This is a genomic window from Paenibacillus sp. J31R120, from assembly GCF_056269225.1.
In genome coordinates this window covers 1266752-1324422 of record NZ_JBWDNN010000002.1, presented here as the reverse complement: position 1 = coordinate 1324422, position 57671 = coordinate 1266752, and the positions used below count along the sequence as shown (strand labels likewise).

The following is a 57671-nucleotide window of genomic DNA, read 5'->3' as shown; positions in this document are numbered from 1 at the left end:
AGCTTAAGATGAGCGAATAAAATGAAAACCCGACATGAAGTGATGCACAGCATTAGCTCTTCGCCTATACACTAATGCTATATCGATTGAAGGAGAGTGCGATCGGAAGCATGTACGGATATTATCCGCTTCAATATTATTATTGTAGGCAAAGCCACTCACACACATGGACATCATCGATGGTTGAATTGGATCAAAAGGTTAGAACGTTGTGGGAGCAGCATATTTATTGGACCCGATTAACGATTAACAGCATCGTGGGCCGATTGCCGGACGAAGAGCTGACGACAGCGAGGCTCTTGCGCAATCCCAAAGATTTTGCCGCGCTCCTGGAGCCGCTTTACGGTGCAGCAACGGCTTCAAGATTTAACCAGTTGTTCACGGAACATCTCGCCATTGCAGCGGAGCTCGTTAAAGCGCTGCAAGCCGGCAATTCGGCTGCAGCAGAAGATGCGAATAGGCGCTGGTACGCCAATGCGGATACTCTGGCTCTATTTTTTAGCCAAATCAATCCTTACTGGTCCGAGCAAGAATGGAAGAGGATGCTCTATGAGCATCTGAAGCTGACTGCGGAAGAAGCGGCCACCCGGCTTGCCGGCGATTATGAGCAAAATATTGCGCTGAACGATCAGATCGAACCTCAAGCGCTGGGAATGGCCGACATGATGACACACGGAATTATCCGGCAGTTTCCTTCCGCCTTTCATTAAAGCAAAGATTCAAAAGCCGTGGGGCACTGTCCCTACGGCTTAAAAATATGTTCTAGTTTCATAAAATATCCATATTTATGAAGTATAGACGCCTGAAGTGGCATTCCCTCCCAGGAAAGGAGAGATGCCGAATGACATATACAACTGTGGAAGTCATCATGCTTGGTACTTTTCTTCTTGCATTGCTCAGCTACTTGAAACGAAAATAACTCGCCATTGGTTGACGGCCTGACGAGTCATTTTCTTCCACACCATTCGGAGGACATGCCGCCTCATAATGTCTTGAACAGAGAGCGATGACCTCGCTCTCTAATTTCTATTCTAAGCAGCGGTTTATCATTTTAGAAGTGAAAATTTTTTAACTTCCTGCTCTTTTTCCCGCTCCTGCGATACGCTCTCCACGACCATCAGCGATATATTCCCTCTCCAGGATGGAGTAATAATATTGATCGGTCCATTGTCCTCGCCAATACAGCTCTTCCTTGAACACCGCTTCCCTTGTCATGCCAATCCGCTCCATTAGCGCTGCGGAATGCGAATTTCTGGCGTTGCACATCCCCACTACTTTATGTGCATCAAGTTCTTCGAAACCAAATTTCAACAACAGCTTTGCTGCTTCGGTTCCAAAGCCCTGCCCAGTATACGGAGGAAGGATTGCAAAACCGATCTCCCAGCTCTTTCTGTATTCGTTATACCTCCATATTTGAGCCAGACCAATTGGCGTTCGGATATCGCCAGACACCAGGTACACGACAAAATCATGTTGGTCCTTGCAATCGCTATTGATCTTATCAAGATAAGCCTGACGCACAACCTCACGATCTGATTGCACCACTTCTTCATAATGCCAAAGCTCAGTGTTGCATTCGATATCACAAATAAAGTCCAAGTCATCTACAGTTAACCGGGATAACATCACCTTATCACCGCTTATATCCATATGCTCCACCTCATCCACATGTTAGCACATGGAGATGACTTGTTGTGGTCGTGAATAGCTATAATAAAGGTTTACATGTTTTCTTAGAAAAAAATCAAAAGAGCCCCTTATCTAAGAGGGCTCTAACGTTTCAGACTGTTTCAGTATTATTAATTTGAACATCAGGCTTAATCATTTCCTTGTTGACAAGTTTTTGAAGTAAGTTAATAATGGTAGCCAACGCTAGTAAAAACAGTCCTGTTATAAAACCAACCACTACAGATGAAATCGTAAAAACAAGTTTTGATTCATAGTATCAGATAAACAAATAGAAAAAAGCCCCTGCTTTCGCAAGGACTTTCGTTGTATGCGGTAGAGAGGACTCGAACCTCCACGGGTATACACCCACTACCCCCTCAAGATAGCGTGTCTGCCATTCCACCACTACCGCACATTTGAAATTGTACCTATCCCTTCATCGCCAGCTGTCTTCGAGGGAAGAAGAAAACTGGTGAGCCATGAAGGACTCGAACCTTCGACACCCTGATTAAAAGTCAGGTGCTCTACCAACTGAGCTAATGGCTCTCATGACGGAAACGAACTCATAAGAGCTGCTTCTTAGAGGATGGTTGGTGACCCGTAGGGGATTCGAACCCCTGTTACCTCCGTGAAAGGGAGGTGTCTTAACCCCTTGACCAACGGGCCATATGTTGCAAGTTTATTGCCTTCGCATTTTTGCGACAAGAACGATTATATCAACTTATCCTGCATAATGCAAGCACTTTTTTCAGATCATTCATGTCTCCGAACTTGAGACAAATAAAAAAGACCGATGCTCGGCCTCCTTACGCATGAGTCCTGAGAAAAAAATGTGGCGGAGAAGGAGGGATTCGAACCCTCGCACCACTTACGCAGTCTAACCCCTTAGCAGAGGGTCCCCTTGAGCCACTTGGGTACTTCTCCAGGAAATGGCTCCCCGAACAGGACTCGAACCTGTGACAACTCGATTAACAGTCGAGTGCTCTACCAACTGAGCTATCAGGGAATATTAAAGTGACTTCTAATAATTTATCATGGCCCGTCTTCCTTGTCAAGCAAAAACAGCTTTAATTTTCCCCTGCATTTACCACAAGCATAACGCGCAGGATCGACCTTCCGTTTCCGCAAATATTCCATTCCACAACGAACGCAGGTAAGCTTATATTTGAACGGCATTGCTTTTCTTGCCGATCGTTCCGGAAGCGAATTGCAATATCTGGAGCCCCCCACATGCGCAAGCAGCGTCTTGAAGTCGGCATCCCGATGGCGATAGCCCCGCTTCATTAGATGGAGATGATAATGGCACAGCTCATGCTTAATAATCTTCTCCGTCTCCTCCATGCCAAATGCTGCAAGCTGATGCGGACTAATCTCGATATGATGGGACCGGGTAAAGTACCGCCCCCCTGTTGCCTTCAGCCTTCCGTTAAATGTAGCCTGGTGCAGAAACGGCCTGCCGAATGATTCCAGCGATACCCGCTCCACCCACTGCTGCAAAGCTTGATTATCCATACTTAGCCTCCCCCAACTACTTGAATTTTAACGCGTGTATAAGCTACACTGTCAAGTAGGAATGATGATACGTTGCAAGAAATTGAGCAGCAAAACCGAGGGGAGAGCTACACCATCATGGCTACCATGCGTTATGTATTAATGAAAGAAAAGGATACCCTGTCCTTCGTCGAGATGCCGGCATCTCACGCGTACCAGCTAAGTGCGCTGAATCTGCGTCTCCATAAAGAAATCGATAAATTGACTGCAGACCGCGTGCCAAGCCTGCCGTATGCGGTTGCTGAGTGCGACAATATCGATCTGCATGACGCTTCTATCTCCATCATTGGAGGCCTTCAGTATATTAACGGTCTGGAGAAGGACTTTGCCGGCATTGAAGAAAAGTCGTATCCGCTTATCTCGCTTTTGACCGAAATTCGCGCACTTCAGGCTCAACTGGAGCAGTGGTACGAAGAATATGAGGAAGATCAGCTAGGCTAATTCGCTTGGACCTGCACGGACATTCGCCCTCCGCCATATGGTAATAGAACAACAGGTTAGGCCCGGAAGGAGGACGATGCGTATGCCGCAGTGGCTGTGCAACCAACTGATGCGCGCATTCCAGCAGAAGGACCGCCGGCAGATCAAGCTGCTGAACGATTGCTGGTATTTCTACCGCACCAAGCAAGCTCCGAAGGAACAGGACAGCGGTTCGGTCATGCAATGACAAACCCAATCCATACATCGGCTTCGCATCGTATCGCGTGCAGATGAGCCCCGCAGCTGCGGGCACACAAAACCCGGCCTCCTATCGGAGATGCCGGGTTTGTACGTTTTATAATGATTAGTTGTAACCACGTTTCTAGATTACATGCGGTTGAAAAACGCAACCTGCTCGATTGGCAGCCGTGTTGTCGGATGACCAGGCGCCGCTGCCTTGCCGATTGGCAGCATGAGCGTCGGCAGATAACGGCTGGATACGCCAAGCAGCTTGGCCGCCTCTTCGCGGTTGTAGCCGCCCATTGGCACGGTATCATAGCCCTTCGAACGAGCAGCCAGCATCAGCTGCATCGCAACCAGACCGGTGTCGAATACAGCAATCTCCTTCAAGCGTTCGGCAGGTATGGAGGAATACAGCTTGGTGGAGTTCTCGATCATTCGGTTTTTAATTTCCTCGGTCATGTATCCCGCATCGAATGCAGCCTCATAGATCGGACCAGCCAGCTTATACATCTCCAGGTCAGCCAAAATCAATACGATTGCCGAGGCTTCCCCCACTTGCTGCTGATTGTTCGCAATCGGAACCAGCTTTTGCTTAAGCTCCGGGTCCGTCACAACGAGAAAACGCCACGGCTGCATATTGGAGGACGACGGAGCCAACGTAGCTAACTTCAGCAGCTCAATAATTTCACTATCCGATATAACCGCGCTGCTGTCGTATTTGCGCACGGAACGGCGTCCCTGCAGCACCTCGAAGAACGAAGCATCCACCGCATTCTCCACTTTCACTTCTGTAGACATATTATTTCCTCCCCAAATCCTATTTTCTATATTTGTATAGTTAAACTGTAACTTTTTCTATCACAGTATAATTCGATATACATTCGTTTGTCAATTAACTTACTTGAAATTACTAATTGATTTATTCAATCAATTTGACGCATCAATAGACCATTGTAATAAACGCTTATAAGCAAGACATGCTTCTTCACTTATAGTATGGTGTAGGTAGTATGCACAAGGGAGGAAATGCCATGAACTGCTGGACAGGTAGAGCCGTCCGGTTACGTGCAATTATCGCGGAGGACTGGTCCCAATTCCACGACAATGATCAGGATACGGATAGCGCCCGGTCTTCCGACTCCATCTACTTCCCGAGATCCGAGGCAGGAACCCGGCAATGGACGGAGGAGACAGCGGCAAAGAGGGCATCCGGAGATTCCATTATGCTTGCGATAGAAAATCTGGATGGCGAGCTGGTCGGATGCATCAGCGCCCATAGCTGTGACAGCCGGAACGGGACATTCAAATACGGCGTCGCCATCTTCCGCGACCATTGGCGCAAGGGTTATGCTTCTGAGGCCGCTCTACTCCTGCTTCGCTACTTCTTCCATGAGCTTCGATATGAGAAAGCCGTTGCGAGCGTCTACGGCTTCAATGAAAGCTCTATAGGGATGCAAGAGCGGCTAGGCTTTACCCTGGAGGGCCGTCTGAGAAGCATGATCTTCACACAAGGCAAGCGGCATGACGAGCTCGTCTTCGGTCTGTTGAAGTCGGAATTCGATGCGACTCTCATCCCCTCGAATGAATAAAGCAAACCGTAGGCCCATAACAATAGGACAGCCAGAAGGCTGTCCTATTGTTATACTTTCATAGCCTATGATCTATACGAAGCGCTGATTCAGTCCGGCTTCTTCATCGTCAGGCTGACGCGTCCCTTTTTCAAGTCGACACTCAGTACCCATACTGTCACCGTATCGCCCACCGATACGACATCCATCGGGTGCTTAACGAACTTGTCGCTAAGCTGGGAAATATGGACAAGCCCGTCATTCTTAATGCCAATATCGACGAATGCGCCGAAATCAATAACGTTGCGCACAGTCCCATGAAGCTCCATGCCGGGAGACAAATCCTCGATTTGCAAAACATCCGTATGGAAGATCGGTGCTGGCAGCTCCTCGCGCGGATCTCGTCCTGGCTTCAGCAAGCTGTCTATAATGTCCCGCAGTGTCGGCACACCAACATTCAGCCTGGCGGCTATCTCTGCCGCATCGAGACCCAGCAGCCGCTCACGCGCTGCTTCTGATCCGATAGTGTCAGCCTTTAATTCCAGCTCGCGCAGCAGACGATCAACCACCTCGTAGGACTCAGGGTGAATCGGTGTGCGATCAAGCGCGTTCCCACCGTCGGGAATACGCAGGAAGCCGATACACTGCTCGTACGATTTGGCGCCGAGTCTCGGCACCTTCTGGAGCTGCTCCCGCTTCGCGAAACGTCCATTCTCCTCGCGGTACTTCACGATATTTTTCGCAAGCGTGGCATTGACTCCTGCTACATAGGAGAGCAGCGAAGCCGAAGCCGTATTCACATCAACGCCGACATGGTTAACCGCAGATTCCACAACGCCGCCAAGCGATTCATCCAGACGTTTCTGGCTGACGTCATGCTGGTACTGCCCGACACCGATCGCCTTCGGCTCGATCTTGACCAGCTCTGCCAGCGGGTCCTGCAGCCGTCTGGCGATAGACACGGCGCTGCGCTCCGCAACGTCCAGCTTCGGGAATTCTTCCTGGGCCAGCTTGGAAGCGGAATAGACGGATGCGCCCGCCTCATTGACGATAATATACTTCAGGCTGCCAGACTGCTTCCGGCTGCCAATCAAGGTTGCGATGAACTGCTCCGTCTCGCGGGATGCCGTTCCGTTGCCGATTACAATCAGCTCCACCTTATGCTTGTCAATCAAGCTGTTCACCAGCTTCTCTGCTTCGGCCACCTTGTTATTCGGCGGCGTTGGATAACATACCGCTACATCCAGCAGCTTGCCGATGTCATCGATAACCGCCAGCTTGCAGCCCGTCCGGAAAGCGGGATCGACACCCAGCACAACATGTCCGCGGACAGGCGGCTGCAACAGCAGGTTGCGCAGGTTCTCCGAGAAGATCGTAATGGCGTGCTCCTCGGCCTTCTCTGTCAATTCACCGCGCACCTCACGTTCAATCGATGGTGCAATCAGACGCTTATAGGCATCCTCGATTAAAGTCTCCAATACTTCGCCTACTGCAGGAGCAGTCCCGTTTCTGAGCAGCTTCCGCTTGATATGCTCATGTATGCGGTCGGCAGGCGTATCGAAAGCTACGCGCAACACCTCTTCCCTCTCGCCGCGGTTGATAGCCAGTATCCGATGAGGAGGAAGCTTGCGAACCGGCTCCTGGTACTTATAATACATCTCGTATACGGATTCCGTATCTGCGTTTTTTGCTTCCGTACGCAACAGCGACTGGTCGAACGTGAACTTTCGAACCCATGACCGAATAGCCGCATCGTCCGCGATATTCTCCGCCAAGATGTCGCTGGCGCCTTGCAGGGCATCTTGTGCCGTCGGCACACCCTTTTCTTCACTCACATACCGCGCTGCTTCGGCTAGCGGATCACCTTGGCGGGGCTGCGACCACAGCCACAGTGCAAGCGGCTCCAGCCCCCGCTCCTTCGCCACACTGGCTCTCGTCTTCCGCTTCTGCCGATATGGCCTGTACAGATCTTCCACCTCTTGCAGCTTGGCTGAGCTCTGAATGGAAGCGTGCAGCGCATCCGTCAGCTTGCCTTGCTCATCAATGAGACGGATAACCTCACGCTTGCGTTCCTCCAGATTACGCATATACTGCAGCTTTTCTTCGATCGATCTGAGATCGTTTTCATCCAGTTCGCCGGTCATCTCCTTGCGGTAACGGGCGATGAATGGAATTGTATTTCCTTCGTCCAGCAGCGATACAGCTGACTTCACTTTCGTCAATGGAATAGACAACTGAGCCGCAATACCCGAGATGATGCGGGCGCTCTCCGCTTCCTTCTCCTCCGACGTAAGCTTCGTTTTGCCGCCCTGCTCCTCTATGGATTCGCCTGCCGGCCATTTTGTCGCGTCTGCCATCCTTCAGCACCATCCTTTGCTTCGATTCGGCAAGCCTTAAGAAGCATTCCCGAGGGGCCTTCACCGCCTTCAGAAATGCTTCCGTCGTTAAGCCGTATAGGGATTGTTCGCTTTCTCAAATCCGATCGTCGTTCTGCCGCCATGGCCCGGATAGACAATCGTCTCAGGGTCAAGCACGTACAGCTTGTTCCGGATGGAATCGTATAGATCCCGCTCCTTGCCGCCTGGCAGATCCGTTCTGCCAACGGATTGCCTGAAGAGCACGTCACCCGAGAACAAGTGCCCCCCGCACAGCAAGCTGACGCTTCCCGGCGAATGGCCTGGCGTGTGCATCACGCGGAAGGTATGGCCGATGAGCTCCAGCTTCTGCCCCTCATCCAGCGCATATTCCGCCGCATCGGTCGATAGCGGAGGCGTCACATCCTGCCAGCGCATCGATCCGTTCTTGCGTGGATCAGTCAGCCAGTCCGCCTCCAGATCATGAATATAGACCGGACAACCCGCCGCCTTCCTCACTTCGTCTACGCCGCCCATATGATCGAAATGTGCATGCGTAAGCACGATCGCTTCGATCTTTATCCCCTGAATGCGCTCCAGCAGTCGTCTGGGATTCATGCCGGGATCAATAATAAACCCCCGTTCTCCTTCGCCGTCTTGAACGGTTAGGAGAAAAGCATTGGTCTGCAAGGGACCTAGCGTGAACGTCTCTACTTTGAATGTTGTCCCGCTCATCGCTTAGAACGACTCCAGCAATTCGCGCAGCTCTCTTACGACATCGGCCTGATAGCCCGGGCCTTCGCCATAACGACGCATAATTTCCTGACGGGTTACAGCCAGGTTGTCCTGGTAATCCGACGCTTCGCGATCCGGATTCGCCTTCTTGAATTCTACCATCGGCTCCTGCACATAAGACGGCCGAGGTCCCCATTGCCCAAGCACGGTACCGCCGTTGTCCGCGAAGATCACGATCGGCACGGAACGGCCGCCCATCGTCAGGAATTGGTCCATCGTATCCAGATTTTCTTCCATAATGAGTACTTCGGTAGGAATTCCGCTGACTTCCAGCGCGCCGAATACAACAGGAATGTTGCGGACGACGTCGCCGCACCAGTCTGCCATCAGAATAAGACATCTCAGATTATCGCGGTTATTCAGCGATTCGAAGAATTGACGGTCTTCATTAGAAGTCCAGTTGAACTGCTCCATCCAGCCGATGAAGGCTTCCTTGTTCTTGGTCATGCCATCCACGAATTGCTGCGGGCTAATGCCTGTTCCCAGCTTGTCTGCCACGCTTTTACTCATATGTATCCCTCTTTCTTTATCTTGTGTAGATGAAGGTTGTCATTTGTACTATTATACTTAAAACTTGCGTGCTCTGCGAATATACAAGATCAATACAATAATGGCTACCAGCGCAATTAACGCATAAGCAATATTGGAGTATACATCCATAAAATGAACGATCTCGGTCCAGTTGTCACCAACAGCCGCGCCTACGGTAACAAGGATCGTATTCCAGATCAACGTTCCGATCGTGGTGAAGAACAGGAATGGCATAATCTTCATGCCCGACATGCCGGCCGGCAAAGAGATGAGACTGCGGATAAGCGGAATCATTCGGCATATGAATACAGCCCAGTAACCGTACTTGTCGAACCAGGCGTCTGCCTTGCGGATATCTTCCTTCTTTACGCGCAAGAAGCGGCCCCAGCGGTCCACAATTTTCTCCAGGCGTTCAACACCTAACAAACGGCCGATATAGAACAAAATAATAGCTCCGATCAAGGAACCCAGTGTAGCTACCACGATAACCCCAAGCGCGGTCAAGCTCGTATACGTGGTCATGAATCCGCCGAATGTAAGAATGACCTCAGAAGGAATCGGCGGGAACAGATTTTCCAGGGCAATCATCAGCAAGATGCCCCAGTAGCCGAACTGTTCCATGAAATCGGTAATCCAACTATCCATGCGATACCTCCATCTCTGATTTGCGGTCCAAGCATGCTGAATCGCCCTTCCTATTCTATCATACGCAGGCGGCGGCCTTCCACTCTGGAACCTGTCCTATCCTATGCGTTTTTAATGCCAATATGACTTCACTTGATAGGCCCGTGACCAACCATACCGGCGGCGCATACATTGGGAATGGAGAGGAGTCGTTCATATGAAGCCTAATGCGCAGAAGCATGCCTCAGCCTATCCGTCGGCTCGCAAAATCCGAAGGTCCTGCAGCAACGAGCTGTACCGCGCCGCCAAGCGACTTAAGGTATGGATTCCGAAGGACAAGATGGAGCAGGCGGAAACGATTTATGTCAAAAAGGTAGCCGCCAACCTGATATGGATATTCGAGAACCGGAGCAACCGCAAGGTACAGGCTGATTGGTGGGAGGACAACGTCAGCGCCGAAATCGCCGAGCTTTGGGAAGTGGATAGACTCAGACTATGCGAAGCATTCCGCGAAGCATACGGCGGTTAATCCGGATAACATGGAAAAGCCCGAGCAGAACAGCGGCACGCAGGCCGCTCACTCGGGCTTCACCTATTGTTTCTATTCTTTTGCTTCTTGCAGCCGATCTACGGATACGGTCTGCGTGTTAAGGGGATTGTTGCCTACCGTAACGGTCGCCATTCCATTTTGTTCATCCACATTTTCGATCCAGACGGAATCGCCCTCCAGATGAACGGCATGCGTGCCTTTGGATTCGTAAATTTGTTTGGCTCTTGCAGTATCCATTAGAGATCCTCCGGATTTTCCGCCATGGTGTCAGTGGTTGTCTCGGCAATCAAGCCGTTATGAATCGTAACCTGGCCTCCGCCCAATCCCTCGTTCACCATACGGTCTATATCCATGTCATACGCGTCCCGGCCTTCGAGATACGGTTCAGCGCTTTTCTCCGTGTCATGCTGATCGCTCATTGTGTTCGCCTCCTGGTTATGCTGGAATTATGATCTTCCTACGAAAAAAATATACCCCATTATGTCCCGGCTCATTCATCGTCAGAGCAGCGGGGACAGAATATGCATGATGGCTTCCGCCGCTTTCTGCCTGGCAGGCCGCTGAACGAAGGTCTTGAGGTCAATCTCCTCGCTATGCGCCAGGTCGTTCATAAAGTCATGCTCCAGCCTTCGGATCGGCTTCTCGTCGAACAGCAGGGCCAGCATCTCATAATTGCTGTACAAGCTCCGCATATCCAAATTCGCGGTGCCGACCGATGCCAGCTCGTCGTCTACAATCAGCACCTTGGAGTGGATAAAGCCCTTCTGGTATCGAAAGATGCGGACTCCTGCTTCCAGCATATCATGCACATACGATAATGAAGCCAGCAGCACGAGCTTGGAATCCGCAATTCCGGGGATGATCAGCTTCACATCCAGCCCTCTTCCAGCTGCGATTCGCAAGCTCATGGCGATGGCAGGATCAGGGATAAAATAAGGCGTGGCCGCGAAGATACGGCTTTGGGCTGAGGCCATCGCAGCGAATAAAGCGCCGACGACCTCTTGCTCATTCGTGCCAGGTTCACCGGGTACGATGAGCACCCGCTCCCCATCCGTAATCGTTGTCTCCGGCATATAGCGCTCAAGTCGCTCCAAGCGTTCCCCTTTGGCGAGCTGCCAATCCTGCATGAACGTCTCCTGCAAATAATGGACCGCGTCGCCCTGCACCTGGATATGCGTATCCCGCCAGAAGCCGAGCTTGGGATCAAGTCCGATATATTCATCACCTATATTAATCCCGCCGATAAAACCGATCCTGCCGTCGATGATGGCGATTTTCCGATGATTGCGATAGTTCAGCTTCCGATCAAGCAAGGTCCATCTTGGCGGGGCGAAGCATGCGTATGCTGCTCCCGCTTTATGCAGGGACTGGACATATCTGTCATCCAGCTTCATGCTGCCTATCCCATCATAGACAACCCGGACCTCAATGCCCTTGCGGGCTTTATCCGTCAGAATATCAAGAAATCTTCTCCCGATCCCATCATTGCGTATCGTATAGTAGTCCAAATGAATGTGATCCTTTGCCGACTCCATAGCATGCAGGATCGCTTCAAATGTAGCTTCTCCGTTCGACAAGATTTTCGTACGATTATGTCCCGTTACGGGATAGTCGACGAGTGCGCTCAGCGACTTCACCAATTGGCTGATCGCTCTCCCCTCATGACCAGTTGTCAATCGCGCTTGCGACAGCTCAGACCGCCTGCTCGCCGAACGAATTCCTGTTGAACGGATAACGCGCTCAGGCTTTCTTCTTCCAATTAGAAGATAGGCAGCGAAGCCGACGAACGGACATGCCATACAAATCAGCATCCAGGCTGTCAAATGCGCCTGACGCCTATGCTCCATCGTGAGCACGACTGCCAGTTGCGCCGTATAGAGCACAAGCAGCACGATAAGTCCCCACAGCCATCCTGCCACGCATGTCACCTCTTCTCCGCTCGCTCGTTCAAACGCCGATGCTTAGTTTAAGCCCCCTGCTTCCCATGTATGCAATTCAGGCAACATTTTGTCCTTTTTCAGGGTGGACAAGCATAATTCGGCATGAGCTTGATGATTTTGCCTCATCTTCCTCGCAACCATTTTTATCAGTAACCGCCTATGGATATCTAGTTATGCCAGTAGGTAGGAATAAGTTTTCTGGTATGTTTTATAGCTTCCAAGAATAAATAGTCATAGAACGTTCTGCACGACTATACTGCCGGCCGGAAGGAGTAAACCAGTGAAACGAGCGCGGAGGCCAACATGGTCATTTGTTGTGATGCGCGGCGCCGACAAGACAGTGAAGCAATTCTCCGTATCGAAGCGATCAGTCGTGGTCGCTCCCGTAGCCGCAGCGATTGCGGTGACTGGCGCCATTGCCGGTCTTCAACTGAAGGCCGCTTACGAACTGAGGCATCTGGAGGATCAGCTCTTCTCCCAGTCTGCACAATTCACACAAACGATTACCGGGATGGATCAGGTCATCGCCGGGAAGGATGAAGCGATCGTCTCCCTGCAGCAAGAGCTACTGGAGTTGTCGCGCCAAGCACAAGAGATGAAGACTAAAATGAACGAGCTTGATGAGCTCGAGAGCAAGCTTAAGCTGTTTATCGAGAAATACGGAGGCTCCGTTATCGATACCACCAGCGCTGAGCCGTCGGCAGGGTCAGGCAAGCCTGTCAGCGGAATGGTCCAGACGCTAGCCAATCGTTCCTCGGAGCGGCAGACGCCTTCGTACATCGCTTCACCCGGCAGCACGATGCAGATCGCCATGCTTGCGCAGCATACATCGCTAGACTTCCAGGCTTTGAGCGAAATGGTCGATGCCATGGAAGCATCCATGGAGCAGACGCTGATCAAAGCCCAGCACAAGAGGGCGACGGTTGATGCATATCCCTCCCTCTGGCCAGCCCGGTCCAAGCGGCTGACGTCGGGGTTCGGATACCGGAATGACCCTTTCACAGGCAGAACGACCTTCCACGCAGGCATTGATATTGACGGCGAGATTGGCGACGTTGTATTCAGCGCTGCCGATGGAACGGTGAGCGATACGGGGTATGATGCCAGACTGGGCAATTATATCGTCATTGACCATCTGGGAGAGCTTCAAACCGCCTATATGCACTTGAAGCGGATTGATGCCAAGGTCGGGGATGAGGTTGTCCGCGGTGAGAAGATCGGACTGATCGGCAACACCGGAAGAAGCACAGGCCCCCATCTTCATTTTCAAATTATGCAACGAAACGAGCCCGTCAACCCATTGAAATTTCTCGCGAAGCATAGCTGAGGACGGCCTCATAGTTCCAGATACCATGCTGAAGGAGGACTTCAACCATGTTCAAGGAGAATAAGCGCGCCATCGCGACCGATACGCTGATCGGGCAAGGCACGATAGCCGAGGGCAAGATTGTGAGTGAAGCCAATCTGCGGATCGAAGGCGAATACCGGGGCGATATCGAATGCAAGGGAGATGTTATTATCGGGGAATGCGGGGTGGCCCGCTCCAATATTATGGCGCAAGACGTGACGCTAGCAGGCAAGCTGTTCGGCGATATTGAGACCAAAGGCCGTCTCATTATTGCTGCATCCGGCCAGCTTGTCGGCAACGTCAAAGCCCATTCGCTCATTATTCAGGAAGGCGGCATGTTGAACGGCAGCTGCCATATGGAGCTGACCTCCGACAAGCATAAGCCTCTCTCCGAGCTCGAATCCCAAGCCAAGCAGGATAGCAAGAATGACAGGTCGAAGTCACGACAAGCCGGCTAATTCACTGTCCTGAACAGCGCAAAGCCGCGGCGCTCTACCCGCTAAGGGAAGAACGGCGCGGCTTGCTTTGTGCTGCGACTACTGGTTATACGATTAAGCTGCAACATCACGTTTGTTGAAGATATACCAGGTCAGCGCCATGAACAGCACGTAGTATACGCCTAGCACAGCCAGTGAAAATCCGAGCGTCATGCCGTTATTGGATACGTTGCCGCCTACATACTTGGTTAGATCCAGGTGGACGAACAAGATATAGTCAACCCACTTGTATTTCACAAACGCCAGCAGCTGCATCAAGTTATTGACTACGATTTCGATGAAGAGAGCCGTCGCGATTGCTAGAATGCTGCTGCGGAACACTGTAGAGAGCATAAAGGAAATCGTAACCGTCATTATCGTATTCAGAAACAACAGTCCAAAATATTTGAACATATATTCCACATTGGATACGCCGGTAACCTCGCTTAACCGATCTACCGTCCCGCTGCCGAATAGTCCAAAGAAAAGCCAATTGACAAGCAGCAAGCTTCCCAGAAACACAATAGCGAAGAACAATGCGAACAGCAGGCTGGATATGTATTTGGACAACAAAATTTTGGATCGGTTCCAAGGCCGAATCAAGAGCAGCTTGATCGTGCCCGAGGAGAATTCCTCAGCGACCGTACTCGATGCGGCAACGACCGCAAAGATCGTAATAATCCAGTAGATGAACATCGTCTCCGTAATGACGACTTCCCACATGGCGGTCTGACCTTTGTCCACCGAGAACCAAACGGCGGATATCGCAATGACGAGGCCGATTATGATGCCAAGCATGACGAGCAGACGTGGTCGTCTGAACATCTTCATGTTTTCATTGCGAATGAGATTCATGAAATCAACCAATGCCCTCGCCCCCCGTCATCTCCAAAAATTGATCCTCAAGCGACTTGATCTCCGCACGAATGCCGTATACCTTAATGCTGCTCTTAACGAAGAGTTCATTCACATGTGCCGCAAGTTCCTTGTCGCCTTCAACTGCAACCATGCCTGCTCCCTCGTTCTTGCCGATCAGGCCTGAAGCAGCCAGCACCTCCAAGGCATTCTCCGGGCGGTCCACCTCAAATAGGATTCGTACGCTCGTTGTACTTCTATCCGCTCCCTGAATGGAACGTACATCGATCAGCTTGCCATTCTGAATGATGGCAACCCGGTCGCACATCAGCTCCATCTCAGACAACAAATGACTGGATACGAAGACCGCGACGCCTTCCTGCCGCGCCATATTACGCAAGTAGTCACGAAGTTCGCGAATGCCCGCAGGATCTAGTCCGTTCGTCGGCTCATCCAGAATGAGCAGCTTCGGATTATGGAGAATCGCTTGCGCTACGCCAAGGCGCTGCCTCATGCCAAGCGAATACGTCTTTACTTTATCGTGAATACGGCTTTCCAGTCCGACGAGGGCTACAACCTCCCTCACCCGATGCGAAGTTATGCCCGGGATCATACGTGCAAAATGGATCAGGTTCTGATACCCCGTCATATATTTGTACATTTCCGGATTTTCGACGATTGCCCCTACATGCCGAATCGCCTTCTCAAACTGATTGCTGATACTATGTCCGTCGATAAGTATATCTCCTGATGTAATCGACATCAAACCAACCATCATTCGGATGGTCGTTGTTTTGCCTGCGCCATTCGGACCTAGAAATCCGAACACCTCGCCTGATGGCACATCAAGCGTCAGCTTGTCTATCAGCGTTCGGTTTCCAATTCTTTTTGTTACATCCTGCAAACGTACAATAGGCTGCCCCATCTATGTAATTCCCTCCTCCAATAGCCCGGCTTTTCGAAAAAAGCGAGCCAACTACCTCATTATATACGATTGGGGAAATCATTGGTAACCATTGTTCATTTATCTCTCATCATTCATGGCATCGCGATTCGTTCAGACAACGTGCGCCATGAATTCAGGTTTACCCAAAGCCCGTCATACTGGATTACGGCTTTGTCCACCGAAACATCGCATGCAAGTCCATCCTCCAAACTCAGCTTCGGAAGCATGAAGTACTGCTTATACAGCTCCTCATAATCAATCGGCAGTGCTGCTTCCGTAAGTCTACCCAGCAAAAAATCGAGCTGAAAGGCATACACACCGCTGTTCCATAGCGCTCCCGCCCTGACAAGCTCTTCGGCCTCCTGCTCTCCCGGCTTCTCGCAGCAGCTCTTTACTCTCCAATCATAGCTGCTGGATTCATCGCCAAGCCCGGTATGATCGGCGAGAATATAGCCATAGCGCGTACCGGGGTATTCCGCTGCCGTCCCCACCATCATCATAGGCGCTTCATTTTCCCTTAGAAGCTTGGGCAAGCTGCGAATGCAATGAAAGAAATCTCCGGACACATACATATCGACCGGCAGCATGACCATGGTCTCATTCGGAGATACCCCCGCTACAGAATAATAATAGGATGCCGCCAGCAAAGCGGCGGAGTAGCTTCCCCGCTGTGTCGGCTCCTCCAGCAACGGCACATGACGACCAAGCTGTCCCTTAATCCATCCGGCTTGTTCGATGCTTGTCGCGACGCTTGCGCTTTCCAGCAAATCAGCAGCCAGCAGCTGCCTCCATAATCGCTGAACCATCGATTCCGGCTCCCCTCCCGGACCGTCCAGGACGGGGAGATACTGCTTGGGCATATTGGTATCGGATAGCGGCCATACTCTTCTGCCGGGTCCGCCCGACAACATGACGATTTTCAATGCAACATCCTCCTCAGCGCCAAATTACGTACTATTATACTTGAGGCATCAAAGGAAGCATGTCGTTTCTTGGCATCGCTTGCAGACGGTACGGCTCTACTTTTGTCGATAAGGGGGCATCCGATCCTTAAGGCGAAGCAAACTGAGCCCTGCCTGTTCAGCAATATCGCTCATCTTCGTCGCAGTAATGCCCCTCAGCGTACATGTATCTCTAGCGGCATCGAGAATTCGCTGAAGCCTATCCTCGAGCTGTATTCATAAAAAAATCTCGCAATAGAGTGATTACACTCCACTGCGAGATAGTAAGTTATAACTTATTTACCGCCTGCACGAGCCAGCTCGCGCTTGTTCGCTTCGAACGCGGCAAGCAATGCGTCTCCGCCTTGCAGACCCGTATCTTCCGCTTTGCGAATTTGCTCCAGCATCCGCTTGTAGTCCTTCGGAATCACCTTCACGAATTTCGCCAGCTCTGCATTCCAATTGTTCAGGATGCGTGTACCTACGGCGCTCTCCGTATACTGGACATGTCTTTCGATCATGCCGCGCAGCTCGTTGATATCGGCTTCCTCTTCCAGACGCTCCAGAAGGATCATCTCCAGGTTCGTATGGTTGTAGAAGTCGCCGTTCTCATCATAGACATAAGCTACGCCTCCGGACATGCCTGCACCGAAGTTGCGTCCTGTAGAGCCCAGAATAACTACACGTCCGCCAGTCATATATTCACAGCCATGATCGCCGACGCCCTCGACGACTACGTTCACGCCGCTATTCCGTACCGCGAAGCGCTCGCCCGCAATACCGCGAATATAAGCCTGGCCGCTAGTGGCGCCGTACAAGGCTGTGTTGCCGATAATGATATTGTCTTCTGCAGCGAAAGTCGCCTTCGGCGATGGCGCAACAATTACTTTGCCGCCAGATAGACCTTTGCCGAAGTAGTCGTTGGAGTCGCCTTCAACCGATAGCGTAATGCCCTTCGGTACGAATGCGCCAAAGCTTTGGCCTGCGGTGCCAACGAAGTGATACCAGATCGTATCTTCCGGCAGCCCTTTCGCGCCATAACGGCTCGTCACTTCGAAGCCCAGAATCGTGCCGACTACGCGGTTCGTATTCAGAATCGGGAACGTTCCGCGAACGCTCTCTCCTCTTTCCAGTGCAGGCTTTGCCAAAGGCACCAGCTGCTGCATGTCGATCGACAGCTCCAGGCCGTGGTTCTGCTCTTGTACTTTGTAGCGTTTTGCGCCTTCGGCAACATCCGCTTCGTACAGAATGCCAGAGAGGTCAAGACCTTTCGCTTTGTAATGCTCGGTCAGGTGCTTCGTCTCCAGACGGTCCACACGGCCAACCATCTCTTCGATCGTACGGAAGCCGAGCTCTGCCATAATCTCGCGCATTTCCTCCGCGATGAAGCGAAGGTAGTTCACGACATGGGACGGATCACCCATGAACTTCTTGCGAAGCTCCGGATTTTGCGTCGCCACACCGACCGGACAAGTATCCAGCTGGCAGACGCGCATCATGACACAGCCTAGTACGATAAGCGGAGCCGTCGAGAAGCCGTATTCTTCAGCTCCGAGCAATGCAGCGATTGCAACATCGCGTCCGTTCATCATTTTCCCGTCGGTCTCGATCGTTACGCGGTCACGCAGATTGTTCAGCATGAGCGTCTGATGAGTCTCGGCAAGACCAAGCTCCCAAGGAAGACCCGCGTGACGGATGGAACCCATTGGGGACGCGCCTGTGCCGCCGTCATAGCCGCTGACCATAATAACGTCTGCGCGGCCTTTCGCTACACCTGCTGCAATCGTGCCGACGCCAACCTCGGATACGAGCTTCACATTGATGCGAGCCCGCGGATTCGCGTTTTTCAGATCGTGGATCAGCTCAGCCAGATCCTCGATAGAGTAGATATCGTGATGCGGAGGAGGCGAGATCAGACCAACGCCCGGAGTGGAGCCCCGTACTTCCGCAACCCATGGGTATACTTTCAGGCCAGGCAGCTGTCCGCCTTCGCCAGGCTTCGCGCCCTGAGCCATTTTGATTTGAATCTCGTCGGCGTTCACCAAGTACTGGCTCGTTACGCCGAAGCGTCCCGATGCCACCTGCTTGATCGCACTGCGGCGGGAATCGCCATTGCTGTCAAGCGTAAAGCGTGCCGGATCTTCGCCGCCTTCGCCCGTATTGGACTTGCCGCCGAGGCGGTTCATCGCAATAGCCAGGCTTTCATGCGCTTCCTTGCTGATGGAGCCGAAGGACATCGCGCCGGTCTTGAACCGTTTGACGATGGACTCTACGGATTCCACTTCTTCAATCGGCACGGACTTGCCGTCCTTCTTGAAGTCGAGAAGCGAGCGAAGCGTCAAATGCTTCTTGTTCTCGCCTTGTACCAGACCAGAGAACTTCTTGTACAGCTTATAATCATTCGCACGCGATGCCATCTGCAGTGTATGGATCGTCTGCGGTGTGAACAGATGGTCCTCGCCGTCCTTGCGCCATTGGTAGTCGCCGCCGGAATCCAGTTCCTTCTCAGCGCCCTCCTGCTCCGCGAACGCGCGGTTATGGGCATGCAGCGCCTCCTCAGCAATGACATCCAGACCGATGCCGCCAATGCGGGATTGCGTCCACGTGAAGTACTCGTTGATTACGTCCTCGCGAAGGCCAAGCGCCTCGAAGATTTGCGCGCCGCGATACGATTGGATCGTGGAGATGCCCATCTTGGACAATACCTTTACGACGCCTTTCGTTGCGGCTTTGATATAGTTTTTGACCGCTTTCTCATGCGATACGCCTCTGAGCATGCCTTGCTTGATCATGTCATCCAGCGATTCGAACGCCAGGTATGGGTTGACAGCATTGACGCCATAACCGAGCAGCAGCGCGTAATGATGTACCTCGCGCGGCTCACCGGACTCCAGCATGATGCCGACCTTCGTACGCGTTCCTTGGCGGATTAGGTGGTGATGCAGAGCTGATACGGCCAGCAAGGCCGGAATCGCTGCATTCTCCTTGTCGACGCCGCGGTCGGACAGGATGATAATATTATGACCTTTCGCAATAACGCGGTCAGCTGCCTCGCACAATACAGTCAGCGCGGAGCGAAGCCCCTCTTCGCCTTCGCTTGCCGTGAAGAAGATCGGCAGCGTGATCGACTTGAAGCCCTCGCGGCGAATATGGCGCAGCTTCGCGAATTGTTCGTTGGACAAGATCGGTGTATCCAGCTTAATGTGGCGGCAGCTCTCCGGCTCCGGGTTAAGCAGGTTGCGCTCAGGTCCAATGGTTGTCGCTGTCGACGTAATAATCTCCTCGCGGATCGCATCGATCGGCGGATTCGTGACTTGTGCGAACAGCTGCTTGAAGTAGTTGTACAGGCGCTGAGGACGCTCGGACAATACGGCCAGCGGCGCATCATAGCCCATGGACGCGATCGGCTCTTGGCCGCTTCCCGCCATCGGCTCAAGCACCTTGCGGATATCCTCGAACGTATACCCGAACGCTTGCTGACGGCGCTGTACCGTGTCATGACTCGGATCCGGAAGCTCTGGCGCTTCAGGCAGATCATCCAAATTCACCAGATGCTCGTCAAGCCACTCCCGGTAAGGATGCTCGGCAGCGATAGCCGCTTTGACTTCTTCGTCGGATATAATACGGCCTTGCTCTGTATCGACAAGCAGCATGCGTCCAGGACGCAATCTGTCTTTGTACAAAATGTCTTCAGCCGGAATCTCCACGGTTCCCGCTTCCGAACCAAGAATGATATGGTCGTCCTTCGTCACGTAGTAACGCGCAGGGCGAAGACCGTTGCGGTCCAGCGTAGCGCCGATTTGCGTGCCGTCGGTAAAGCCCATCGCAGCCGGTCCGTCCCACGGCTCCATCAGGGTGCTGTGGTATTCATAGAACGCCTTGCGCTCGTCGCTCATGCTCTCGTGGTTCGACCATGGCTCAGGAACCATCATCATGGCCACATGCGGCAAGGAACGGCCTGCGAGATGCAGGAATTCAAGCGTGTTGTCAAACATTGCCGTGTCGGAACCGTCCGGATTGATGATCGGCTTGATCTTCTCCAGGTCCTCGCCGAACAGCTCGGAGGCGAACAGCGTCTGGCGTGCATGCATCCAGTTCACGTTGCCGCGAAGCGTATTGATCTCGCCGTTATGAATCAAATAATGGAATGGATGAGCTCTCTCCCAGCTAGGGAACGTGTTTGTACTAAAACGGGAATGCACTAAAGCAATAGCAGAGACAACCGATTCATCATTCAGCTCGGTATAGAAGGAACGTACTTGCTCTGTGGTAAGCATGCCTTTGTACACGATTTTTTTGGAGGACAGGCTGGAGAAGTAGAACATGTTGCCGCCTTCTTTGCCTGCATAGCGAATAGCCAGTTCCGCGCGTTTGCGGATGACGTAAAGCTTGCGTTCAAATGCGAGGGTGTCTTTCAATTCAGCGTTTTTGCCAATGAACACTTGACGAACATACGGCTTAACCGCCAGCGCCGATTGGCCCAGCTTCCCATCGTCCGTAGGCACAGTGCGCCATCCGATCATAGTCTGCTTCTCTTCCGCAACAATACTCTCAAGCTCGCGTTCAATCGCCGTGCGGGCAGCTTCGTCTTGCGGCATAAAGATCATGCCGACCGCGTAGTCCCCTTCAGCGGGCAGTTGAATGGCTTCCTTGCTCAGCTCTGCGGAGAAAAACGCATGCGGGATTTGAAGCAGGATACCCGCACCGTCACCGGTGTTCGGCTCACTTCCCTGTCCGCCGCGATGCTCCATGTTCTCTAGCAGAGTAAGAGCCTGGCGGATAACCTTATGCGATTTTTTTCCTTTGATACTGGCTACAAAGCCCATTCCGCAAGCATCTTTCTCGTTCTGCGGGTCATAAAGTCCTTGCTTAGGCGGCAATCCCAAAATATTTTCTTTCATTGTGTGCAACCTTTCTATCAGAAGATTTTTGGGCAAGCAATGTAGAATAACAGGCTTGATCACTTAATTGGCTTCATTTTTGGCTTGAACTATCATAGAATGGTAGGGGGCGAGGCACACCCGCCTGCTCCTTGCCATTCCTCTTGCCATCTACCGTTGCTAAGCGATTATTATATGATTTTAACATCAGGGCAAAACGGAATCAATTTAATATTTTTATAATTGTGATAAGAGTTGTTTGGCGGCGGCGGCTGACGGGTTCTGGGACTAGTGGTGTGTAATCTTTGTTTTCATCTATTTTATCAAAAGGATGTGTGGCAATTGTATAGCAAATTAAGGAATATGTGGAGCCGCGCTGCGATCGCGGCGGTAGTGGCAGGATGCCTGGCTTCCGCCATGACCGCATCGGCGGCTCAGGCACCGGCAGCAGGAACAGCAACAAGCGATACATACGACATTGTCGTGCTGGGCGACTCGCTGGCGGCCGGCTATGAGCTGGGCTTTACGGAATCCTCCGTGCCTTACGGCTATGCGGAGCATGTATACGAGCAAGCTCTGTTCCAAGGCCTCCGGGCGGAGTATACCAACTACGGCATTATTGGCTTGCGCTCCGAAGGGCTTAGCAAATGGCTCGATGCCGCGGCCAAGGGACAAGCAGTGAAGGAAGCCGATATTCAGGCTGGCCTGATTGATCCGCGCGCTGCCGCTATGTTCGGCAAAACGCCTCAGCTTGCGCAGGATCTCAAAGATGCCGAGCTTGTACTTATTACAATCGGCGGTAACGACTTCCTGTGGATGCTGAACGACCTTGGCGTCGAGACGGCATTCAACCAGCTCCCTGCCGACAAGCAGGATCTGTTGAAATCACAGCTAGATGCTCTGCTTGAGAGCTTCGAGAAGCAATTGAAAGCATCGCTGGACACAATTCAGAAGCTTCAGCCTAATGCCGAAATCATGATCGCCAACCAATATCTACCTATATATATCCAAATTCGGGATCAGAAGACATACTTCGTTCCCGACTCTACCGCCAAGTTTTTAACGGATGGCCAAACGCGCCTGCTTGAGCGCCTGCAAGCCGTTGTAGCTGAATATTCGAAGCAAGGCCTGAATGTGAAAATCGCCGATGCTTCCTCCGCCATCGAGAAGGATGCGCTTAAGTTCACCAGCATCCGCGCAACAGATGAAAACGGCAATCCGAAGCCGGATATTCACCCTACCGCTGCGGGATACACAGAGCTTGGCAAAACCTTCTCCGAACCGCTATGGGGAGCTTACAAGACCGTCAAGCCGCGCAAATCCAACGTGCCGATCTCGATCGTCGTAGGCGGCAAGGAGGTCATCACTGACTATGCGCCTGTCATCAAGAAAGGCCGTACGTTCCTCTCGCTGCGCGACGTCACCGATGCGCTTGGTGCGGAACTGCAATGGAACGCAGCTACCTCCACCGCTACGATTACGCTGGAAGACCGGACGGTCGCGATTACGGTAGGGGCCGATACCATTAGCATTAACGGCAAGAGCGAGCCGCTGAACGCAGAGCCCGCGTATCTCCAGCAATTCAGCGGAGAGAAGAAGACATACGTTCCGCTGGCCGCGCTCTCCGACGGACTCGGCTTCCAAGTCGTATACCGCGAAACGTTGAAAACCGCTTTTATCAACCGCTAGTTACTTGTAGTCCTTTTGCAATCCGAGCATCGTCTCAAGACTCTTGGCTGTCCAGCGGTTCAGACGGTCGAGCGACTCGATCTCGGCGGCAACTGCCGCGTGAAGCGACTCCCGGTAATCCGGCACCGCACCCGCGTAGCTTTGCAAATCTCTGAGAAGGACCGTTGTTTTCTCTGTGTAGCTTAAGGCGCGGCGTTCATGGAACATCGCAACATCCGGGTTGTAGGGCTGATGAAGATCACCCTGCTCCGGATGCTTGAGCACCGCCAGCACTTTGACCAGCGCACGCGGTCCGTTAAGCTCCACAACCTCTCCTACATATAAGCCCGAACGGACTTTAGCCTTGACTATATTTCCTACTTCGCAGCGGAATGGTTCTTCATAATTAGTCATCCTGTTACCCTCCTGAATTTAACGTTTTTTACTTCATCCTAAATGAATTCATAAACAAGCATGTGATTACAATGTAAAGGAACGTTAATTTATTGACAAGCAGAACATCCACGCTTGTATAAACCTAACCTGAGAAGTAATATGGAAAGAGAAAAGTAGGTGAGTATATGCGCAAGAAGAGAGTGCTGCTGCTCTCAGAGGGGTTCGGCTCCGGCCATACGCAAGCAGCAAACGCGCTGGCGGTAGGTTTAAAGCAGTTATGCCCCAGCATCTCGGCTCGAGTCATTGAGCTGGGGAAATTTTTAAATCCGGTTATCGGGCCATTAATCGTATCTGCCTACCGGAGAACGGTAAGCTCGCAGCCCAAGATGGTGGGCATGATGTATCGCGGCAATTATAAGAAACCGCTGAACCGTTTTGCACAGCTTGCGCTTCACCGGGTATTTTACACGCAAACTACACAAGTAATCGCTCAGCTTAAGCCGGATCTTATCGTTTGCACCCATCCCGTCCCTAATACCGTCGTCGCAAGATTGAAGCGGCTTGGACTGGATGTTCCTTTATATACGCTTATAACCGATTACGACGCGCACGGCTCCTGGGTCAGCCAGGAAGTGAATCATTATCTCGTTTCTTCCCCCGACGTGAAGCGCCGTCTTGTGGAGAAAGGCGTATTACCGGAGCGAGTGGAGGTAACAGGCATACCTGTTCATCCCAACTTCTGGATTACATACAGTAAGGAAGACATTCGCAAGGAATACGAGCTTAAGGATATGCCGACGGTGCTCATTATGGGCGGTGGCTGGGGTATCTTGTATGAAGACAATGCCTTATCGTACATGACCAAATGGCGTGAGACGACACAGTTAATCTTTTGCGTAGGCTCCAATGAAAAGATGAAAGAAAAGATGCTGGGCGATCCCATGTTCCAGCACAAGAATATCCGCATTCTCGGCTTTACGCGCGATGTTCACAAGCTGATGGAATCAGCCGATCTGCTCGTGACCAAGCCTGGTGGCATGACCTGCACCGAAGGCATGAGCAAGGCGCTCCCGATGCTGTTTTACGAGCCGATACCGGGCCAGGAGGAAGAGAATTGCGAATACTTCATCCAGAGCGGATTCGGCGAGATGCTTAATTCCAATGATACGGTAGACCGGTGGTTCCGACTTATCCATGACAAAGAGGCAGCAACCGCCTTCCGTGAAGGCTTGCTCCAGAAGCGCGCGCTTCAATATGATCCCAAAAAGTGTCCAGAGGCCGTACTGCAGCTCATGCAGTGACGGCTTTGTTTTTCACCGCATCTTTGGGGCATAATTGAAGATGGCTTGATTGATACCGATACTGCACACTTGAAGGGAGATCGTGACAGACATGCAATCACAAATGACAGATGGCAAAACGATTATTCTCAGGCTTGAAATCGACACAGATAAAGCCCAGTTCGGCAAGGCAGCTACCGCAATCGAGCAAGCAAAAGGCGATATCGTCGCCATTGACGTTATACATACTGACAAAAATAAAAGCGTACGGGACTTAACCGTCAAAATTACCGAGCAAGGCGCCTCCGAGCGGTTGACCGAAGCGCTGCGTGCCGTGCCCGGTATTAAGCTGCTTCACATCTCGGACCGTACGTTCCTGCTTCATCTGGGCGGCAAAATCACGATTCAGCCGAAGACACCGATCCAAAACCGTGACGATCTGTCTAGGGTGTATACTCCTGATGTAGCCAGAGTATGCCAAGCTATCCATGAAGAACCGTCCAAGGCGCATACGCTTACGATCAAGCGTAATACAGTAGCCGTGGTCTCTGACGGCAGCGCCGTGCTCGGGCTTGGCAATATCGGGCCATATGCCGCGATGCCTGTTATGGAGGGCAAGGCAATGCTGTTCAAGCAATTTGCCGATGTGGACGCGTTCCCGATCTGCCTCGATACCCAAGATACCGAGGAAGTCATCGCAGCCGTCAAGCATCTCGCTCCCGCCTTCGGCGGCATCAACCTGGAGGACATCTCTGCTCCGCGCTGCTTCGAGATCGAGCAGCGGCTGCGCGAGGAGCTGGATATTCCGGTATTCCATGACGATCAGCATGGAACGGCTGTCGTTCTCTACGCCGGCCTATTGAATGCGCTCAAGCTGACCGGACGCACATTAAGCGAAGCTCGCATCGTGGTATGCGGCATTGGCGCCGCAGGAACTGCCTGCACGAAGATGCTGCTCGCTGGCGGCGCACGCAATGTGATCGGCATCGACCGCCCGGGCATTCTGTCTGCGGATGAGACGTACGATCATCCGATGTGGCAATGGTATGCGCAGAACACCAATCCGGAGCGCCGCAAGGGCGGACTGAAGGAAGCGCTGGAGGGAGCGGACGTGTTCATCGGCGTATCGGCTGGCCGCTTGCTGACTAGAGAACATGTCGCAAGCATGGCGCCTGATCCGATCGTATTCGCTATGGCGAATCCGGAGCCGGAAATTCGTCCCGAGCTGATCGAGGATATCGTCGGCGTCATCGCAACCGGGCGCTCCGACTATCCGAATCAGATCAACAACGTGCTTTGCTTCCCTGGCATCTTCCGGGGGGCGCTCGACAGCCGCGCTTCCGAGATCAACGAACCGATGAAGCTGGCGGCAGCCGAAGCGATCGCCTCCGTCATCAGCGACGAGGAGCTGAACCGCATGTACATTATCCCAAGCGTGTTCAACGCCAAAATCGTAGAGGAAGTCCGGCGCAGAGTCGTAGCCGCCGCCCAGCAAAGCGGCGTATCCCGCCGTCAGCTGCGCGACTAGCTGAGTTGGGTGCCGGCTCCAGCTCGTTTGGGAGCGTTTAAGTCGGCGTGATCGACTTAATTAGGACGAGGCGGCTCGTTCCGAGCGTTTAAGTCGGTACTACCGACTTAATTGAGCCAAACTAACTTAGAAAGAGCATTAAGTCGGTGTGACCGACCTAATTAGGACGGGACAGGTCATTGCGAGCGTTTAAGTCGGTATGATCGACTTAATTGAGCGCTATCCCAATCCTCGGAACAAATTACTTGCATCATAATAGTAAAAAGAACCATATCTTCATGATAGGGAGTAAACTCTCTCCATGAAAAATATGGTTCTTTTTCGTTTCAGTATGCTGTTTCAATCAAGTAAGCATTAATCAAGTAAGCCATAGAACATATCCCAGTTGCTACGAGCGGGCCATAGACCGCTCCCGCCTTCGCTTCATCCAGACGATCATGCCTGTACCGGCCATAATAACCCCTGTCGCTACGAAGATCGAGTGGATGCCGAGGAATAGTCCCAGCAGACCGCCGAGCAGCGGCCCCAGCATGGAGCCGAACTGATTGGCGCTGGCTGTCAGGCCGAAAGAGCGGCCCCGGAACTGCTCGTCCGTATTTTGCACCATCAGCGTGTTGATGATTGGGACGATACCTGCCATGAACAACCCGAACACAAATTGCACGAACGCGAACAGCCATAGCGCTTCTACAAAATACTGCACACAAACTACCGTCCCTGCGGTCAAGAGACATAGGATCAAGATCCGGTAATGTCCCTTCCGCTCGCCCAGCCTCCCCCAGATCGGCGACGCGATAATGCCAGCGATCCCGATCAACGACAGGACAAGCCCTGCCGATAGAACCGCTCCCTTCTCGCCGCCTTTCAGGTCCGCGATATGGAGAGACAGCAGCGGCTGAATCATGTTCAGCGATAATTGAAACACAACGAGGATAAGCAGCATATGAATGAGCGTCCGATTGCGGAACGCCATCCGGTACGTTATCGGCTGCTTGTCCTTTGTGTTCGCCTGCGTCTCCCGGCTCCTGTCTTCCTTCACCCAGAAGATAACGGCAAGCGCCGCCGCAAAGATAATAACGGCTGCCACGATGAACGACCTGCGCATGCCGAAGGCTTCGGCAAGCAGTCCGCCGAACAACGGGCCGAGGATTCCCCCCGTCATCGTGCCCGCTTGCATCATGCCGAGACTCCAGCCCAGCTTCTCTTTCGGCGCGATCATGGCGACGATCGACATAGAGGCCGGAACGAACCCGCCGACGAAGCCATGCAGCATCCGAACACCAACAAGCTGCCAAGGCGTCTGTACGAAAGCGATCAAGGCATATATGATCGCCAGACTAAGTCCTGCCCGAATCACCATCTTGCGCTTGCCGAACTTGTCCGCAAGCATCCCCCACAGCGGTGCCATGACGGCACCAACCAGAAAAGCTGAGGAATGGACAATCCCCGCCCACAAATTAACGGAGCTTTTATCCACGCCGAGGTCATACAGAAACAGGGGCAGGAACGGCACCGACATCGTATAGCTGGAGCTGCAGAACAGGACGCCGAACCATAAAATCCACATCGTTCTTTTCCAGGATTGCACGTGATGTCACTCCCCTCATGCCAAAAAACCGCACTAAATCCATCCGAACGAATGCGCGTCATGTACCACTATACGCCTACTCCTGTACGAGTTCAAAACGCGAACAGGGGAGCAAAGCTGAGGAAACGGCGGGGAAGTTCCACTTATCGCATAAGAATGCGTCTAAAACCCAAAAAAAATATTGAAACCAGTGATCGCGCGCCACGTAAGTTAACTTATGGGCGTTGTTATGCCATCATGATCAGCCTGTGAAAACGCCATCATAGCGTCTGTGACCTGCGTCCTATATAAAAGGCGACGACTACTCAACTGTATGCTATACTTAGCAGGTATGTTGAACAAAAAGGAGCCTACCTCATGTTTCAAGCTTTTATTGATTTTCTGAAGGATTACGGCCCCTTGGGATTGTTCGTTCACTCCTTTCTCGACGCGGTCATTTTTCCGGTCCCCGCTTTTTTCTTGCAGGTATCGCTAAGCATTATGAATCCGTCAACGGCATTATGGCTTGCTACTGTCGGATATATCGCCTGCCTTATCGGGACACCGGTCGGTTACTATTTGGGCAAAATTATGGGCAAATCCGTTCTCTACCGGTTTATTAAGACAGAATGGATCGACGCCGCGACAAGCCGGTTCCAAAAAAACGGTGAAGCTGCCATATTGATAGGTTCCTTTACGCCAATTCCGTTTAAAGTATTTACGATTTTATCAGGCGCCTTGAACTTTCCGTTATGGCGGCTGATCGGCTACGCAGCGATAGGGCGTGCGGTCAAGTTTTACGCAGTAGGCGCATTGTTCTACTTCTATGGTCGGGCGGCAGAATCAATGGTGAAGGATGTATCGCTTTATACCTTTGTTATCGCCGTACCGTTGATTGCTATTTTTCTATTCGTTCGCAGCAGAATCCGCAAGAAGAAGCAGTTGAAGCAAGAGGCTGAGGTTCAACCGGCAGACGAGAGCCAGAAGGTAACCGAGCGTCAACCAGCTATTGAGCGCCAGACCGCGGCTACCGAGCTAAAAAACGACATATCCTCATAATAGCTAAAAAGCTATCCCTCCATCTCCACGTAGAGATGAGGGATAGCTTTTTTTATTGCCGACTGGCGTGCCTGCTCTTAAAGCGCACTACCTCCAAACAGGAAGCGATGCTCCCAATGCGTGCCTTTGATCGAATTTGTTTTTACCCCGCCGCTTTCTTTGGAGTACGTGTGCAGGATTTTGCCGTCTCCCAGATAGATGCCGACATGTGTAATGCGAGCAGTAGATTTATTAACGCCGCTGTATGAGGATGCGCTTGTCCCTTTGTAGGACATGAAGAACATCAGATCGCCGCGCTTCAGGTTGTTGATATTGGTTGTTGTGTTGCCTTTCTTCTTCACATAGTCGCCTTGCTGGCGAGAATCTGCCGGGAGCGTGATGCCAAGTCCATCGATGAACGCTCTTCTTATAAAGGCGGAGCAGTCGAAGGTTTTCGTAGAATTGCGGTTCGAACCGAACTCATACGGCGTGCCCAGGTACTTCATGCCAGCCGATATAACCTTCTCAACAGATGCATTAGAGGAAGGCGTGGAAGGCTTGGTCGCCGTGTCTCCGCTCGAGCTGCCGCCAGAGCCGTTCGACCCTGTATTCGTCGAACCGTTGCCAGTGCCTGCTGTATTGCCTAAGGAAAGGTATTGCGACTGTGTTGACACATAACCTTTTACACCGTTCGAATCGAGAACCTCATACCAGCTGTTGCTGGCTTTGCCCAATACCCGAACTTGCTCGCTGGTTTTCAGATAACGAATGCGCTTGGCGGAAGTTGTCGGACCTTCGCGGAACGAAACGGATTTTTTCACAACAGCGTTCATGGCCGGAACAGCTTCCGACGAGGAACCGGAGTTCGAAGAGGAAGAATCGGAAGAACCATTCACATTCGTATATTTGGACGAGGAAGAAATATAGCCTGTTTTGCCGCTAGTATCGCTCACCTTGTACCAGCCGCTGCCCGCTTCCTCGATGATGCTCACATTTTCGCCTTTCTTCAGCATGCGGATAACCGTGCTGGAAGCCGATGGGGCCGTACGCATGTTAACTCCCCAGATCACTTCAGCCGACTGCGCGGCATAGGCTGCCGGTGCCGGGATCACCACTGCGGTGCCAAGCAACAATGCGGCCGATATCGTCGCCGCAGCGACTTTGTGCTTCATGGTGTATTTCATTCAATACGCCTCCTTGTATGATGATTGCTGTGCCGGTGTTCGGCGTGTACAACAACCATTGTAAGTTTGGCGTCTCCATGCAAGCATCGACCGTTGTTCCTAAATGGGGGACTAGCGAATTGGGAGTATAGAATTACCCAAAAATGCTAAGAGAAAATTAATAAAAGGCGCCTCCATCCATGGAGACGCCTTCCTTTTTTACTTTTTCCAAACCCTGCTTGCTTAGAGCCTGTTGGGCTAAATACCAACTATGAGAATTCTCATAAAGATTAGGGTTCTCTCATACACCTAATAGGACTAAAGACTCAATTTTGAATCACAAAATAAAATTTGGTCCTATTTACCAAGCGGCCTTAGCGGCCTTCCGGTAGTGGATTTAAGCCATCATTGGCAGCATTATGGTCCTGCTCGAGCGGCTCAACATGAACATGAACACCCATAATATTGTGCTTCCGACCCATTCTTCGTTCAATTTCATCGCAGATCCGGTGACTCTCAATCAAGGATAATTCGGGATCTACCAGCACAATGACGTCCACCAGCACATTGCTCCCGTGAATTCTGGCCTTAATGTCCTTAATTGCGATAACGCCTTTGGTCTTGGCGATGGTCGCCCGCAGCGTCGTAAGCTCCTTCTCGTCGAAGCCGTCGGTAAGCGCATGGGTCGAACTGTAGAAAATGCTCCACGCTGTCTTGCATATAATAAGGCCGACGAGTAGCGCCGCAACCGGGTCCAGCCAGGGCATGCCGAATTGGGAGCCGATAATGCCGACCGCCGCCCCGATACTCACCAGAGCATCCGACAGGTTATCCTTGGCCGCAGCCATCAGCGCCTGGTTATTAATCTTGCGGGCCAGACGGCTATTGTACAAGTAAACCGCACCCATACATACGGCTGAAAATAGAGCTACCCAAGCTGTAATCATATTAGGTGTCGTGTGCTCGGCTGCAATAATCGATCTTACGGCGGTAATAAGGACCTGAATGCCCACCGTCGCCATAATAAAAGACGCAATAAGTGCCGCGATCGTCTCCGCCCGGAAGTGGCCGTACGGGTGGTCTTTGTCGGGCGGCTTCTGCGAAATGCGCAGCCCCACCAGCACCGCGACGGAAGCCACGATATCCGTTAAGTTATTGTAGCCGTCTGCTACAAGCGCTCCTGATATGAACCAATAACCAATTGCCAGCTTCAAGGCCGATAGGGCGACATAAGCAGCTATGCTTACCCAAGCACCCTTCTCGCCTTCCTTAATATCCTCATACTGTGTCAAAATGCCAAGCCTCCTGCCAATCTCTTCAAAACGTCTCTCGATATCATACCCGAGCAGTGCCGTGTGGGTCTAGAGAAACAGTGTTGACCTTATGCGAGCTTTTATGCCTCAGGGCAAAAGAGTGAGACAAGGGCCAGAATCGGGAGCTGCCCGTTGGGACCGATGCAGTCTCCGTTAGAATGGACGCAATGGATGCGAATCATTCCCATTCCGCGCAAAAAACCGTCCCGAATAATAGCTTCGGGACGGTTCATGTTTGAGCAAATTTTAGACCGAGTACATACGCTCGCGAATCGCTTTCACTTCCGCGCTCTCCAGGTACTCGTCGTACGTCATCATACGGTCGATTACACCATTCGGCGTAAATTCGATAATACGGTTGGCAATCGTCTGAACAAACTGATGGTCATGCGATGTGAACAAGATCGTGCAATCCGTATCGATCAAGCCGTTGTTGAGCGCTGTAATGGACTCCAGATCCAAGTGATTCGTCGGTTCATCCAAAATGAACACGTTCGCGCCTTCCAGCATCATCTTGGACAGCATGCAACGGACCTTCTCGCCGCCGGACAGAACGCTTGCTTTCTTCATCGCTTCATCGCCAGAGAACAGCATACGGCCTAAGAAACCACGAAGGAATGTCTCATCCGGATCTTTGGAATATTGGCGCAGCCACTCCACCAGATTAAGGTCAACACCCTCAAAATAAGCGGAGTTATCCTTAGGGAAATATGCGCGAGTCGTTGTCACGCCCCACGAATACGTGCCAGCCTCCGGCTCCAGCTCGCCGGCAATCAGTTGGAAGAACGTCGTCTTCGGCAAGCTGTTCGGGCCGACAAAAGCGATCTTGTCGCCTTTGTTGATCGTAATCGTCAGGTTATCGATGAGCTTCTCGCCTTCGACCGACTTGGACAGGCCATCTACAAGCAACAGCTGCTTGCCCGCTTCACGCTCGCCTTTGAACAAAATAAACGGGTATTTGCGGTTCGACGGACGAATATCGTCCAGTGTAATTTTATCAAGCAGCTTCTTACGCGAAGTTGCTTGCTTCGACTTCGATTTGTTGGCGCTGAAACGTTGAACAAACGCTTGCAGCTCCTTAATTTTGTCTTCCTTCTTCTTGTTCTCCGAACGCATGAGCGAGAGAGCAAGCTGGCTGGACTCGTACCAGAAGTCGTAGTTGCCTACGTACATTTGGATTTTGCCAAAGTCAATGTCCGCAATATGCGTACATACCGTATTCAAGAAGTGACGGTCATGGCTGACTACGACTACTGTGCCTTCATACTTCGCGAGGAAGTCTTCCAGCCAGCGGATCGATTCAATATCCAAGTGGTTGGTAGGTTCGTCAAGCAGAAGTATATGCGGCGTACCGAACAAGGCTTGCGCCAACAGGACGCGTACCTTCTCGTTGCCGCCCAGCTCGGACATCAGTTTGTCATGCAGATCCGTTGAGATACCAAGTCCGTTCAGCATCTCTGCCGCCTCGGATTCCGCTTCCCAGCCGTTCATATCTGCAAATTCAGCTTCAAGCTCGCCCGCGCGCATGCCGTCTTCATCCGTAAAGTCAGCTTTCGCGTAGAGCGCGTCTTTTTCCCGCATCACTTCATACAGCTTCTTATGGCCCATAACGACCGTCTCCAGCACTTTGAAGCTATCGTATTCGTAATGGTTCTGCTTCAGTACGGCAAGGCGTTCGCCTGGCGTAATATGAACTTCGCCCGAGGATTGCTCCACTTCGCCAGAAAGGATTTTGAGGAACGTAGACTTGCCCGCCCCGTTCGCTCCAATCAAGCCGTAGCAGTTGCCCGGCGTAAACTTGATATTGACATCTTCAAAAAGCGCGCGCTTCCCAAAGCGAAGCGTTATGCCACTTGTGCTAATCATAGTTATTAATCCCGTCCTTCACTACAAAATCGCATTTTCTCGAACTATTATAGCACAGTCTCTTATAGAAACGAACGATGAAAGCGGCTTATATGGAAAAGATAACGGATTTATGCCGCAATTCGGGCTTTCTGTGCAAAAAAACCTCTCCCCGGCATACATACGCGTCAGCCGGCGAAGAGGTTCCTTCAATAAACATAATTTTATATTAGCTCCACTTCATGACCGGTACGGGAAGATTCGTAGATGGCATCCAGAATCCGATTTGTCGTATAGCCTGACGAAGCGTTGGCGGCAGGCTGCAAGCCATCCCGCACGCATTCCACAAAGTGGCGGGCCATCAGGATGCGATCCTCTTCGCCAGCAAACGGCGCAATCTCGCTTTCAGCAACCTCGTTGTTGCGATGTGTCGTATATGTCCCTCTCTCGCCTATGATCGAGATGCCGCCCTTCGTGCCCATCAAATACAGGAACGGCTCCTCCGGCAAGCCAGCCGCATGCGCCGCCCAGCTGACTTCAAGCGATAGCGTCGCCCCGTTCTCCAGCTTGATCAGTGCCGATGCGAAATCCTCTACATTGAAATAGCCGTTCCAGTCGGGCGTACCCCAGCTGCCGATGCCTTCGCGGTTCGGTCCAAACTCCGCGTAAGTCGAACCGTAGACGGATTGCGGCTGCGGATTGCCCATCAGATACAGCGACAAGTCAAGCATATGGACCCCGATGTCAATAAGCGGACCTCCGCCTGCAAGCTCCTTGCGCGTGAACCATGAGCCCCAGCCGGGAATCCCCTTCTTGCGAAGCCAGCCCGTCTTGGCATGATAGATACGGCCAAGCTCCCCTTGGTCCACGATCTCTTTCACTGCACGGCTTAATCCCTTCCATCGCATCTGATGCGCCATCATGAGCACTTTGCCCGATTGCTCCGCCTCCTCGACTATGGAGCGCGCAGCCGCTGAGTCGATGGCCATTGGCTTCTCCAGAAGCACATGCTTGCCCCGTTTTAGCGCCTCTATCGCATAAGGCGCATGAAATTGATTCGGGACGGCTATGACAACCGCGTCCACGTTCTCATCCGCCAGCAGCGCCCACGGGTCGGCGTGAATCATCGCAATGCCATATTGCTCCGCTCTCTGCTGCGACATCGGAAGAGATGCATCCGCAACTGCGGCCACTTCAGCCCCCTCCACCTTGGCGAAGGTTTCGATATGGACGCCGCCAATCCCTCCAGCTCCAATCATGCCGATCCTCAGACTTTGATTTGTCATAGGAAGCCTCCTAATGGAAAATCTCTATCCTTCGCGAATCAAGACGTGGAGTGACCATCCGAGTTCTTCGTGAGCTTCCATGTCTCTCCGAGCGGGAGCACAACGATACGCTCTTCCTCCAGACATCTCCGGCAGCGTTCCGCTTCCAGGCGGTCGAGCGCTTCCCGCGGCGTGTCGTCCGCGAGCTTGAAGGCACCGTAATGCATCGGAACGAACCACTTGGCACCAGTGTCCTCGAATGCCTGCAGCGCCTCCTCCGGCGATACATGCTGCGGGCTCATGAACCATTCCGGCTCATACGCGCCGATCGGCATCAGAGCCACATCGATCTGGAACCGGCTTCCGATCTCCTTGAAGCCGCGGAAGTATCCGCTATCGCCCGCAAAATAAATCGTCGAGGCAGGAACAGCAGGCCGCTCAGACGGTCTGTTCTTCCCTTTCTCCGGCTTCTCTGTCTTCCAATCGGAGGCTGCCGCAGTCTCTTGATACGAAGCGCTCATCACCTGGGCTGTTTCTTCTCTATTATGCGTCTGCATAACGGGGCGGTGAGCGCCCGCCGTCTCCATAACCCAGCCCCCCCAATGAGAGCTGTTCGTATCCCATGGATTACGTCGCGTCCAATGCTGGGAAGGCACGAATGTGAATTTGACGCCTTTGATCGTAACAGACTCCCACCAATGTAATTCCTTGACGCTGCTGAATCCCTTCATCTTCAGCTTGGCGCTCAGTCCTGCCGGCACGAGCAGCTGCCTGCCGCCTGTCAGCCGTCTTAACGATGCGATGCTCAAATGGTCATAATGGGAATGAGAGACAAGCACCACATCTACGGGAGGCACGTCCTCAATGGGAATGCCGGGCGGAGCGAGCCGTTTCTGGAAAGCCATTTGTCCCGACCATACGGGGTCCGTTACAATATTCAATCCCCCCAGCTGAATCAGGAAAGTGGAATGACCGACCCAGGTAATGGACGGAATCTCTCTATTGCCTGTTAGAAAAGGCAAGTCCGGTTCCGCTTGGGGTACCCTATACGAATAATCCTTCAGCTTAAGCTTACGGATTCGTTCTTGACGCCATCTTTTAAATTGCTTTAAGGAATTATGCTGTTCAACCTGATCCTGATTGACATATCTTTTGTTTCTCAAGTTGCGCTTTCCCTCCCTGTTTGCTTGTGGCATACCCTTAAGATAACAAGTCATGGGCATGCATTGCAAATTCCGACGAACAACGCCCTCTCGTATCCAGTCTACTCAGCTTTGCCCTTTCACGGTATCGATTACTGGGATTATCCGCAGCTGTCATGGTATAGTAGAGTAGATGGCATTGTACATGCGTATAACTATCTTTAAGGAGGTTTCGCTCAAATGAAACTGTTATCCATAGAACCAACACCGAGTCCCAACTCCATGAAGCTGAACGTGGACGAGATGCTCCCGCGCGGCAGAAGGCTGACCTATAAGGTGTCCGAACAGGGCACCGCACCAGAGCCGCTCAAAGGGCTGCTCGCCATAGAAGGCGTCCGAAGCGTATTCCGAACCGCCGACTTCATCGCGCTGGATCGCAAGCCGGGAGCGGACTGGGCCCGCATCTTAGCCGACGCCCGGCAGCTCCTGCAAGCTGGTAACGGAGATGCTGCGACGGCAGCAGGCGACGGCATCGCCACTGGATTCGGAGAGGCACAAGTGCTTGTGCAGATGTTCCGGGGCATCCCGATGCAAGTCAGAGTACGGATGGATGACCGGGAAGTGCGCTCCGCCCTCCCTCCGAAATTCACTGACGCCGTCAGCGCAGCTGCCGGCTCTACCATGATCCGCGAGCGTAAGCTGGAAGAATTCGGCGTCCGTTACGGAGAACCGGAGGAAATTGCCGCTGAGATCGTGCGCGAGCTTGAAGCGACTTATACGGAGGAGCGGCTGAATATGCTCATCGAGGCTTCGTTGCAAGCCGGTCCCGGCGAGCAGGAAGCAAATGTCGCGCCAAGACCTGCTCCACTGTCGCTGGATGAAGCGCTGGAGCAATTCAAGTCAGATGACTGGCAGATTCGTTATGCTGCATTAGAGCGCTATGTAAGCGAACCAGACGGCATTCCGCTGCTCCAGAAGGCCATCCATGACGATAACGCGTCGATCAAGCGTCTGGGCGTTATCTATCTGGGCGACCTCAAGACGCCGGAATCGATGCCGCTGCTGTTCGAAGCGCTGAGGGACTCCTCCTCATCCGTAAGACGTACAGCGGGAGATACCTTGTCCGATATTGGAGATCCTGCAGCGATTGGCCCGATGATTGATGCGCTGAAGGACAAGAATAAGCTGGTCCGCTGGAGAGCGGCACGTTTCCTCTATGAGGCAGGCGACGAATCGGCTATCGAGGCGCTCGAAGAAGCCGCAAAGGACAGCGAATTCGAGATCAAGCTGCAAGCTCAGATTGCGCTGGAGCGCATTCAGCGCGGCGAGGAAGCAGCCGGCTCCGTATGGCAGCAGATGACCGCCGCACGGAATCAGGAAACGCAATAATCCTATAGCAAGAGCCTGCGGGATCTGTGTCGGAAGACACTTCTCTCGCAGGCTCTTTTTGCAGGGGGACATGCCCTTCTTCAATAACTAGGGATAATTCAGATGCAATTGAACGAGCAGCGAATCGCCGCTGCCGAACTTCTCATAGCTGGCTCTATAGCCGACAGCTACCCCGACACCCTCGAATGCCGCCTTCAGCTCATCCGGGAAGTCTGCGCCTTGCTCGTAGCGGAACTCTAGCTTGCCCGTGCGGGAGGATACAGCTGACCGGATGCGCTCCTTAAGCTGGACGGCATCCGCTACCGTATGCTCTTCCTCCAGCCAATGTAGCCCTATCGCGACTTTAAGCTTCTCGAATCGGTCGGCGTCAGCCCCGCCGCTCCCTTCCGCCAGCTCCTTCAACGAGTCGGCATAGCGGGTGGAAGCCTCCGGATAGGTCCTGATCCATTCATGGTCGGCTCTAAGCTCCTCGTCCGTCTTCAAGTAATACGTATACCGAATCCGGTCATCCTCCGCGCCGACGGGATCATCCCATGTCAAATCCAGATGGTACCATCGCCCGTCGAGCTGCACCATGTTCCAGGCATGCTCGCCGGTATTCACCTTGCCCTCCGCAATCAGCACCGGTATTCCCGCTTTCTCCAGCATCAGATAGCCAAGCAGCGAATACCCCTGGCATACTGCCTTGCCGAGCGAGATCGCATTATATGCGGTATAGTAGCTGAGCGACTGATCGTACTCCACATTCGTAACGACCCAATCGTGGATGGCCTTTACCTTCTCGTGCTCGTTCATGCCGGGCTTCAAGATAGCAGCAAGCGCCGCATCTGCTGCCTGCTCCACCTGGGCTGTTTCCTCCGGTGTCTCCCGGTACTTCGCTTCCACCGTTATGGTAGACTTGTTGCCCCAGCTCCGAATCGTATATAAGTATGACTCCAATATGTAAGCGGAGTAATCGTCATGCGTAAGCGCCGCTCTAATAATTTCAGTCATCTTGTCGGACAGCTCTGACTTGTCGCCCGTATAAGAGGCTGAGAACCGTTCGTCCCGCTCCTTGAAACCCTTGGCCAGCTCAAGCTCAAGCTTCTCGAAGCCGCCTGGCGTCTCCTTCTCGTCGGCGACAGCCAGCTTACTCGGCGCTTCGACCGTTCTGGCAACGGGGGCCGGCTCCTGGTTCGAATCCGCACTCGTCGGGAACAAATTCAGTTTCAAATTCAAGCTGTACGCGCCAGCAACAACAATCGCGATGGCCAGCAGCTTGAGTGCTTCTTTACGCATAGGCTCCTCCTTCAATCTCTCTTGCGGCATTAGCTGCCTCTCGAATGGCGAGAGCTTGCTCGCTTTCCTAACATCATATGTTCGTCCACGGGAATGATGCCAGTCCAGCGGCAAATCGGCTCCATTCAGAAGGTTAGCCAAGCTTGCTGACCGCATGAGTGAACGCATGAGCGCGCTCGGCAATCTTATGGAACTGGCCTTCCTTCACCCATTCCATATGGACTAGCTTGCTGCCGAGACCAACTCCGTTCGCTCCGGATTGGAAGTACTCCCCGATATTATCCAAATCGACTCCTCCGGTTGCCAGAATCGGCACTTCCTTAAGCGGGCCGCGAATTTCTTTCAAATAGTTAACTCCCAGCGATCCCATCGGAAACAGCTTGACCGCCTCCGCGCCAGCCTTGATCGCTTTCACAATCTCGGTAGGCGTCATCACACCTGGCCAGACGGAGACGCCATGCTCCCGGCCGTATGCGATTACTTCCTCATCCAAATTAGGCGAAATCAGAAACTGGGCTCCCGCTTGAACCGCTTGCTTGGCGGTATCCAGATCTATGACCGTTCCGGCTCCGATATGAGCCTCGCCGCCGAATCGCTCGCGCCAGCGGCTGATCATAGCCGCCGCACCGTCCGTATTCATCGTAATCTCCATCAATCGGATGCCGCCCTCGATCAGAGCTCTGGCCGTATCATCGGCCTTGTCATCCTCGATCCCCCGCAGGATGGCTACAATCCTATGCTTCAGCAATTCATTCAGCATGCCGCTCATTCCCATTCTACCCCTTTTCCACCTGATGATTTCCTGCTCCAATAGTCATTCAGCAGCTTCAAGAACAAATTCGGGAATGGAAGCTTGTCCATCTCATCCCGCGCGATCCAACGGTAGCGGCTTTGTTCCCCTGCAGGCAAGCCCTCCAGTGCGGCTGCCGACTCGCCTGCTGAAGAGCTTGCCAAATACAGAGCCGCTCCTTCTGCTGCCATCCCGCTGTCCGCAATGCCCATATCGGCAGCATATACTCTCATTCTCCAATGGATATGGCTAAAGATATGATCCGCGTCCGCGAACCATCCCGTCGGACGAATCAGCAGGCCAGCATCCGTCTCTACCATGCGAATAACTTCTTCAGCCAGTTCTCCCTGCTCCTTCGGAGCGGTATTAGCGAACATGCCGCTGCGGCCGCCTTCCAGCAACAGATGCGGCAGTTCCCACATCTGCGCCAGCAGTCCCGTTTCGGGACGCTGTCTAACCAGCACTTTCCCCGCATGCTCGCCAGCTCCCTCGACAATAACCGCCAAGCGGTATTCCTGCCTCGGCGGCTTGGCCTTGGACTTGATTGGAAGCTCAGTCTCGCGTCCCTCCATGCGCGCCGCACAATGCTCCATGACCGGACATGGCAAGCAGCTTGGCGACTTGGGCGTACAAACGAGTGCGCCAAGCTCCATTAGCGCCTGATTGAAGTCCCCTGCCGCTCCTTCCGGAATCAAGCTTGCGGCTAGCTTCTCGATGCCTACTCTCGTAGACGGCTTGGCAATATCATCTTCCAGGCAGAAATAGCGGGAGAGCACCCTCATGACGTTACCATCCACCGCCGGCTCCGGACGGTTGAAGGCGATGCTCATAATCGCGCCAGTCGTATATGGCCCGACTCCCTTAAGTCCCGCTACTGAATCCTTATCATCCGGAATGATGCCATTGTAACGCTCCATGACCATCCTTGCGCCCGCCTGCAAGTTTCTCGCTCTGGAATAATAACCAAGTCCCTCCCAGCACTTCAGCACCTCGTCCTCCGGCGCTTCGGCTAGCGCCTGTACGGTCGGAAAGTTCGCCATGAATCGCTCAAAGTATGGGATAACTGTATCGACCCTTGTCTGCTGCAGCATAATCTCAGATACCCATATCCGGTAAGGGTCCTTATTCCGGCGCCACGGAAGATCCCGATTGCCTCTTTGATACCAGGCCAGCAGCTCCCGGCTGAAATATTGCTTTGCTTCATCTTGCATTGTCATACTATCGTAATCCTTCCCGTTCTCGGAGTGGTTGTTTGTTCTCTCTTATTCCTCTATTATACGAATTATACGCATATATTCCTATGAATAACATGGAAGAGAAAGGAGAGAGTTCCGTTGCTTACTCCCAAACTAACCATTCGACTAGCGAAATGGTCCGCCATTCTGGCCTTGGTTTTATCATTGGCCGCATGCGGCGGCAGCCCGACAGGAGGCGGCAATCCTGCAGGAAGCGCGCCAAAGGGCGACTACTTGAAGGACGCCCCGTCTGATATTGCAGCTGTCTACAAGTCTCGCTGCCTGGGCTGCCACGGCACCGATCTGCAAGGGCGCGTCGGCGCCAATACGAACCTGCAGCAGGTCGGCTCCCGTATGAGCGCCGAGGAGATTACCGTTCAGATCGAGCAAGGAAAAGGGCTGATGCCGGGATTCGCCGATTCCTTATCACAGCAAGAAATCGATGGTCTGGCCGATTGGTTGGCTTCCAAGCAATAATGCCCCTTTCAGATGCGCCCGGCGGTCAAGTTATGCCATGACCGCGAGGCTATCAATCTCTAAATGGATGATCACGCTGCGCAACACTAGTTTCATCGATAGGACGGTTATTCGTAAATAGTGGTGCCATGTAACATTAAATGCACGAAATCGCTCCAAAAGGCGAAATAATGTTGCCACACACTACTATTCGCGCCAAAAGGACGAAAACTCGAAATTAGGGTTGCTGAAAAACATTAAAAGTCCAAAATCGCGCGAAAAGGTGAAGCAGTGGTGCCACACACCACTATTAGCGCCAAAATGGTTAAAACTCGAAATTAGGGTTGCAGAGAAACGTTAAAACTCCAAAATCGCGCGATAAAGTAAATTAGTGTTGCCACACCACTATTCACGCCAAAAATGTGAATAGCGTTACTAGCTTGGGATGGGACTCATTACTCGGAAACAAAAAATGGCGGTGGCAGGAATATCATCCTGAACACCGCCATTTTATTATTTTCACACGTATTTCACCAAGCGAACTGTCTCCATAAGCGAAAGTGGCTGCTTATGGGAAAGCCCCATCTATATTGTCTCAATAACCGATGTAATGCCCATTGGACTTCGGAGACTTGTGATCGTAATGGACTGCGGGACCTGCGTAAAACCAATGGGTTTCTCCCATTTGGGGGTGGGTCGGGAATAGGTCGCCTTGAACGAGCAGCAGATCATCGCCCCAATCATTGGAATACATACCTTCATATTGCACCCACTGACCTGTCTTGAACCGTCTCTTCGCGCTTTGCTGACGCCCTCTGTTCATTGCCATTCTCCTCTCGCCGCATCTCTACTGCTATTACATTCGCAGTATGGGCCAAAGGTTACAGTTTTATCCGTTCGACAACGGCAAAGGCCGAAGCAAGAGCGCGTTCATGCGTAATCGTAATGTGAATGACAGTATCCTCTTCGCTAAACCCTAATCGGTCCCACGCTGCAGCAGACAGCTTGCAAATCGGCTTGCCTGAAGTATCCCGTCCGATATCTATATCTCCAAAACCAAGCAAAGCTCCAATGCCGCAGCCGAATGACTTGGCGATCGCTTCCTTGGCAGCGAACCGCCCCGCAACATACTGATGCAGGCGCGGTCCGCCATATACCGAGCAAATCTTCCGTTCGCCTGGAGTCAATATACGCTGCATGAATCTGTCGCGAAGCTTGCTCTCCAGCATCTCGGAGACTCTCGCCACATCTGTCAGATCATGTCCGATTCCTATTATCATGCCTGCGCCCCCTCTTTCATGATGGAGACATTAGCAGATGAAGCAATCGTTTGTCAAGGCGTCAGACTTGCATCGTTCAGCGGCTTCTCGTAAGCGAAAGCTTCGCCGCTCTTATCCTTGAAGCTTACCTTCAGTCGGCCCCCCTCGGCTGCGCCAAGATAGGCGCCTTCCGCTGAATAGCTGTACTTGTTGAATCCTGGGAAGCCGAATGGATCGCTGCCGCCTTCTTGCAACTCTACTGGAATGGCCACCGTTCCCGCTGCATCTCCAGTCTCCGGTACGAACTCCACTCGAAGCTCATCCGGCTCGCCTTGATCTTCGCGCAGCCAGACATCCAGCTTCACAATCTGTGTACCGCCTTTGCTCTCATTTACCCGCAGCGTCATATGCGCATGCTCACCCATGACATGCCAGTATACAGGCTCTCTGGCCGCATTCGGCGGCGAATATGGCGGAGGGGACGTTGTCGACAGCCAGCCGGCAAAGACAATCAGCGCGACCGCAGCCACAATCTCCGCACGCACGCCCCATATAAGCGCACGTTCACCGGATGCTTTGCTCCTCAACAGCCGATGAACGGCCGCTATGCCAACGACGAGCAGCAGCAGGACGATTTTGACAAGAGCAAGCCTGCCGTAATCGCTGCTCCACAGCTGGCTCCATGAAGAGAGATGATCCAGCGTCAGCCATATTCCACTAATGATAATGAGGACGATGCTGGGCAAGGCGTACATGGCGAACTTGTCGCCAGCGCGCAGCAGGGTTTCACTCCCCGCAGGACGGTAGGTGAGCATCCAAAGACCGGTTAATCCGCCGAACCAGACGGCCGCGGTACCCATATGAACCGTATGGGCGATAATGGCAACCATGGCGTCCTCAGCTGCCGCGTAGGCATGGCCCGTCAGCGGGAAGGTGACAATGATGCCCGCCGCCAACAACCATTTGACCGGATTGGCCCATACCTCCTCGCGCTTCGGGGCAAAAGCCAGCAGCAAAATAATAATGGCGGCAGCCGGCCTCATGAAGGCGACCTTGCCTACCACAGTCTGCGATAAAATATCGTTCCATGCGATGCCGCTGAATTGCGAAGCCAGCATGTCAATTCTGCCCCAACCGGATGCAATCCAGATGACGGCGGCGGCAGCGATGACATATTGCTCCGCTCGAAGCGAAAATCCGATCGGTGGCTCTCCGCTCTCTGATCTCCACAACGCATAGCGGAAAAACAAAATGCCGCCGACAGCCAGTGCAGCCAGCACCTCTGCAATGCGCAGGAACACCATCAGAGCATGGCCTCCCGCATGGTTATGCTCCTCACCGCTGCTGCTTGCAGCATTCTCGCTTGAATCACCGCTTGCACTTGCAACAGGCGGCTCCGTCTCGCCTTCAATGACGCCGCTGGCTTCTTCAGCTTCATCCGTACCGGCAGGCTCTGCGTCCACAGGCTCTGACGCAGTGCCGCCGCCTTCATCAATCTCTGATCCCTGACCGGATATCGGCTCATCTGGCGAAGAAGCGTCAGTCTGGTCAGGCTGCGCCGGCTCTATGCTTCCGGCTGCGTCTTGAGTCGGGGTTGGTATGGGCGTCGGACTCTCTGAGCCAATTGCTGTGGACGGCTCCTGCTTGGCAGGGTTATCCGGTGACGGCGTCACGGAAGGCTTCGGCGTCACAGCCGTGCTTGCCGGAGGCGCAGTAATCGTAGGGGATGGAGAAGGCTTGGCAGTGGCAGTCGGCTTGGCAGTCGGCTTGACGCTGCCGCCAGAACCGCCATCCAGCGACGCCGTATCATCCGGCGCCTTCGTCTCCAGCTCCACTCCGATAGAGAATTGGAAGGAACCGTCCGTCACATGCGTGTCCAGGGACAGCACCTGCCATTTGACCTTATACACGCCCTGCTCCAGCTTTGGTATCGTCAGAATAAGCGTTAAGTCGCCATCGCTGCTGAGCGTCCCCTTCACTTCTCCGCCCGCGCTGTTTTCAAGCGTAATGGAGCTCATTTTGGTATCGATTTTTTCGGTAAATGTAAGCTTGATCTGAGATGGCGAGCTATCCAGAACCGCATTGGCCAGCGGAGAGGACTGATAAATATAGGCATGTGCCGAGACGAAGCTCGGCAGGCATGCCCATACTACCAGCAGAATAGCCAGTAAGGAATAACTTTTTTTCATCATGCGTTATTTCGAGTAAATCGCAACTGCGGCTCTGGATTCGCCAACGGCCGGGAAGTATTCCACGGTCGCGCCTGCCGCCTCTGCTACAGCGCGAAGTGCGCCTGCTTCCTGGGAAGCGTAATTTGGATCGATATGATCGCGGATGAAGTCAGCGGATGCTTTCGTCACGCCCTTCTCTACTTTGACAGCTCCATCCTGTGCAACTGCAACACCGTCAACATAGACATGCGGTGCATTGGAGGACGGCTTGCCCGGAAGCTTCGGCGATTCATTCTGAACAGTGAACGTCATCGTTGCTTCATAGCTCGTCTGATCATATTCGCCTTCCTTGGCTTCCTTCGTTGCCGGCTTGGCACGAACGAGGTAGTAGTCGGCTGCGCCAGTCTTGAACGTAATCTTGCCGTCTTTGTCTGTTACAAGCTCAGTTGGCTGTGAATTGCTGCGGCGGATCACATCCACGTTCGTGTCAGCCAGCGGCTCGCCCTTCAGCAGCAATTGAATGGATACTTCTTCGCCAGCTGTTACAGCAGCCGGATTGAAAAGCGGAATAAGCTCTGCGCGGTCCGGGCTTACTTCCTTCGAGAAGCCTTGAAGCGCCTTCACGCGTTCAATTACCGGAATGTCGCTTACGGCAACGAAAGACTTCGCGCTGCGCAGCGTGCGGCTGCCTACGCCGCCATGCTTGAAGATGCTGTCGCCTTCAACCGAAACGATATAAGCGCCAGGCGTATTCGACTTGAACGATGCAACAAAATAATTGTTGACCGCAGGCTCTGTCTCCGTAGCTGCTTCGCCTGTATAGAATGTGGTTCCCGTAATGTCGGACTTCACGCCGCCCGGCGTCGTAACGAATACCTTCGACGTATCCGTGCTCCATTGTCCCGCAATGCGATAGCTCTTGTGCTCATTGGAATGATTGCCAAGCATAAGTTCCACATAAGATACTTGCCCTGGCGCCACTATGGGCGAATTGGTCTGTGACCAGCCGTCATGGGCGAATACCGGTATTGCCGCGCTAACCGTCAATACGGCTGCGAGAAGCGCGCCTGTCATTTTCTTGCGAATAGACATCCTTCATCAACCTCTCTTATCAAATTAATATTAACTTACATATTGTAACAACAACGGCCGATAAACACATGACCCGAACGAGCCATCTAATTGTGAACAAATTGTGAACGAAGGGATTTCATTTTCATCTTTTTTCAAAAGCATCTTTCCCTAAAGCATGCAATCAATTAATAAGGTTCCGGTTCGCATAAAAAAAATGCCCCCCGGAACCTGTACAGTTCCAAGGGACAGCCTGTTCATCCGGCTTCAGCATTCAGCAAGAATGGCTTAAATGCCCGGAATAGCCGAACGTTTATGCTCGGTCTTCATATATTGCTTCTCTAGCTTCTCGCGAGTCTGTGGCGCAATATCCTTGCCTTCCAGATAGTCGCTGTTCTCATCGTACTTGATGCCAAGCTCGTCCTCGTCCGTCTGACCGTCCCATAGGCCGGCTGTCGGCGCTTTGTGCAGCACGCTGTCAGGAACGCCCAGATGCGCAGCCACAAGCCTCACCTGACGCTTGTTCAATGTGCTAAGCGGCGTAAGATCAACCGCTCCGTCGCCCCACTTCGTATAGAAGCCCGTCACAGCCTCCGAAGCATGATCCGTCCCGACTACAAGCAGGTTCATATCGAAGGCCAGCGCATATTGCATGACCATTCGGGTTCTCGCTTTGATGTTGCCTTTGCCTCCACGGCTTATATGGCGGTGAATGCCAAGCGACTTGAAGCCATGCTCGACCTCAAGGGCAATCTCATCAACAGCTTCGCCGATATTCGTCTCGACCTTATGCTTCAGATCGAATGCTTCTGCAACCGCATAGCTGTCGGCGATATCTACTTGCTTGTCATAGGGCTGGAAGACGCCTAGAGTCATATATTCTTTGCCCGTCTCTTCGCTGAGCTCATCCGTCGCACGCTTGCACAGACCTGCCACGACCGCACTGTCAATGCCGCCGCTTATGGCGATGAGCAGGCCGGCTGCATTCGCATCTAGTACATATTTCTTCAAGAAATCAACCCGTTTGCGAATTTCGGCAGCCGGATCAATCTCGGGCTTTACGCCGAGACGCTTAATAATTTCCTCTTGTAAAGTCATCTGGCAGCTCCTATTAACCGCAATATTTGTCGAATGCGTCACTCAAGTCTGCCGCAATATCGGCTGCGGAACGATTCTCGATTTGATGGCGTTCAATAAAGTGAACCAGCTCTCCGTCCTTCATCAGTGCGATGGAAGGGGAAGATGGCGGATATGGCGCGAAGTATTCGCGTGCCTTCGCAGTAGCTTCCTTATCTTGACCTGCGAACACAGTGAACAGGTGGTTAGGCAGCTTCTCATTCTGCAACGCTTGGGCTACGCCCGGACGGCATTGGCCTGCCGCGCATCCGCATACGGAATTGATCACGATCAGCGCCGTTCCTTGTGCCCCTGGCACTTGCTCTTCTACTTCTTCCGCTGTGCGAAGCTCCTGAATTCCCAGCTTCGTAAGATCGTCACGCATTGGTTGAACCATGTCCAACATATATCTTTCGAATGACATCGACATGCTAACACACTCCTTCAAGGACTATTTTAAGCTATTATACCGTCCCTTACGAAAATAAAGCAACCGGAGTTGCTACTCCGATTGCTCCCTTTCCCGCGGCTCTGGCTCCGGTTCCGGCTGATGGGCTCCGCTTGCGGCATCATGCTCCGGATGGAAGAACGTACCTCCCTCCGGCTCGATGCCTCGTTCGAACCAATCGCGGTTCTCCGCAGTCAGAAAACCGATGTCCTTGAAGGGATGCACCCATTGATCGCCGGCCATGACAGCAGGATCGGTATCGGTGCTCCATTGCTCCAATGGAGAGTGCGGGGATTCATACACATGATCGCCGATCACCACCCCGTAATCATTGAGAAATGGAGCTTCCGGCCCTCTGCCCTCGCGGAATTGCGGGAGAAACTCGATTTCGTAAGGATCAAGGGCGGGATCATCCTCCGGCTTATGCTGGTTAGAATGGTTGTCGCTCAACGCTATCCCCTTCTGCCGATCAGGTCGACGGACGGTTGGGCCCGTTCAGCTTCTTGTCTATGCCGGCACTGTCGTCCGCTCCGCTGGCTTTGGATTCGTTCTGAGCCGCTTGCGCCTTCTGCTCCAGGGAGCTTCCGTCTTGCTTCGTTCTCTCGGACATACTGTTCTGGCCTCCTTCGCGGATTACGGCGCCTTGAGGCGTCCGCTATTATCCATTCATGGATTAGAATGCCCGGTGTCCTCTTCCGTTATGTTGAAGGTGACGATAAAAGTTGTGCCTTCCCCTTCGGCTGTCTCGACATCGATTCGTCCGCCATGCCGCTCCGCGATGCTTAGACAGAGCGGCAGGCCGAGTCCCGTACCACGGGTCTTTGTCGTGAAGAAGGGCTCAAACATATGCTTGAGCTTATCCTGCGGAATACCCGCGCCTTCATCCGATATATACACGCTGATTTCCCCGTCCCTATAGTCGGTTTTAATACGCAGATTCCCCTTTTCCCCCATCGCCTCCATGCCGTTTCTGGCGATGTTCAGCAGCATCTGCTTAATCTCTCGATCATTTAGCTTCATATGCGGCACATCCTTGCATAACATCACTTCAAGCGACTGCCCTCTTAAGTTGGCATCGGCATTCAGCAGGGGAACCAAGTCGCTAATCGTTGTATTAATGGACGCCAGCTCCATCTTGAGCTCTCGGTTTTGGGCAAGAGATAGAAAATCACTAATAATCAGATTGGCGCGATCCAGCTCTTCCATTATGATGCGGAAGTACTCATGCTGGCTTTGCGGGCTTCTCTCCTGAATCAGCTGTACGAACCCCCTGATGACAGCCATCGGGTTGCGGATCTCATGCGTAATGCTGGCCGCCATTTGTCCGACGAGGCTGAGTCTCTCCATTCTGCCCAGCTCATCTCTAAGCTGGCTTAGCTCCGTCACATCCTGTGCAATCAAGGCGGCACCGACCACCTCGTGGCTGCCAGTATCCCGCAGCGTCACCGTTGTGTACAGCAGCATGGCGCCTTCCTCCATCTGGGGAACGGTTGTTGTCGTCATGCCGTTCAAGGCTTCATCCAATAGCGGCATGCAGGCATGATCTGCGCCCGCCTGAAACACATTCCGATACGGTTGCTTCTTCACGTCCTCGACCGAGACGAAGCTTTCTTTCATGCCCAGCAATCTGAAGCTTTCATCGTTCACATGCGTAATTCTGCCGTCCCGGTCAACCATCATAACGGCTATTGGAGCTTTATCAATAAATTGCTGCAGCTTCTCTACTTCATTCAAATAGCTTGCCGACAGCTGAATAACTTTGTCATGCAGCTGCTGCTTCTCCTTCAAGCCTTCTATTATGTAGATGGACAGCCAGACAGCCAGCAGGAGACCAATTGTGGCCATCAGCACGTTCAATGAAACCGTTGACGTCCATGGAGCGCCGGCTTGGCTCATCAACACATAAATAGTGCTAATTAGCACCACCAGCAATATACTGACGATGGATACGCCGATTTTTTCCTTCTTGGCAGCAGCAGCCTTTTGAAACGGACCGATCAGAATTAACAAAATAACCAGGAACACAATCAGGTACACCAGGAAACCGTACATCTCTTCCATATAATCTACGGTCGTCATACGCAGTCCTGCATAAAGAACCGTAAGCGCTGCCAACGAACGATATCCGCCATATAACGAACCGATCAAATACGGCACCACACGAAAATCAATCTCATATTCATGAACAGATGATGTCGTAAGCAAGCACAGAACCATCGAGATACCGCTCGTTACAGTTATGAACAGCCTGAATCCGTTCCAGCCACGTTCTTTGTCATGCCAAAGCAAGAATGCAAATACGGGGAGTACGGATAAAAAAAATTGGAGCAGCAAATCCTTCAGCACGAAAAGCCGGCCTCCTTCATGAAGCAATTAGTCAGTAATATGAAAGCCTCCGACGAATCCAATCGATGATAAAATTCAAGGTTTCCTTGCCGTCTATATCGTTGTGCAGCTCGTGCAGCCCACCCTCCTTGGGATACCAATCGCAACGGCTCCCCAGATCGCTTGCCAGACGTCTGCTTGCTTCAAATGAGGTAATCCGGTCGCTGTCCCCATGCAAGAGCAGAAGCGGCACATGCAAATCTGTTCCATTCCTTAGCGCCCACTCGCCAGCCGTTTGTACCTCCAAATAGGCTCTAGGTGTTATAGTTGTATGATTAAGCGGATCTTCGCCAATAGGCGGAATGCCCAGATCGCTTGGCCGGAACAGATCCTCCGGCTTCAGCCCAGTCGACATCGGCAAGGTCGGGAATATTCTCGCAACACCTTTCCCCATCCATTCTTTAATAGCTGGAGGATTAAAAGCCAGCTTAAGCCAAGGACTTGTCAGTATGAGAGCGGCGATGTCCGGCTTCCTGCGAATGGCGCAATTAAGCGCAATATTTCCGCCCATGCTGTGTCCATACAAATAAACCGGAATATCGGCATGCCGCTCCTTGGCTTCCTCCATAACACGAAGCGCATCCTCAATTGCGGCGTCCAGCGCGCTCATATGTCCGCGCTTCCCTTCTGAACGTCCGTGTCCCTGCAAATCATAAGCGACTACGGCATATCCGGCCGCAGTCATCCGATCGGCAGCATAGCGATAACGCTCCCCCTGCTCTCCATGACCATGGACAATTAGAATAAGCGCCTTGGGCTCCTCCGCCTCTGGCAGCCATTCTCTTACATACAGTCTCTTCGCTTCCGTTCCAAGCACATGCCATTCTTTACGAAGCATAATGAATCGACCTCCTTGCCCCAGTAATATAATTAAATTATACTGGAAACCATGAATTTGAATATAGAGAATGTTTTAATATAGGAGCAATGTCATGGATTATGATGTGATTGTAATTGGGGCCGGATCATCCGGTCTGATGGCGAGTGTAGCCGCAGGCGAAGGCGGAGCAAGAGTTCTGCTGCTGGACAAGGGTGACAAGCTGGGGCGCAAGCTCGGCATATCCGGCGGCGGCCGCTGCAACGTCACGAATGCGAAGGAACTGGATGAATTAATCAAAAATATCCCAGGTAATGGGAAATTCCTGCATGGCGCTCTTGCTACCTTTAATAATAGGCATATTATTGCATTTTTTGAGGGGCTGGGCATTCAGCTTAAGGAAGAGGACAACGGCAGAATGTTCCCTGTAAGCGACAAGGCAAAGACAGTCGTGGATGCACTGGTCGGCAAAGTCCGTTCCCTTGGCGTTGATGTAAAGGTGAATAGTCCTGTAAGCCGGGTCATCTATGAGGGTGGCCGGGCGTCCGGCGTCTTGCTGAAATCTGGGGAGACGATTCGAAGCGGAGCTGTTATCATTGCAGTCGGAGGAAAGTCTGTGCCGCATACCGGCTCTACCGGAGACGGCTATGCCTGGGCCGAGGAAGCCGGTCATACCATCACAGAACTCTTTCCGACAGAGGTACCCTTAACGTCGCAGGCATCCTTCATCCGCAGCAAAGAGCTGCAAGGATTATCCCTTCGCGGGGTCACGTTATCCGTATGGAATGGAAAAGGCAAAAAAATAATTGAGCATACCGGTGACATGATCTTCACGCACTTCGGCATATCTGGGCCGATCGTTCTCAGATGCAGTCAATTTGTCGTGAAGGAGCAATGGAAAAACGGCGGTACAGCCGTTAAAACATCAATTGATCTCTTCCCGGAGCTATCTGCCGATGCGATCTATGCGCAGACTATGGCTCTGTGCAAGGAAGAGTCCCGAAAAGCCGTCAAAAACGCGCTGAAAGGTTTTTTTCCGGAAAAGCTTATTCCACTGCTGCTGGGACTCTCTGGACTCAAAGAGGACATTACGTACGACAATATTCCGAAACAAGCCTGGACGGAGCTTGCCAAGCTCGCCAAGTCGTTTCCGGTTTCGGTTAACGGCACGCTCTCTATTGAGGAAGCATTCGTCACAGGCGGAGGCGTCAATCTGAAGGAAATCGACCCTAAGACGATGCAATCCAAAAGGATGGACCGTCTGTACTTCTGCGGAGAAGTGCTGGACATTCACGGCTATACGGGCGGCTACAACATTACGGCCGCTTTCACAACAGGCTACAACGCCGGCAAGCATGCGGCGGAAACTATTGAATATTCCTGACATAAAAGGCGCTGTCGAACCAAGTTCGACAGCGCCTTTCCCCTCTTGTTGAGGCTGCGTCCTACGTATGGACATCGCCTGAGAAGTGATTATAGGTTTCGGAATCCGGGAGGAATTCCTCTTCGTTAATCGCGCCGGAATCCCGATTGTGAAGCCCCGATTCCTCTTCATGAATCCAGTCCTCATTCACCACATGGGCCGGAATCGTAATCCCGTCCAGCGCGTAGGCCGTATTAGTGATCGCTTCTTCTTCGATTGCCGCCTGTTCGACCAATTGGCCGCCATGCGACTGCGCAATCTCCAGTGCGGACGTTAGATCGCTCCCATCCACATGAATATGCAGTTGGCGGTCGTTATGCGTCACGGGATCATAGCCCAGCTCCTGCAGCATGTTCCTCGCCAGCTCCGCGCTTTTGTTGTCGCTAAAGTCGAATAAGATTGCCGAATGCAGCTGTGACAAGCACATCTCCCTTTCGTCAGTTGGAATGGTAGGCTCCTTGCTTCTCATAGCATGCCAACTTATGGGGAAATTCATGTCATGCGCATCAATCCTTATGCAGCTGTCTCCCTCTCCCCGGTCCGAACTTCCGCACGATATTTGAACAACGGCACCAGCAGCAGCATCGCAAGAAACATTAGCCCTGCAGCCGTGCAATAAATGCCGACAAGCGGAAAGTGCAGCTTCAGCTTGGCCGCCACCAAGGTCATGACGACCATCATGCCCATAAACATAGGCGATAGAACGCCGTTGACACGGCCGATAAATTTCTCTTCCGTCCATTGCAGGATCATCGTGCTGATCCCGATTTGAATACAAGGGAATCCGAGCCCACCTATAAACTGCAGCGATAGCGACAGCGGCACGCTGGTGGACAAGCCGATCCCCGCCATCGTGAACGAGCTGAGCAATATCCCGATTGCAAGCAGCTTCTGCGGTGAAATCTTCTTGGCCATCATCATAACCAGCCCGCCGCCAAGCAGCATCGCAACGCCGTGCACCATCAGCACATATTGCAGAAACTCCTTCGGTTGGCCAAGGCGCTCGATGACGACGAACAAACCCAGTGTCTGCGTCGTGCCGACCGCAATGCCTGCAAGTGCGAACGTGCCGCCGAGCGATCGGAGTACCGGACTGCGCCACACATACTTCAGCCCGTCACCAAGTTCGCTCCAGAAGCGGGCCTTCTCGTTCGCATCCTTCTTCTCGATCTCCTTGTCCCGCGGAATGCGGAACAACACGAGAGCAGAGAGCAGGAAGGCGACACCCATGATGCCTACGGAAATCTCTATTCCAAAACGGTGATAGCTGATTACGCCAAGCGACGGTCCCACAACCATAAAGATAGCGACCAACGATTGGAACATCGCCATCGCCTGCTGCAGCTGTTCCGGAGCGATATGCTGCTTGAACAGCTTCATGGCTGACGGCTGCGAGAATTGCGACAAGATAGCAGATACAAAGGTAACCAAGTAGACCATATACCAAGAGCCGTACATAATCGTAATTAGAACGGCAAAGACGGACACGGCCGATAACAGGTCACACCAGATCATCGTTAATCGCGGCTTCCACCGGTCGGCGAACGTCCCCCCGATAAAGGAGAAGACAAAGATCGGCAGAAGCTCCACAAATGTCATTAGTCCTACCGCAAATGGATCATTGCTCGTTTTGTCTGTCACATACATCAGAATTGCAAAATTTCGAATCCAAATTCCGATTTGCAGCAACACGTTGGACAAAAGTATCGTTTGAAAAAAGGTGTTGCCCAATAACTTCCCTGCCGGCTGAGCCGGCAATGCCTGTTCAGACATGTTCTCCCTCCGCTGCCTATCTGATAATTTTCCAGTCCATTCTAGTGATAACCTTGTTCTCCAAATGGCTTCAGCTTCTCCAGCCATTCCTCCTTCAGGCGTTCCACCTTGCGTTTGTAGTCTCTGGCCACATTCGCTAGCTCATTGCCTTCCGCATCGTATACATCTCTGTAATCATAGCGGATATCTTCCTCGGTTTTAACCGTCTCAAGGATGAGATAGGCAAAGGCCTCCCGCCCGAATTGCTTCCATTCCTGCTGCAGTTTTTTGTTCATATGGGACCCCAGATCCAGGATAAATTGCTCCTTGTTCCATAATCCGTCCATATTAGTAGAGGCGCCAATAAACATTCGGCCGTTTTCGTTATTTTTGATTCCGTAGACGCCCATCGTACGAACCCGGTCCTGATATTCGGCTGTCATCGTCTTGCGAGCCGCTTTGTCCGGCTTATTCTTGCCCTTCTTCTCCGTCTCGCCGCTGCCGATAGCCGCTGCTTCCGGTTGTTCCTTCGCTTTTTCTTTCTCTTTCAACTTGACCCCATCCTTCCCGTTAATTGGAATCCAATAAGCGGAACCGTCGTCCTCGCGGTCCATATATCCGTATTCCACCAAATATCTGCGCAGCGATACATAATGGTCGTCGGAAAACCCCTTCAGCCGCACATTCACTTCATCTTCCGTGTACCGCTCGCCGAGCTTAAAAAACGACGCCATATGGCGAAGCAACGCTACTTTGCGTTTCTCTTTGCCCGGTATGGACGCAAGCGGGCCCTCAGGACCTTCCGGCAAATACTGCTGAAGAATCTTGTCGTACTCCTCTTCTGTAATTGCAAACCGCTCATCCATCACCGTAGCCGTCCGGTGAACGGGCATAAACTTCGGGATGCTCTCCTCGCCGCCCTCCATCAGCTCCATGACAGCCAGCAGCACCTTCGCCTGCTTGGCCTTCTCCTTCAAGACGAAGCGATGATTGCGAATGGTGGAGGCGCTGCCGCCCGTGCGCTGTACAATGTCGCGATCCGACAGCCCTTGCGCAAAGTCGCGAACAAGCTGCTTCTGCACATCCGTCAGTCCCGAGGCTTTCTTGTCCAGGCTGAGCAAATAGTCCAGCATGGAGCCATGAGCGGATTGAACATGGTATCCTGCATACTTCGCCGCGGTAAAAAATCGTTCAGCGTCCGGCAGCTTGAATACTTCCCCTTCCTCGAACTGCTCTCCGCATAGCAGGCAACAATAGCTCTGCGTGCGGACCTCATATACATAACCTTGCTTGATCTCCTCGCTTGAAGCATTCCAGAAGCGTTCATCCAAATCCATTCCATTCACACCTTTTATAGACATGATTAAATAACGTTTGCTTAATATATAGATATAATAACAAAACGTTTGTTTTATATCAATATGACCTCACAAAAAAAGCTGGACCAAATGATCCAGCCTTTCAGGTAAGCATATTGCCTGCGCCTTACAGTGTTTCCTTGCGATCCTTCGGCAGCCATAGCGCCAGCAATCCAAAGAGCGGCAGGAAGCTCGCAAGCAGCATGACAAATTCCATACCTTGCACATCCGCCACATTCCCCAAGATAACGGAGCCAAGCGCCCCCATGCCGAACGCCAGGCCTGTAATGAGGCCCGAAGCCGTGCCAACCTTACCCGGCATAAGCTCCTGCGCATACACGACGCTGACAGAGAAGCCGGATTGCAAGATAAACCCTAGCAAAGCAATGACCGGGTAAGCCCAGCCAAGCGGCAAATGCGGCAAAATCAAGGCAAACGGCGCCGCTCCCAGGATGGAGATCAGCATCATCTTCTTCCGTCCGATCCGGTCTGCCAGTATGCCGCCTAAGAACGTGCCTAGAACGCCAAAGATCATGAACAGGAACAGCAGCACCTGCGCCGACTGAATCGTCAGCGCATAAGTATCCCGGGCGTAGAACTGATAGAAGCTTCCAATCGCTGCTCCATACCACGACCTCGCGAATACGACCAGCAATAAGATAGAAAGCGCGATTGCTACGACTCTATTATTCGCTGCGCGTCCAGCCTTCGAATCGGATGCCGCCGCTTTTTTCTTCGGCACTCTGCCCCCATGTTCCGCAAGCCTTGCGGCGTACCATGGCACCACTTTGAACAATACCGCAATCGCCAGTGCAGCCAGCAGCATCCCCCAAGCGGCTCCACGCTGTCCCAGCGGAATAAATATCGCTGCCGTCATAATGGGTCCGAGCGATTGTCCGAAGTTGCCGCCAACCTGATAGATCGATTGCGCGAACGCACGCCGGTTACCGGCGGCCATATGAACGACGCGAGAACCTTCCGGATGGAAGACGGCGGAGCCTAGTCCGACGAACACGACAGATAACAGCAGCAGCGCATAGTTAGGCGATACCGCCAGCCCGGCCATGCCGGCCATGCTGCATAGCATGCCCACCGGCAGCATCCATGGGCGCGGCCATCGGTCCGACAATGCGCCTACAACAGGCTGCATGATGGAGGATGTCATATTGAGCGTAAAGGCGATCCATCCGATCTGACCGTACGAAAGCTTCAGAGACTGCTCGAAAATCGGGAATAGCGCGGTAACCACAGTCTGCATGGCATCATTAAGCATATGTACAGAGCTGATGGCAAACAACATCGTATAGACGGTTGCGGAACGCAACGTATCTCCAGCCGTTTTTGGCGCTGGTTGGTTCGTAGACAAAGAATAGGACCTGCCTTTCATACCTCTCTTGGTGTTATCACTGGGTGATTGTTGCGCTACAACATACTATTGCTATAGGCCAAACCGGATGCAGACCGGAATGTTCAGTTCAAGCTCATGTCCCGTCGGGGATAAGGTCCCTTGCTCCTGATCTCTGCGGAATACGGCAATATTATTGGTTTTTCCATTCGCCGCCAGCACATACGCACCATCTGGCGTAATGCCGAAGTTGCGCGGCAGCTCGCCGCCGCAGCTTATATGCTGAATCGGCGAAAGCTCGCCCGTCTCGGCCGAAATCGCAAATACGGCAATGCTGTTATGTCCGCGGTTGGAGCTGTACAGATAACGTCCGTCGGCAGAAACGTGAATATCCGCCGAGTCGTTGTACCCCTCATAGCCTTCCGGCAAAGTGGAATAGGTATGCTCTACGCTGAGGACGCCAGCATTCCGATCTATTCTAAGCAACGTTACGCTGGAAGCCAGCTCATTGGCGACATAAGCGACGTCGAGCGATGGATGATAAGCAATATGTCTGGGTCCCGCTCCGCCAAAAAAAGCAGCCTCGTCCGTTTTCACCAACGTCTGTCCTTCATGCCGGTATGTAACAACCGCATCCATGCCCAGGTCAACCGCGCATACATAAGGTGTGCCGGGTACTGGAGACACACAATGCGCATGCGGCTTTTCCTGCCTGTCGGCGACAGGTCCGGGCTCGCATTCATGCTGCATGACAGCGCTAGCCGCCTCCAGCTCTCCGTCAGCTGTAAGCGGATGCAGCGAGATGCTTCCCCCTGTGTAATTAGCAGCGTAGAGCGCTGTTCCTGCTTCGTTGACGCTGATGTAGCATGGATGCGCGCCTACTGTAGATGCCAGGCTCGTAACTTCGCCCAGCAGGCCGGAATCCGGCTGAATGGCAATTGCGACGACTTCCCCGCCGGCAACGCCATTCGATGCTTCGATTTCCTTGGCGGCATAGAGCCGCTTCCCTTCAGGATGCAAGGCAAGGAACGAGGCGTTCTCGACTCCATTCACACGCTGTACGATGCTAAGCGCTCCTGTTTCCTTGTTTATTTTGCATACATGAATGGTCGCATCCTTCTTCTCGCCGTACGACCCTACATAGAAAATTCCTTCGTTCCAGCCGCTAGCAGACGTACTCATGACAACCCAACCCTTCTCCTATTAATTCCCTACTGTGAACATAGCACATGCCATGAAGTCATACAATGTCTTTTTTCAGAATATAGCTTCACATACAGACGATAATGTGTTACAATGTAAGCGCTAACATTTCAGGTGATCAATTTTCTTAAGGGGGATTTTGTGATGAATGTTGCGCTACAGGATCGGAATGTATACGAGGAATTTGATGTGGAGTCGGATGTGCTTTATTTCAAGCTCGGGATGCAGGGGCTCGTGAGCTTCCATGGCAGAAATTATAATAGAAAAAAAAGAATGACTG

At 52.5% G+C, this 57671-nt stretch carries 55 protein-coding genes and 5 tRNA genes (1 of these 60 cut by a window edge); 15 read left to right on the top strand and 45 right to left on the bottom strand.

All coding sequences use genetic code 11. The features are described from left to right. Window positions 1-179 precede the first annotated feature (179 nt). Window positions 180-710, top strand: coding sequence for an acetylglutamate kinase (locus tag AC0YNW_RS12220; RefSeq protein WP_475832167.1), 531 nt, complete (start codon window positions 180-182; stop codon window positions 708-710). 358 nt (window positions 711-1068) lie between these two features. Here the strand turns inward: AC0YNW_RS12220 and AC0YNW_RS12215 are convergent, their stop codons facing one another. The 7 genes from AC0YNW_RS12215 to AC0YNW_RS12185 form a co-directional block, all read right to left on the bottom strand. Further along, window positions 1069-1650, bottom strand: coding sequence for a GNAT family N-acetyltransferase (locus AC0YNW_RS12215; RefSeq protein WP_475832166.1), 582 nt, complete (start codon window positions 1648-1650; stop codon window positions 1069-1071). A gap of 347 nt (window positions 1651-1997) precedes the next feature. Then, window positions 1998-2080: transfer RNA gene (locus tag AC0YNW_RS12210), tRNA-Leu, on the bottom strand. Between the two features lie 58 nt (window positions 2081-2138). After that, a tRNA-Lys gene (locus AC0YNW_RS12205) sits at window positions 2139-2214 on the bottom strand. Between the two features lie 45 nt (window positions 2215-2259). Beyond that, window positions 2260-2334, bottom strand: a tRNA-Glu gene (locus AC0YNW_RS12200). A 167-nt stretch (window positions 2335-2501) separates the two neighbouring features. Further along, window positions 2502-2592: transfer RNA gene (locus tag AC0YNW_RS12195), tRNA-Ser, on the bottom strand. A 6-nt stretch (window positions 2593-2598) separates the two neighbouring features. Further along, window positions 2599-2674: transfer RNA gene (locus tag AC0YNW_RS12190), tRNA-Asn, on the bottom strand. A 26-nt stretch (window positions 2675-2700) separates the two neighbouring features. Further along, window positions 2701-3180, bottom strand: coding sequence for a SprT family protein (locus tag AC0YNW_RS12185; protein ID WP_475832165.1), 480 nt, complete (start codon window positions 3178-3180; stop codon window positions 2701-2703). Window positions 3181-3297: 117 nt separating this feature from the next. Here AC0YNW_RS12185 and AC0YNW_RS12180 point away from each other — a divergent pair, with 117 nt between their 5' ends. Beyond that, on the top strand, window positions 3298-3660 hold the full coding sequence (locus AC0YNW_RS12180) for a hydrolase/acyltransferase (RefSeq protein WP_475832164.1): 363 nt from the start codon (window positions 3298-3300) through the stop codon (window positions 3658-3660). Between the two features lie 82 nt (window positions 3661-3742). Beyond that, a complete protein-coding gene (cmpA, locus tag AC0YNW_RS12175) occupies window positions 3743-3886 on the top strand; it encodes a cortex morphogenetic protein CmpA (protein WP_387469076.1) in 144 nt (47 codons plus the stop codon). A 140-nt stretch (window positions 3887-4026) separates the two neighbouring features. Here cmpA and AC0YNW_RS12170 read toward each other — a convergent pair whose 3' ends face one another. Beyond that, entirely contained in the window at window positions 4027-4680 is a 654-nt protein-coding gene (locus AC0YNW_RS12170; protein ID WP_387469078.1) for a nitroreductase family protein, read from the bottom strand. A gap of 233 nt (window positions 4681-4913) precedes the next feature. On the opposite strand from AC0YNW_RS12170, the gene AC0YNW_RS12165 reads away from it, so the two are divergent. Further along, complete coding sequence (locus AC0YNW_RS12165) at window positions 4914-5471, top strand: GNAT family N-acetyltransferase (protein ID WP_475832163.1); 558 nt, start codon at window positions 4914-4916, stop codon at window positions 5469-5471. Window positions 5472-5560: 89 nt separating this feature from the next. Here the strand turns inward: AC0YNW_RS12165 and AC0YNW_RS12160 are convergent, their stop codons facing one another. The 4 genes from AC0YNW_RS12160 to AC0YNW_RS12145 form a co-directional block, all read right to left on the bottom strand. After that, window positions 5561-7807, bottom strand: a complete 2247-nt coding sequence (locus AC0YNW_RS12160) for a Tex family protein (RefSeq protein WP_475832162.1) — start codon at window positions 7805-7807, stop codon at window positions 5561-5563. Window positions 7808-7894: 87 nt separating this feature from the next. Continuing rightward, window positions 7895-8539, bottom strand: coding sequence for an MBL fold metallo-hydrolase (locus AC0YNW_RS12155; protein WP_475832161.1), 645 nt, complete (start codon window positions 8537-8539; stop codon window positions 7895-7897). Between the two features lie 3 nt (window positions 8540-8542). Then, window positions 8543-9109: a thioredoxin family protein gene (locus tag AC0YNW_RS12150; protein ID WP_475832160.1), complete on the bottom strand. Its 567-nt coding sequence runs from the start codon at window positions 9107-9109 to the stop codon at window positions 8543-8545. Window positions 9110-9166: 57 nt separating this feature from the next. Then, window positions 9167-9775 (bottom strand): DedA family protein, encoded by a 609-nt coding sequence (locus tag AC0YNW_RS12145; protein WP_119800626.1) that lies wholly within the window; start codon window positions 9773-9775, stop codon window positions 9167-9169. A 196-nt stretch (window positions 9776-9971) separates the two neighbouring features. Between AC0YNW_RS12145 and AC0YNW_RS12140 the strand changes: the two genes are divergently transcribed. Next, window positions 9972-10283, top strand: coding sequence for a dehydrogenase (locus AC0YNW_RS12140; protein WP_475832159.1), 312 nt, complete (start codon window positions 9972-9974; stop codon window positions 10281-10283). 72 nt (window positions 10284-10355) lie between these two features. Here the strand turns inward: AC0YNW_RS12140 and AC0YNW_RS12135 are convergent, their stop codons facing one another. The 3 genes from AC0YNW_RS12135 to cls all read right to left on the bottom strand — a co-directional run bounded on the left by AC0YNW_RS12135 (window position 10356) and on the right by cls (window position 12223). Further along, on the bottom strand, window positions 10356-10541 hold the full coding sequence (locus AC0YNW_RS12135) for an H-type small acid-soluble spore protein (protein WP_387469092.1): 186 nt from the start codon (window positions 10539-10541) through the stop codon (window positions 10356-10358). Continuing rightward, a complete protein-coding gene (locus AC0YNW_RS12130; protein WP_387469094.1) occupies window positions 10541-10723 on the bottom strand; it encodes a hypothetical protein in 183 nt (60 codons plus the stop codon). Before AC0YNW_RS12130 ends, AC0YNW_RS12135 begins: the two co-directional genes overlap by 1 nt. An 81-nt stretch (window positions 10724-10804) precedes the next feature. After that, window positions 10805-12223 (bottom strand): cardiolipin synthase, encoded by a 1419-nt coding sequence (gene cls, locus AC0YNW_RS12125; protein ID WP_475832158.1) that lies wholly within the window; start codon window positions 12221-12223, stop codon window positions 10805-10807. Window positions 12224-12524: 301 nt separating this feature from the next. Between cls and AC0YNW_RS12120 the strand changes: the two genes are divergently transcribed. After that, window positions 12525-13571: a M23 family metallopeptidase gene (locus AC0YNW_RS12120; RefSeq protein WP_387469099.1), complete on the top strand. Its 1047-nt coding sequence runs from the start codon at window positions 12525-12527 to the stop codon at window positions 13569-13571. Between the two features lie 47 nt (window positions 13572-13618). Next, window positions 13619-14050: a bactofilin family protein gene (locus tag AC0YNW_RS12115; RefSeq protein WP_475832157.1), complete on the top strand. Its 432-nt coding sequence runs from the start codon at window positions 13619-13621 to the stop codon at window positions 14048-14050. Window positions 14051-14143: 93 nt separating this feature from the next. Here the strand turns inward: AC0YNW_RS12115 and AC0YNW_RS12110 are convergent, their stop codons facing one another. From AC0YNW_RS12110 to gltB, 5 genes are all read right to left on the bottom strand, one after another. Then, entirely contained in the window at window positions 14144-14935 is a 792-nt protein-coding gene (locus AC0YNW_RS12110) for an ABC transporter permease (RefSeq protein WP_387469103.1), read from the bottom strand. After that, window positions 14928-15848: an ABC transporter ATP-binding protein gene (locus AC0YNW_RS12105; RefSeq protein WP_475832156.1), complete on the bottom strand. Its 921-nt coding sequence runs from the start codon at window positions 15846-15848 to the stop codon at window positions 14928-14930. Before AC0YNW_RS12105 ends, AC0YNW_RS12110 begins: the two co-directional genes overlap by 8 nt. Before the next feature lie 113 nt (window positions 15849-15961). Continuing rightward, complete coding sequence (locus AC0YNW_RS12100) at window positions 15962-16792, bottom strand: sugar phosphate nucleotidyltransferase (protein WP_475832155.1); 831 nt, start codon at window positions 16790-16792, stop codon at window positions 15962-15964. A 96-nt stretch (window positions 16793-16888) separates the two neighbouring features. Beyond that, a complete protein-coding gene (locus AC0YNW_RS12095; RefSeq protein WP_475832220.1) occupies window positions 16889-17020 on the bottom strand; it encodes a TetR family transcriptional regulator in 132 nt (43 codons plus the stop codon). A gap of 86 nt (window positions 17021-17106) precedes the next feature. Next, window positions 17107-21711 (bottom strand): glutamate synthase large subunit, encoded by a 4605-nt coding sequence (gene gltB / locus AC0YNW_RS12090; protein WP_475832154.1) that lies wholly within the window; start codon window positions 21709-21711, stop codon window positions 17107-17109. Between the two features lie 321 nt (window positions 21712-22032). Here gltB and AC0YNW_RS12085 point away from each other — a divergent pair, with 321 nt between their 5' ends. Further along, window positions 22033-23379 (top strand): stalk domain-containing protein, encoded by a 1347-nt coding sequence (locus AC0YNW_RS12085; RefSeq protein WP_475832153.1) that lies wholly within the window; start codon window positions 22033-22035, stop codon window positions 23377-23379. On the opposite strand, the gene kapB is transcribed toward AC0YNW_RS12085, so the two are convergent. Continuing rightward, window positions 23380-23772 (bottom strand): sporulation phosphorelay system protein KapB, encoded by a 393-nt coding sequence (kapB, locus tag AC0YNW_RS12080; RefSeq protein WP_475832152.1) that lies wholly within the window; start codon window positions 23770-23772, stop codon window positions 23380-23382. 167 nt (window positions 23773-23939) lie between these two features. Here kapB and AC0YNW_RS12075 point away from each other — a divergent pair, with 167 nt between their 5' ends. After that, on the top strand, window positions 23940-25055 hold the full coding sequence (locus AC0YNW_RS12075) for an MGDG synthase family glycosyltransferase (protein WP_387469117.1): 1116 nt from the start codon (window positions 23940-23942) through the stop codon (window positions 25053-25055). A gap of 91 nt (window positions 25056-25146) precedes the next feature. After that, window positions 25147-26562 carry an NAD-dependent malic enzyme gene (locus AC0YNW_RS12070; protein WP_387469119.1) on the top strand — a complete coding sequence of 472 codons (1416 nt, stop codon included), beginning with the start codon at window positions 25147-25149 and terminating at the stop codon, window positions 26560-26562. A gap of 388 nt (window positions 26563-26950) precedes the next feature. On the opposite strand, the gene AC0YNW_RS12065 is transcribed toward AC0YNW_RS12070, so the two are convergent. Next, window positions 26951-28150 (bottom strand): MFS transporter, encoded by a 1200-nt coding sequence (locus tag AC0YNW_RS12065; protein WP_475832151.1) that lies wholly within the window; start codon window positions 28148-28150, stop codon window positions 26951-26953. Between the two features lie 357 nt (window positions 28151-28507). Here AC0YNW_RS12065 and AC0YNW_RS12060 point away from each other — a divergent pair, with 357 nt between their 5' ends. Continuing rightward, complete coding sequence (locus AC0YNW_RS12060; protein WP_475832150.1) at window positions 28508-29188, top strand: YqaA family protein; 681 nt, start codon at window positions 28508-28510, stop codon at window positions 29186-29188. 77 nt (window positions 29189-29265) lie between these two features. Here the strand turns inward: AC0YNW_RS12060 and AC0YNW_RS12055 are convergent, their stop codons facing one another. The 5 genes from AC0YNW_RS12055 to AC0YNW_RS12035 form a co-directional block, all read right to left on the bottom strand. Beyond that, complete coding sequence (locus AC0YNW_RS12055) at window positions 29266-30351, bottom strand: C40 family peptidase (protein ID WP_475832149.1); 1086 nt, start codon at window positions 30349-30351, stop codon at window positions 29266-29268. 353 nt (window positions 30352-30704) lie between these two features. Beyond that, window positions 30705-31622, bottom strand: coding sequence for a cation diffusion facilitator family transporter (locus AC0YNW_RS12050; RefSeq protein WP_475832148.1), 918 nt, complete (start codon window positions 31620-31622; stop codon window positions 30705-30707). Between the two features lie 267 nt (window positions 31623-31889). Beyond that, on the bottom strand, window positions 31890-33509 hold the full coding sequence (locus tag AC0YNW_RS12045; protein ID WP_387469129.1) for an ABC-F family ATP-binding cassette domain-containing protein: 1620 nt from the start codon (window positions 33507-33509) through the stop codon (window positions 31890-31892). Between the two features lie 203 nt (window positions 33510-33712). Next, window positions 33713-34774: a Gfo/Idh/MocA family protein gene (locus AC0YNW_RS12040; RefSeq protein WP_475832147.1), complete on the bottom strand. Its 1062-nt coding sequence runs from the start codon at window positions 34772-34774 to the stop codon at window positions 33713-33715. A gap of 38 nt (window positions 34775-34812) precedes the next feature. Continuing rightward, window positions 34813-35916, bottom strand: coding sequence for an MBL fold metallo-hydrolase (locus AC0YNW_RS12035; protein WP_475832146.1), 1104 nt, complete (start codon window positions 35914-35916; stop codon window positions 34813-34815). A gap of 219 nt (window positions 35917-36135) precedes the next feature. Between AC0YNW_RS12035 and AC0YNW_RS12030 the strand changes: the two genes are divergently transcribed. Then, complete coding sequence (locus tag AC0YNW_RS12030) at window positions 36136-37284, top strand: virulence factor (RefSeq protein ID WP_475832145.1); 1149 nt, start codon at window positions 36136-36138, stop codon at window positions 37282-37284. Between the two features lie 87 nt (window positions 37285-37371). Here the strand turns inward: AC0YNW_RS12030 and AC0YNW_RS12025 are convergent, their stop codons facing one another. From AC0YNW_RS12025 to mutY, 3 genes are all read right to left on the bottom strand, one after another. Then, window positions 37372-38562, bottom strand: coding sequence for a transglutaminase domain-containing protein (locus AC0YNW_RS12025; RefSeq protein ID WP_475832144.1), 1191 nt, complete (start codon window positions 38560-38562; stop codon window positions 37372-37374). Window positions 38563-38695: 133 nt separating this feature from the next. Next, window positions 38696-39331, bottom strand: coding sequence for a bifunctional 4-hydroxy-2-oxoglutarate aldolase/2-dehydro-3-deoxy-phosphogluconate aldolase (locus AC0YNW_RS12020; protein WP_475832143.1), 636 nt, complete (start codon window positions 39329-39331; stop codon window positions 38696-38698). Next, a complete protein-coding gene (gene mutY / locus AC0YNW_RS12015) occupies window positions 39328-40563 on the bottom strand; it encodes an A/G-specific adenine glycosylase (RefSeq protein ID WP_475832219.1) in 1236 nt (411 codons plus the stop codon). Before mutY ends, AC0YNW_RS12020 begins: the two co-directional genes overlap by 4 nt. Before the next feature lie 123 nt (window positions 40564-40686). On the opposite strand from mutY, the gene AC0YNW_RS12010 reads away from it, so the two are divergent. Further along, the gene (locus AC0YNW_RS12010) at window positions 40687-41064 is read left to right on the top strand and encodes a c-type cytochrome (protein WP_475832142.1); all 378 of its coding nucleotides are present in this window, start codon (window positions 40687-40689) and stop codon (window positions 41062-41064) included. A 574-nt stretch (window positions 41065-41638) separates the two neighbouring features. Here AC0YNW_RS12010 and AC0YNW_RS12005 read toward each other — a convergent pair. From AC0YNW_RS12005 to AC0YNW_RS11960, 10 genes are all read right to left on the bottom strand, one after another. Next, window positions 41639-41866, bottom strand: a complete 228-nt coding sequence (locus AC0YNW_RS12005; protein WP_387469145.1) for a hypothetical protein — start codon at window positions 41864-41866, stop codon at window positions 41639-41641. A gap of 58 nt (window positions 41867-41924) precedes the next feature. Further along, entirely contained in the window at window positions 41925-42323 is a 399-nt protein-coding gene (gene acpS / locus AC0YNW_RS12000; protein WP_387469147.1) for a holo-ACP synthase, read from the bottom strand. Window positions 42324-42376: 53 nt separating this feature from the next. Then, window positions 42377-44494 carry a copper resistance protein CopC gene (locus AC0YNW_RS11995; RefSeq protein ID WP_475832141.1) on the bottom strand — a complete coding sequence of 706 codons (2118 nt, stop codon included), beginning with the start codon at window positions 44492-44494 and terminating at the stop codon, window positions 42377-42379. Window positions 44495-44497: 3 nt separating this feature from the next. Further along, on the bottom strand, window positions 44498-45565 hold the full coding sequence (locus AC0YNW_RS11990) for a DUF4198 domain-containing protein (protein ID WP_475832140.1): 1068 nt from the start codon (window positions 45563-45565) through the stop codon (window positions 44498-44500). Between the two features lie 267 nt (window positions 45566-45832). Beyond that, window positions 45833-46642, bottom strand: coding sequence for an ammonia-dependent NAD(+) synthetase (gene nadE, locus AC0YNW_RS11985; RefSeq protein ID WP_475832139.1), 810 nt, complete (start codon window positions 46640-46642; stop codon window positions 45833-45835). 13 nt (window positions 46643-46655) lie between these two features. Further along, window positions 46656-47090 carry a BrxA/BrxB family bacilliredoxin gene (locus tag AC0YNW_RS11980; RefSeq protein ID WP_475832138.1) on the bottom strand — a complete coding sequence of 145 codons (435 nt, stop codon included), beginning with the start codon at window positions 47088-47090 and terminating at the stop codon, window positions 46656-46658. Window positions 47091-47162: 72 nt separating this feature from the next. Then, window positions 47163-47558 (bottom strand): DUF3905 domain-containing protein, encoded by a 396-nt coding sequence (locus AC0YNW_RS11975; protein WP_475832137.1) that lies wholly within the window; start codon window positions 47556-47558, stop codon window positions 47163-47165. A 19-nt stretch (window positions 47559-47577) separates the two neighbouring features. Continuing rightward, window positions 47578-47718, bottom strand: a complete 141-nt coding sequence (locus AC0YNW_RS11970; RefSeq protein ID WP_475832136.1) for a hypothetical protein — start codon at window positions 47716-47718, stop codon at window positions 47578-47580. Between the two features lie 56 nt (window positions 47719-47774). After that, the gene (locus AC0YNW_RS11965; protein WP_475832135.1) at window positions 47775-49454 is read right to left on the bottom strand and encodes an ATP-binding protein; all 1680 of its coding nucleotides are present in this window, start codon (window positions 49452-49454) and stop codon (window positions 47775-47777) included. 31 nt (window positions 49455-49485) lie between these two features. Beyond that, the gene (locus tag AC0YNW_RS11960; RefSeq protein ID WP_475832134.1) at window positions 49486-50331 is read right to left on the bottom strand and encodes a lysophospholipase; all 846 of its coding nucleotides are present in this window, start codon (window positions 50329-50331) and stop codon (window positions 49486-49488) included. 94 nt (window positions 50332-50425) lie between these two features. Here AC0YNW_RS11960 and AC0YNW_RS11955 point away from each other — a divergent pair, with 94 nt between their 5' ends. After that, window positions 50426-51694: a BaiN/RdsA family NAD(P)/FAD-dependent oxidoreductase gene (locus AC0YNW_RS11955; protein ID WP_475832133.1), complete on the top strand. Its 1269-nt coding sequence runs from the start codon at window positions 50426-50428 to the stop codon at window positions 51692-51694. A gap of 61 nt (window positions 51695-51755) precedes the next feature. On the opposite strand, the gene AC0YNW_RS11950 is transcribed toward AC0YNW_RS11955, so the two are convergent. The 5 genes from AC0YNW_RS11950 to AC0YNW_RS11930 form a co-directional block, all read right to left on the bottom strand. Then, window positions 51756-52154 (bottom strand): hypothetical protein, encoded by a 399-nt coding sequence (locus AC0YNW_RS11950; protein ID WP_475832132.1) that lies wholly within the window; start codon window positions 52152-52154, stop codon window positions 51756-51758. Window positions 52155-52246: 92 nt separating this feature from the next. Next, on the bottom strand, window positions 52247-53506 hold the full coding sequence (locus AC0YNW_RS11945) for an MFS transporter (protein WP_475832131.1): 1260 nt from the start codon (window positions 53504-53506) through the stop codon (window positions 52247-52249). Between the two features lie 41 nt (window positions 53507-53547). Beyond that, window positions 53548-54822 carry a DUF2087 domain-containing protein gene (locus AC0YNW_RS11940; RefSeq protein WP_475832130.1) on the bottom strand — a complete coding sequence of 425 codons (1275 nt, stop codon included), beginning with the start codon at window positions 54820-54822 and terminating at the stop codon, window positions 53548-53550. A gap of 148 nt (window positions 54823-54970) precedes the next feature. Beyond that, window positions 54971-56143: an MFS transporter gene (locus AC0YNW_RS11935; protein ID WP_475832218.1), complete on the bottom strand. Its 1173-nt coding sequence runs from the start codon at window positions 56141-56143 to the stop codon at window positions 54971-54973. Window positions 56144-56281: 138 nt separating this feature from the next. Next, complete coding sequence (locus tag AC0YNW_RS11930; protein ID WP_475832129.1) at window positions 56282-57370, bottom strand: lactonase family protein; 1089 nt, start codon at window positions 57368-57370, stop codon at window positions 56282-56284. A 165-nt stretch (window positions 57371-57535) separates the two neighbouring features. Between AC0YNW_RS11930 and AC0YNW_RS11925 the strand changes: the two genes are divergently transcribed. Further along, window positions 57536-57671 carry the start of a LytTR family transcriptional regulator DNA-binding domain-containing protein gene (locus AC0YNW_RS11925; protein ID WP_387469176.1) on the top strand. It continues 197 nt past the right edge of the window, so only the first 136 of its 333 coding nucleotides appear in the window; its start codon is at window positions 57536-57538; the stop codon falls past the right edge of the window.

Excerpts from the sequence above, each read along its gene's own strand:
- AC0YNW_RS12070 (WP_387469119.1), top strand. The coding sequence starts at position 25,147 with ATGCAATCACAAATGACAGATGGCAAAACGATTATTCTCAGGCTTGAA.
- AC0YNW_RS12165 (WP_475832163.1), top strand. The coding sequence starts at position 4,914 with ATGAACTGCTGGACAGGTAGAGCCGTCCGGTTACGTGCAATTATCGCG.
- AC0YNW_RS12170 (WP_387469078.1), bottom strand. The coding sequence starts at position 4,680 with ATGTCTACAGAAGTGAAAGTGGAGAATGCGGTGGATGCTTCGTTCTTC.
- AC0YNW_RS12215 (WP_475832166.1), bottom strand. The coding sequence starts at position 1,650 with ATGGATATAAGCGGTGATAAGGTGATGTTATCCCGGTTAACTGTAGAT.
- gltB (WP_475832154.1), bottom strand. The coding sequence starts at position 21,711 with ATGAAAGAAAATATTTTGGGATTGCCGCCTAAGCAAGGACTTTATGAC.
- AC0YNW_RS12045 (WP_387469129.1), bottom strand. The coding sequence starts at position 33,509 with ATGATTAGCACAAGTGGCATAACGCTTCGCTTTGGGAAGCGCGCGCTT.
- kapB (WP_475832152.1), bottom strand. The coding sequence starts at position 23,772 with ATGACTAATTATGAAGAACCATTCCGCTGCGAAGTAGGAAATATAGTC.
- AC0YNW_RS12040 (WP_475832147.1), bottom strand. The coding sequence starts at position 34,774 with ATGACAAATCAAAGTCTGAGGATCGGCATGATTGGAGCTGGAGGGATT.
- AC0YNW_RS11990 (WP_475832140.1), bottom strand. The coding sequence starts at position 45,565 with ATGTCTATTCGCAAGAAAATGACAGGCGCGCTTCTCGCAGCCGTATTG.
- AC0YNW_RS12150 (WP_475832160.1), bottom strand. The coding sequence starts at position 9,109 with ATGAGTAAAAGCGTGGCAGACAAGCTGGGAACAGGCATTAGCCCGCAG.
- AC0YNW_RS12140 (WP_475832159.1), top strand. The coding sequence starts at position 9,972 with ATGAAGCCTAATGCGCAGAAGCATGCCTCAGCCTATCCGTCGGCTCGC.
- AC0YNW_RS12135 (WP_387469092.1), bottom strand. The coding sequence starts at position 10,541 with ATGGATACTGCAAGAGCCAAACAAATTTACGAATCCAAAGGCACGCAT.
- AC0YNW_RS12185 (WP_475832165.1), bottom strand. The coding sequence starts at position 3,180 with ATGGATAATCAAGCTTTGCAGCAGTGGGTGGAGCGGGTATCGCTGGAA.
- AC0YNW_RS12020 (WP_475832143.1), bottom strand. The coding sequence starts at position 39,331 with ATGAGCGGCATGCTGAATGAATTGCTGAAGCATAGGATTGTAGCCATC.
- AC0YNW_RS12025 (WP_475832144.1), bottom strand. The coding sequence starts at position 38,562 with ATGCGTAAAGAAGCACTCAAGCTGCTGGCCATCGCGATTGTTGTTGCT.
- AC0YNW_RS12005 (WP_387469145.1), bottom strand. The coding sequence starts at position 41,866 with ATGAACAGAGGGCGTCAGCAAAGCGCGAAGAGACGGTTCAAGACAGGT.
- AC0YNW_RS12180 (WP_475832164.1), top strand. The coding sequence starts at position 3,298 with ATGGCTACCATGCGTTATGTATTAATGAAAGAAAAGGATACCCTGTCC.
- AC0YNW_RS11980 (WP_475832138.1), bottom strand. The coding sequence starts at position 47,090 with ATGTCGATGTCATTCGAAAGATATATGTTGGACATGGTTCAACCAATG.
- AC0YNW_RS11955 (WP_475832133.1), top strand. The coding sequence starts at position 50,426 with ATGGATTATGATGTGATTGTAATTGGGGCCGGATCATCCGGTCTGATG.
- acpS (WP_387469147.1), bottom strand. The coding sequence starts at position 42,323 with ATGATAATAGGAATCGGACATGATCTGACAGATGTGGCGAGAGTCTCC.
- cmpA (WP_387469076.1), top strand. The coding sequence starts at position 3,743 with ATGCCGCAGTGGCTGTGCAACCAACTGATGCGCGCATTCCAGCAGAAG.
- mutY (WP_475832219.1), bottom strand. The coding sequence starts at position 40,563 with ATGCAAGATGAAGCAAAGCAATATTTCAGCCGGGAGCTGCTGGCCTGG.
- AC0YNW_RS11960 (WP_475832134.1), bottom strand. The coding sequence starts at position 50,331 with ATGCTTCGTAAAGAATGGCATGTGCTTGGAACGGAAGCGAAGAGACTG.
- AC0YNW_RS12155 (WP_475832161.1), bottom strand. The coding sequence starts at position 8,539 with ATGAGCGGGACAACATTCAAAGTAGAGACGTTCACGCTAGGTCCCTTG.
- AC0YNW_RS11945 (WP_475832131.1), bottom strand. The coding sequence starts at position 53,506 with ATGTCTGAACAGGCATTGCCGGCTCAGCCGGCAGGGAAGTTATTGGGC.
- AC0YNW_RS12115 (WP_475832157.1), top strand. The coding sequence starts at position 13,619 with ATGTTCAAGGAGAATAAGCGCGCCATCGCGACCGATACGCTGATCGGG.
- AC0YNW_RS12075 (WP_387469117.1), top strand. The coding sequence starts at position 23,940 with ATGCGCAAGAAGAGAGTGCTGCTGCTCTCAGAGGGGTTCGGCTCCGGC.
- AC0YNW_RS12160 (WP_475832162.1), bottom strand. The coding sequence starts at position 7,807 with ATGGCAGACGCGACAAAATGGCCGGCAGGCGAATCCATAGAGGAGCAG.
- AC0YNW_RS11935 (WP_475832218.1), bottom strand. The coding sequence starts at position 56,143 with ATGTTGTTTGCCATCAGCTCTGTACATATGCTTAATGATGCCATGCAG.
- AC0YNW_RS12055 (WP_475832149.1), bottom strand. The coding sequence starts at position 30,351 with ATGAAATACACCATGAAGCACAAAGTCGCTGCGGCGACGATATCGGCC.
- AC0YNW_RS12130 (WP_387469094.1), bottom strand. The coding sequence starts at position 10,723 with ATGAGCGATCAGCATGACACGGAGAAAAGCGCTGAACCGTATCTCGAA.
- AC0YNW_RS11940 (WP_475832130.1), bottom strand. The coding sequence starts at position 54,822 with ATGGATTTGGATGAACGCTTCTGGAATGCTTCAAGCGAGGAGATCAAG.
- AC0YNW_RS11970 (WP_475832136.1), bottom strand. The coding sequence starts at position 47,718 with ATGTCCGAGAGAACGAAGCAAGACGGAAGCTCCCTGGAGCAGAAGGCG.
- AC0YNW_RS12105 (WP_475832156.1), bottom strand. The coding sequence starts at position 15,848 with ATGGGGCAGCCTATTGTACGTTTGCAGGATGTAACAAAAAGAATTGGA.
- AC0YNW_RS12220 (WP_475832167.1), top strand. The coding sequence starts at position 180 with ATGGTTGAATTGGATCAAAAGGTTAGAACGTTGTGGGAGCAGCATATT.
- nadE (WP_475832139.1), bottom strand. The coding sequence starts at position 46,642 with ATGACTTTACAAGAGGAAATTATTAAGCGTCTCGGCGTAAAGCCCGAG.
- AC0YNW_RS12060 (WP_475832150.1), top strand. The coding sequence starts at position 28,508 with ATGTTTCAAGCTTTTATTGATTTTCTGAAGGATTACGGCCCCTTGGGA.
- AC0YNW_RS11930 (WP_475832129.1), bottom strand. The coding sequence starts at position 57,370 with ATGAGTACGTCTGCTAGCGGCTGGAACGAAGGAATTTTCTATGTAGGG.
- AC0YNW_RS12030 (WP_475832145.1), top strand. The coding sequence starts at position 36,136 with ATGAAACTGTTATCCATAGAACCAACACCGAGTCCCAACTCCATGAAG.
- AC0YNW_RS11995 (WP_475832141.1), bottom strand. The coding sequence starts at position 44,494 with ATGATGAAAAAAAGTTATTCCTTACTGGCTATTCTGCTGGTAGTATGG.
- AC0YNW_RS12145 (WP_119800626.1), bottom strand. The coding sequence starts at position 9,775 with ATGGATAGTTGGATTACCGATTTCATGGAACAGTTCGGCTACTGGGGC.